The following is a 57,671-nucleotide window of genomic DNA, read 5'->3' on the forward strand; positions in this document are numbered from 1 at the left end:
TAGCGGACGTTGGTGGAGGCACCGCTGCCGAGGGGCAGGTCGAGGCCGAGTGTCATGTCGGTGTTGTCGCCGGTCATCGGCTCGGCGTCGACCATGGTGCCGCCGCCGGAGTTGTAGGTGAGGGTGGGCTGCGGGAGGGCGTCGACGGGGAGGGGTTCGTCGTTGAGGTTGGTCACCAGGACGGTGATGATGCTGCCGCCGGTGGTGCCGCTGCGGACACCCTGGTAGCGCATGTCGACGTTGAGGCCGGGGTCGGTGGTCTTGCCGCGGAGGGACTCCGCCTCGACGGGGTCGACCTGGGAGGCGGCGGCCACCGGTGTCTCGGAGGTGGTGACGTTGATGGACTCGTCGCCGCCATTGCCTCCGGCCTCTCCCGAGCAGGCGGTGAGGAGCGCAGAGCAAGCGAGCAGAGCGAGGGCGGGGCGGAGTCGTGACACGGTGCCTCCCTTTCAGTCCGGCCTAAGATGTTCGGGGTCATTCCCGCACCAGTGTATCCAGCGGTTCCCGCCGGGTAGTGTGCAACCCCGACCGTCGCCTCAAGTTTTGGAGTAGCAGAAGAAGTTGAACAGTCTCGCCCGTATCCTGCGCAGCGCCTCCGCGTTGTGGCCCTACTATCTCGGCGTGGTGCTGATCTCCACGGCGGCGGCGGCGCTGGCGCTGGTGTCACCCTTCATCCTCCGTGAGGCGACCGACACGATCGTGTCGGCGGTGCACGGGGACGTGGAGGTCGCCGATGTCACCACGACGTTGCTGTGGCTGGCGGTGGCGCTGCTGGTGGCGGATCTGACCAACACCGCGATGGGCAACATCGGTGGCTACATCGGTGACGTCATGGCCATGCGGATGCGGCAGATCCTGTCGACGCGCTACTACGCGAAGCTGCTGGCGCTGCCGCAGAGGTACTTCGACAATCAGGTGACGGGCACGGTCATCGCCCGTCTGGACCGTTCGATCACGTCGATCACGCAGTTCCTGCAGTCCTTCTCCAACAGTTTCTTCCCCATGCTCATCCAGGTGATCGCGGTGCTGGTCATCACGTCCTGGTACTACTGGCCGCTGACGCTCCTGCTGGCGCTGCTGTTCCCGGTGTACATGTGGCTGACCACGCTGACGTCGCGACGCTGGCAGAAGCTCGAGGGGAAGAAGAACGAGCAGATCGACCTGGCGAACGGTCGTTTCGCGGAGGTCATCGGCCAGGTGAAGGTGGTCAAGTCCTTCGTCTCGGAGGTGCGGGAGCTGGATGACTTCGGGCGTCGTTACGGGAGGACCGTCGACATCACGCGCCCGCAGTCGAGCTGGTGGCACATCATGGACACGGCCCGCGGCGCCGCGCTCAACCTCATCTTCTTCGGCATCTACCTGGTGCTGTTCTTCCGCACGCTGAACGGCCAGTTCTCCCTCGGTGACATGGTCATGCTCATCCAGCTGGTGAACATGGCGAAGCAGCCGGTGCACATGATGAGCTGGATCGTCGACGCCGCGCAGCGGGCCATCGCCGGTTCCCGCGACTACTTCAAGGTCATGGAGGAGGAGTTCGAGCCGACCGCCAACGCCGAGCTCATCGCCGCGACGGAGGCCACCGGCGTCCCCGTCCTCGATCTCACACCGGTGCAGCCGCTCACCCCGCAGGCCCCGGTCGTGCGTTTCGACGACGTCACCTTCGCCTACAACGAGGACGAGCCGGTGATCCGCAACGTCAGTTTCGAGGCCCGCGAGGGGGAGAAGATCGCCCTGGTCGGCGAGTCCGGCGGCGGCAAGTCCACGCTGGTCAACCTGCTGCTGGGCCTGTACCGCATCGGGGAGGGCACCCTCCAGGTCTGCGGCCGCGACGTCCGTGACCTGTCCGCGGCGGAGCTGCGCGCCAGTGTCGGCGTCGTGTTCCAGGAGGCGTCGCTGTTCTCCGGCACGATCCGCGAGAACATCGCCTACGGTCGCCCCGGCGCGACGGAGGATGAGATCGTCGAGGTCGCCCGCCGCGCCAACGCGCACGACTTCATCATGCGTTTCCCCGACGGCTACGACACCGTCATCGGCGAGCGTGGCCTGCGCCTGTCGGGTGGTCAGAAGCAGCGCGTCGCCGTCGCGCGCGCCATGCTCAAGGACGCCCCGATCCTGCTTCTCGACGAGGCGACCTCCGCCCTCGACACCAAGGCCGAACGCGCCGTCCAGGCCGGCCTGGACGAGCTGATGAAGGACCGCACCACGCTCATCATCGCGCACCGCCTGTCGACGATCGCGGGTGTGGACACCATCGTCACCCTCCGCGACGGCATGGTCGACGAAATAGGTTCACCGGACCAGCTCGCCGCCTCGGGTGGCATCTACGCCGAACTCCTGCAGCTCACGGCGTCCTCCTCGGCCGCTGACCGGGCCCGTCTGAAGAGGTACGGGCTCGTCGTCGACGGTCACGGCGACGAGGAGGACGAGGAAGAGGACTAGTCTGTCTGGCATGCAGTTCCCCACCCTCGACCAGCTCAAGGACCGTCGCACCCGCAAGTGGACGGTCTACGCCGACGACGTCCTGCCCCTGTGGATCGCGGAGAGTGACTTCTTCACCTGCCCGCCGGTGAAGCAGGCGATCGCGGACGCCATCGACCGGGAGTCCTTCGGGTACACCCCGGCGACCTCCGACCTGCCGCAGGCGGTCTCCGACTTCTACGCCGCACGTTACGGCTGGCGCCCGGACCCGGCGCTCATCGTCGCGGTCCCCGACGTCGTCCGTGGCCTGGCCCTCGCCATCGAGTACATGACGCGCCCGGACTCGGGTGTCATCGTGCCGGTGCCGGCGTACCCGCCGTTCCTGGAGCTGCCGGAGGCGACCCGCCGTCCGATGCACCAGATCGACGCCTACGGCGGGATCGACCTGGGGGACGTCGAGAAGCAGTTCGCGGCCGGCGCCGGCTCGATCCTCCTGTGCGCCCCGAACAACCCCCTGGGGTACACGTTCGACGCGGAGTTCCTGCGGGAGCTGTGCGACCTGGCGGACCGTTACGACGCCCGCGTGCTCGTCGACGAGATCCACGCCCCGCTGGTGTTCGACGGCACCCATGTGTGCGCCGCCGCCGTCAGCGAGACCGCCGCGCGGGTGTGCGTCACCGTCACGGCGACGTCGAAGGCGTGGAACATCGCGGGCCTCAAGTGCGCGCAGATGATCTTCTCCAACCCGGCGGACATGGACACGTGGCGGTCGATGACCGGCGTGGCCAAGGACGGCACCTCCACCCTGGGCATCTGGGCGGCGATCGCCTGCTACCGGGAGGGCGGCGACTGCCTCGACGAGCAGGTCGCGTACCTGCGGGAGAACCGCGACTGGCTGGCCGAGGAGCTGCCGCGCCGCGTGCCGGGGCTGCAGGTGATCAGCCCGGCGGCGACCTATCTCATGTGGATGGACTTCTCCGGCACCTCCATCGGGCACCTGGAGCGCCCGGCGGTGTGGCTGCGGGAGAACGCGAAGGTCGCCCTCAACGACGGCGTCGCCTTCGGCCCGGGAGGCAGCCACCACGCGCGGCTGAACTTCGCCACGTCCCGGGAGATCCTGGAGGAGGCCTGCGACCGGCTGGGGTCTGCATTCGCCCGGTGATTTCCCTACCCTGGATTTCATGACTGACGAGCGATACGACGACCCGTCCGCCACGACCGGCCCCCAGGGTCCCGGACTGTCCATGGGTCCGCTGGGGGTCGGCGCCGAACCGGAGAAGTCCCCGGTCCGCCCCCGTACCGACGCCGAGGGCTACCTGGTCGAACCGGAGTCCGAGCAGTTCGAGACCCCGACCCCGGCGCCCGGTGACGCCCCCTGGGAGCGCCCCGAGCCGGAGTGGTACAAGGAGGCCGTGTTCTACGAGGTCCTGGTGCGCGCCTTCTACGACCCGGAGGGCACCGGCTCCGGCAGCCTGCGGGGCCTGACGGAGAAACTCGACTACCTGCAGTGGCTGGGCGTCGACTGCCTGTGGCTGCCGCCCTTCTACGACTCCCCGCTGCGCGACGGCGGCTACGACATCCGCAACTTCCGTGAGGTGCTGCCGGAGTTCGGCACGGTCGACGACTTCGTCGAGCTCATGGATGAGGCCCACAAGCGCGGCATCCGCGTCATCACCGACCTGGTGATGAACCACACCTCCGACTCCCACGCCTGGTTCCAGGAGTCCCGCCGCGACCCGGAGGGCCCCTACGGTGACTTCTACGTGTGGAGCGACGACCCCTCCGAGTACTCGGAGGCGCGCATCATCTTCATCGACACCGAGGACTCCAACTGGACGTGGGACCCGGTGCGCAAGCAGTACTTCTGGCACCGTTTCTTCTCCCACCAGCCGGACCTCAACTACGACCACCCGCCGGTGCGTGCCGCGATGCTCGACGTCATGCGTTTCTGGCTGGACCTGGGTCTGGACGGTTTCCGCCTCGACGCGGTCCCCTACCTCTACGAGCGGGAGGGCACGAACTGCGAGAACCTGCCGGAGACCCACGAGTTCCTCAAGCAGGTCCGCGGCGTCATCGACGACGAGTACCCCGGCCGTGTCCTGCTGGCGGAGGCGAACCAGCTGCCCGACGACGTGGTCGCGTACTTCGGTGAGCCGGAACTCGGCGACGAGTGCCACATGGCCTTCCACTTCCCGGTCATGCCGCGCATCTTCATGGGCGTGCACAAGCAGTCGCGCACCCCGATCTCGGAGATCCTGGCGGACACCCCGCCGATCCCGGAGACCGCACAGTGGGGCATCTTCCTGCGCAACCACGACGAGCTGACCCTCGAGATGGTCACCGAGGAGGAGCGCGCCTACATGTACAAGCACTTCGCGCGTGAGCCGCGGATGCGCGCCAACGTGGGCATCCGCCGCCGCCTTGCCCCGCTGCTCGGCGGTGACCGCAACAAGCTGGAGCTGGTCCACGGTCTGCTGCTGTCGCTGCCGGGTTCGCCGGTGCTGTACTACGGCGACGAGATCGGCATGGGCGACAACATCTGGCTCTACGACCGCGACGGCGTGCGCACCCCGATGCAGTGGTCCAACGACCGGAACGGCGGTTTCTCGAAGGCGGAGCCCGAGCGGCTGTACCTGCCGGCGATCCAGAACGACCAGTACGGCTACCAGACGGTCAACGTCGAGAACTCCATGAAGCGCGACAACTCGCTGCTCCACTGGGTGCGCAGCCAGATCAAGGTGCGTCAGCAGTACAAGGCCTTCGGCCGGGGCAGCTACCGCGAGGTGCCCTCCGAGAACGAGGCGGTGCTCACCTTCCTGCGCGAGCACCGGGGGGAGACGATCCTGTGCGTCAACAACCTCTCGGACCGTCCGCAGGCGGTGTCGCTCGACCTGTCCGAGTTCTCCGGCGTCACGCCGCGTGAGCTCTCCGGCGGTGAGTCCTTCCCGCCGATCCGCCACTACCCGTGGGTGGTCACCCTCGCCCCCCACGCGTACTTCTGGTTCGACCTCTCCGGGGAGTGATCATGGATCTGGCACGCATGCTTCTCGACGCCCGCTTCTACGGCGCCAAGTCCGAGCCCGTCGAGGACGTCGAGATCGTCTCCGAGACCCCGGCCGGCGACGCCCGTCTGCTCATCCTCCGCGTCAACGGGAGGTACCTGTACCAGGTGCTTGTCGACGCCACCGGTCAGGACGTCCTCGCCACCTCCCCCGAGCTGTACCTGCGGGCGCACGACCTGCCGCAGGGTGCGGCCCGGGCGGTCGACGGTGAGCAGTCCAACACCTCGCTCATCGTCGACGGGCAGATGGTCAAGGTCTTCCGTCGGCTGGAGGCCGGGCTCAACCCGGACGTGGAGCTGCTCTCCCGCATCAGCGACTGCCCACACATCGCCCCGGTCCGCGGCTGGGTCACCGAGACCATCGACGGGGAGGAGCACACCCTGGCGATGGTGCAGGACTTCGTGCCCGACGCCGACGACGGCTGGCGCTACGCCCTCGGCTTCGCCACCCACGACGCCTCCTTCGGGGCAGAGGCCTCCCTGCTGGGCGAGGCGACCCGCGCCGTCCATGAGGCGTTGGCGGGGGCCTTCGAGGTGGGCGTCGAGAAGCCTGCGTTGACGCGTTCCCTCGAGGACCTCGTCGCCCGTGCCCCGGTGCTCCGGGAGTTCGCGGCGGCCGCGCGCGACGTCTACGACGCCCTCGACGAGGAGGTGCCGGTGCAGCGTGTGCACGGTGACCTGCACCTGGGGCAGGTCCTGCGCACCCCGGACACGTACGTGCTCATCGACTTCGAGGGCGAGCCCGCCCGCCCGCTCGCCGAGCGCCGCCGCCCTGACTCGCCGCTGCGTGACGTCGCGGGCATCCTGCGGTCGCTGGACTACGCCGCGCACGTCGCCGGGGCGTCCCCGGAGTGGGCGCAGGCCGCGGGGGACGCCTTCCTCGAGGGCTACGGGATCGGACGGTCCCCGCTGCTCGACGCCTACGTGCTGGACAAGGCCCTCTACGAGGTGGTCTACGAGTCGGACAACCGCCCGGACTGGGTGCACATCCCGCTGGCGGCGGTGAGGCGTATCCTCGGTGGGTGACCCGTCTCCGACCGGAAGGTGCCCCGTGCGTATCCCGCTCTCGCTGATCGATTTCTGCCACATCTACCCTGGTGAGACCGCCCGCCACTCCATGCGGCGTTCCGTGGACATGGCGCAGAGGGCGGAGCGGCTGGGGTTCCGGCGGATCTGGTACGCCGAGCACCACAACATGCCGTACATCGCGTCCTCGGCCCCGGCAGTGCTGATCGCCCACGTCGGCGCGCACACGGAGACGATCCGTCTCGGGGCCGGCGGCGTGATGCTGCCGAACCACTCCCCCTACGTCATCGCCGAGCAGTTCGGCACCCTCGCGGAGCTCTACCCCGACCGCATCGACCTGGGGCTCGGCCGCGCGCCGGGCACCGACATGAACACGCTCGGCCGGGCGCTGCGCCGCTCCCCCAACGCGGCGGACCACTTCCCGCAGGACGTCATGGAGCTGGAGGGCTATCTGGCCGGCCGTTCCCGGATCCCGGGGGTGGACGCCGTCCCGGGTGTCGGCACCAACGTGCCGCTGTACATCCTGGGGTCCTCCCTCTACGGCGCGACGCTGGCCGCGCAGCTCGGACTGCCCTACTCCTTCGCCTCCCACTTCGCGCCCACCCACCTGGAGCACGCGGTGTCGACGTACCGGGAGAACTTCCAGCCCTCGGAGAAGCTCTCCGAGCCCTACGTCATCGCGGCGGTCAACGTCGTCGCCTCCGACACCGAGGCCGACGCCGTCCGGCAGCTCGAGGGTGTGCGCCGCCAGCGGGTGAAGGCGATGGCCGGCCGGGGCCGTCACCTCAGCGAGGAGCAGCTCGACCAGATCATCGAGTCGCCGCAGGGGCGGCAGATCATCGACATGCTGCGCTACACCGCCGTCGGCACCGGCGAGCAGGTCCGTGACTACCTCGACGGTTTCACCCGCACCGCGCAGGCGGATGAGCTCATGATCTCCCTGCAGGGTCTCTCCGAGGCGGAGACGACCCGCGGCATGGAGATCCTCGCGGAGGCCTGGGAACTCTAGACCGTCCCCAGCTTGTCGACGCCCACGTCCCCCGCCCTCCCCCGCAGGAGGTCCACGAGCTCGTAGGGCAGGTAGTTCGCCCCCTCCGGGAAGGTCACCGTGTACGGGGCGACGGCACGGGAGGGCATGCGCTCCGGGACGTGGCCCGGCAGCAGCACCAGCCGGGGCACGCCGTGGCGGGTGTAGAGCTGCAGGTGGTCCAGCCGCTCGAGGGGGAAACGGACGCCGGTGGCGGGGAGGGTCACGTGGTCGTCGACGAGCAGGACGGGCCGGGACCGGCGCCGCAGCCGGATGACGAGCATGACCAGTGCCAGCAGGAGGCCGACCGCGGGGGCGGTGGCGGCGATGAGGTGCAGCTCCGGCCACGGCGAGGTGCGGGCGGAGTTGAGCAGCACCAGCAGGACGGGGACCAGCAGCACGACGAACGCCACGAAGACGCCGACGGCCCGGCTCGTGGCCAGGTGTCGGGGTGCGGACCGCAGCGTGATGATGTCCATGATGGCGGTGATGTTACCCAAGCAGCACGGTCACCACGACCAGTACCGGCAGGGACACGAGCGTGGACACCACGCCGGTGTCCCGGGCCAGTGCCTCGTTGGTGCGGAAGCGCAGCGCGTAGGTGAGCACGTTCTGCGCCGTGGGCAGCGCCCCGAGGACCACGAGCGCGAACAGCGCCGGCCCCGTGAGGCCGAAGACGTAGTGCGCGAGCAGCCCCGAGACCACCGGCTGGACCAGGTTCTTCAGCGCCACCGCGATGAGCACGTCCCCGTTGACGACCACCCGGCTGTCCACCAGGGACATGCCGAACACCATGAGCGCGACCGGCACCGAGGCCCCCGCGAGGAGGGCGACCGGCTCGCGCACGAGGTCCGGCACGGGGATGCGCAGGAAGCCGATGAGCAGTCCCACGACCGCGGCCAGCAGCATGGGATTCCGGAACGCGACCACCACGTTGCGCAGCAGCGTCGACTGCCGTGAGCGGTGGAGCATGTCGAGCGTGGTGAGCGTGAACGGCGCGTAGAACGCCACCTGGAAGAGGATGACGGGGATGACCACGGCGGCGTCGTCAAGTATGTAGACAGCCAGCGGGATGCCGAGGTTGCCGGCGTTCGCGTAGGAGGAGGCGAGCATGCCGATGAGGCTGTCGGGGGCGGAGCGGCCGCGCAGCCGGAACACCAGGAAACCCAGCGCCCCGGCGATAATTGCGGAACCGGCGATGACCAGGAAATTCGCCGAGAAGATGTCGCGGGGATCGGTCCGCAGGAGGATGTCGAAGAGCAGCGCCGGAGTGGCCACGAGGTAGACCAGGTTGGCCAGTCCCCGACGGGCCTCCGCCTGGGTACGGCCGAAGAGCCAGCCGACGGCGATGACCGCCACGACCACGCCGAACCCGGTGAGGACCTGTATCACGATTGGTCATCGTAATGCATCGGCCCCGTAGATTGATTTTCCGGGCCACTAGTCTAATGTTTCCCTATAACTTCATTGGTTGCCCCGGCAATCAAGCATTCTTCAGGAATACATCCCCACCCCGACCGCAAGGATCCTCCGAATGCCACCACAGCATTACCAGAAGATCGCCCAGCATCTGCGTGAGGCGATCAACAGCGGTCGCCTCAACACCGGCGACGAACTTCCCTCGGAGGCCGAACTCTGTGAACAGTTCGGCTCCTCCCGTGGTCCCGTCCGCCAGGCCATGATGCTGCTGCGCACTGAGGGCATGATCTCCACGGGACGTGGTCGGCGCTCCACCGTTCTCGCGCGTTCCGACAACAACGACTTCGACTCCACCATCTCCATCAGCGCCTGGCTGCGCTACTTCGGGTACACCCCCGGCCAGCGCACCCTGTTCCTGGCCCGCAAGCCCGCCGACGAGACGACCGCCGGCCACCTGCGCATCACCCCGGGCGACCACATCGTCACGCTGCGCCGTCTCCGCCTGGCCGACGACCGGCCCTTCGCCATCGAGCGCTCCTACTTCCCCGTGCCTGTCGGCCGCCACATCCTCGACGCGGACACGGACACGACGTCGATCATGGAGACCCTCGCCGCCAACGACATCGTCGTGGACAACCTGTCGCGCTGCCTCAACGCGGTGGTCGCCGACGAGGAGCAGGCGGAGCTCCTGGACGTCAGGCCGGGTGAGCCGCTGATGCGCATCCGCATGTCGGCGTCGGACCAGTACGGGCAGATCATCTTCTTCGCGGACAACCTCTTCCTCGCCGAGAACCTCACCATGAGCCTCAACACGGTCCGCGGCACCCCCTCCTCCGCGCGCCTCACGCCGCTCGACTGATTCGGCGGGACCGGCGGGTATCGTCGGAATCATGAACGCCAGCCGGTTGCTGACCGCCCTGGGTGCGGTCCTCCTCCTGACAGCCTGCTCCGCCGGATCCACGGCCACGCAGGTCGGTCGCGTCGCCGGGCAGGGGACCCTGGTGCTCGGCACGACGGGGGTGCCCGCCTCCCTCGACTTCACCACCACCGGTGGCGCCGCCATCCCGCAGGCGCTCATGTCCAACGTCTACGAGGGGCTCGTGCGTATCGACGCCGCCGGGGACGTCGTCCCCCACCTCGCCACGTCCTGGGACGTGACGGAGGAGGCCACCGTCTACACCTTCCACCTGCGGGAGGGCGTGACCTTCTCCGACGGCTCCCCCTTCAACGCCGAGTCCGCGAAGTTCTCCATCGAGTACGTCCGGGAGTCCTGGACGAACGGGCTCAAGGCGCAGATGGACGTGGTCTCCGGGGTGGAGGTCCTCGACGAGCACACCCTGCGGGTCACGCTGTCGCGCCCCTCCCACCACTGGTTGTGGTCGATGGGCACGCTGACCGGCGCGATGATGACTCCGACGGGCGTCGACCGCCTGGCGACCACCCCGGTCGGCACCGGCCCCTACCTGCTGGGGCGTTTCGCCGTGGGTGAGTCCATCTCCTTCACCCGCAACCCGGACTACTGGGGCGAGCCGGCGAAGGAGAACGCCGCGATCCGCTACTTCGCGGACGCCACCTCCGCGGTCAACGCCCTGCGTTCCGACGACATCGACCTGGTGTGGGCGATGCAGGCCCCCGAGCTGCTCGACACGCTGCCGGAGGAGTACAACGTCGAGGTCGGCACCACCAACGGTGAGGTGCTCATCTCGATGAACAACCGGCGGGCCCCCTTCGACGACCCGGACGTGCGCCGCGCGGTCCTCCACGCCGTCGACCGCGAGGCCGTGAATCAGGTCGTGTGGGAGGGGCTGGCCACCGACACGGGTGCCGCGCCCGTCCCGCCGACCGACCCGTGGTTCACCGGCGAGGACTTCGCCCCCTACGACCCCGACCGCGCCCGAGAGCTTCTCGACGGCCGCACCCCCGCCATCACCATCTCCCTGCCGTCGCTGCCCTACGCGCAGAACATCTCGGAGCTGCTCTACTCGCAGCTGCGGGACGTGGGTTTCGAGGTCACGCTGGAGACCGTCGAGTTCCCGGCGGTGTGGCTCGCGGAGGTGATGACGTCGAAGAACTACGACATGTCGATCATCGCCCACGTCGAGGCCCGGGACATTCCGGCGTTGTTCGGCAACCCGGACTACTACCTCGGCTACGACAACGAGTCGGTGCGTGCTGACCTGCTGGCCGCGGACACCGCCGTCACCGTCGAGGAGCAGGTGGACCACATGGAGGAGGCCGTCGCGACGATCATGTCGGACGCCGGGGCCCTCACCGTGTTCAACCTGCCCAACATCGTCGTCACCTCGCCCGGCGTCACCGGGGTCACTCCGACCGTGGTCACCGACGCCCTGGCCCTGGCCGGAATGGAGAAGCAGTGATAGCCCGCGTTCTGCTCAGATTCATCCTGTCCCTGCTGCTGGCGTCGGTGGTGATCTTCCTGCTGCTGCGTCTCATCCCCGGCGACCCGGCGCGCGTGGCCCTCGGGGTCACCGCCACCGACGAGGCCGTCGCGGCCCTGTCGCGGCAACTGGGCACCGACCGGCCGCTCCTCATCCAGTACGTCGACTGGGTCCGGGGGCTGATGACCGGCAACTTCGGCATCTCGCTGGCCTCGCGGCAGGACATCACCCCGCTCATCGTGGACCGCGCGCAGGTGTCCCTCATCCTCTGCGGGCTCGCCATGGCACTGTCCCTGGTGATCGCCCTGCCGCTGGGCATGTGGGCGGCGCGTCGCGACGACCGCGTCATCTCCGCCCTCGCCCAGGTCGGCATCGCGGTCCCGTCGTTCCTCACCGGTATCCTGCTGGTCACCGTCTTCGCGGTGCACCTGGGCTGGGTGCCGGCCAACGGCTGGATCCCGCCGGGCACCGACTTCCCGGGTTTCCTGCAGCGCATCATCCTGCCGGTCATCGCGCTGACGCTGGTGCAGGCGGCGATCCTCACCCGCTACGTGCGTTCCGCGGTGCTGGACGTGCTGGACCGGGAGTACATACGGACGGCGCGGAGCACGGGGGCGTCGGTAAGGGAGGCCCTGTGGAGACACGGTCTGCGCAACGCGTCCCTGCCGGTGCTCACGGTGGCGGGTCTGCAGCTGACGAGTCTCATCGTCGGGGCCGTGGTCATCGAGCGTGTGTTCCTCATCCCGGGGCTCGGGTCGATGCTGCTCGACTCCGTCGCGCGGCGTGACCTGACGGCGGTGCAGACGATCGTCATGCTGCTGGTCGTGTTCACGCTCACGGTCAACCTCGTCGTCGACGTCACCTACCGGCTCATCGACCCCCGCCTCAGGAGGAGCGCATGAACAGGCTGCCGCTGTCCGGCTGGATCGGGGCGTTCATCGTCGGCGTCACGGTCCTGCTCGCGTTGGTCTCCCTCGTGTGGACCCCCTACGATCCCGTCCACGCCGTCCCCGCCGACCGGCTCCTCGGTTCCTCGGCGGAGCATCTCATGGGCACGGACCGCTACGGCCGGGACGTGTTCTCCCGGATCATGGCGGGTGCGCAGATCACGCTCTTCGTGGGGCTCGTCGCGGTGGGCATCTCCGCGCTCCTCGGCGTGCCCCTCGGTATCCTCGCGGGCATGCGCCGCGGGTGGGCGGAGACGCTGATCATGCGCGGCATGGACCTCATGCTGGCGTTCCCGGCGCTGCTGCTCGCCATCGTCGCGGGGGCGGCGTTCGGTGCCTCGACGTTGACGGCCATGATCGCGATCGGCATCGCCGGCATCCCCGGCTTCGCGCGCGTGGCCCGGGCCGGCACCCTGCAGGTGATGACGCAGGACTACATCGCCTCCGCCCGTGTCTCGCGGGTGCCGGAGGTGATCATCGCGCAGCGGCACGTGCTGCCGAACATCGCGGGCGTCATCATCGTGCAGTCCTCGGTGGCCTTCGCCCTGGCGATCCTCGCGGAGGCGGCCCTGAGCTTCCTCGGCCTGGGCACCTCCCCGCCGGACCCGTCGTGGGGGCGCATGCTGCAGTCCGCGCAGGCCTCCCTCGGTTCCGCCCCGCAGCTGGCCCTGTGGCCGGGCCTGGCCATCGCGCTGACCGTCCTCGGCTTCAACCTGCTCGGCGACGGCCTGCGGGACGTCCTCGACCCCTCCCGGAGGCGACGATGACCATTCTCTCCGTGACCGGTCTCCGCGTCGGGGACGGGCTTCTCGACGACATCACCTTCACCGTCGGCCGCGGCGAACGCGTCGGCCTCATCGGCGAGTCCGGGTCCGGCAAGTCGCTCACCGCGCTGTCGATCATGGGTCTGCTGCCGCGGGGTCTGTCCGCCAGCGGGTCCGTCGTCCTCGACGGGCAGGAGCTCATCGGGCTGCCCGACCGCCGGATCCGGCCGCTGCGCGGCAGGGTGATGTCGATGGTGTTCCAGGAGCCGATGACGGCGCTGGACCCGCTGATGACCGTCGGAAAGCAGGTGCAGGAGGCGGCGCACCGCAGTGACGTCGCCGACCTCTTCGAACAGGTCGCACTCGACCCGGCGCGCATGAACGCCTACCCGCATGAGCTGTCCGGTGGGCAGCGGCAGCGTGTGCTCATCGCGATGGCGCTGGCACAGGAGCCGGACCTGCTCATCTGCGACGAGCCGACGACCGCCCTCGACGTCACCGTGCAGGACCAGATCCTCGACCTGCTCGACCGGCTCGTCGACGAGACGGGTGTGTCGCTGCTGTTCATCACGCACGACCTCGGCGTGATCAACCGGATGTGCCGCCGCGTGCTGGTGATGTCCGGGGGTTCGGTGGTGGAGGAGGGCACCACCGAGCAGGTGCTCCGCGCGCCGGAGCACCCGTACACGCAGCGTCTTATCGCCGCCTCCCTGCCGGGTGCGCCCGCCGAGGTCCGGGAGGTGGGGCCGCCGGTGCTCACCCTCTCCAACGTCACCCGCGAGTACGGCGCGACGAAGGCACTTGACGACGTCTCCCTCGTCGTCCACCGCGGTGAACGCCTCGGCATCGTCGGTGGTTCCGGTTCCGGCAAGACGACGCTGCTCCGCCAGCTCGCCGGCCTCGACTCCCCCACCAGCGGCACCGTGCGTGTCGACGCCGGCGTGCAGGTTGTCTTCCAGGATCCGCAGAGCTCCCTCAATCCCCGTCTCCGGGTCGGTCGTTCCGTGGCGGAGGGAGGTGGCGACCACGCCCGTGTGCTGGAGGTCCTCGCGGAGGTCGGCCTGCCGCCGGACGCCGCCGAGCGTTACCCGCACCAGTTCTCGGGTGGTCAGCGCCAGCGCATCTCCATTGCACGCGCCGTCGCCGGCCGGCCGGAGATCCTGCTCGCCGACGAACCCGTCTCCGCCCTCGACGTCTCCGTCCGGGCCCAGGTGCTCGAGCTCCTCGACAGGCTCGTGGACGAGTACGGCCTCACCCTCGTGTTCATCTCCCATGACCTGTCCGTGGTCCGGGAGGTGTGCTCGACCGTGGCTGTGATGTACCGGGGCAGGATCGTGGAGCACGGTCCCACCGAGGCGGTGTGGGCTGATCCGCAGGACGAGTACACCCGTTCCCTGCTGGCGGCGATACCCCGGATCTGAGTGACCCCTTGCGCGTGTCGCTCAGGTGCTCTATGGTGGAGATCGAACACAGGGGCGAAAGGGGGGTGGCGGTGAGTACCGGACTGATCGAGATGACCGAGGTCGAGGCAGGCCTGTACCTGCACTTCTCCCCGCCGGTCTACTACTCGGTGTCCAACCCGCACGATCCCGCGGCCGTCCGCGGCGCGCGGGCCCGCCGGGAGGACTTCCGGATGTGGCAGAACGAACTGCCTTCCGCCGACGCGGATCTCCGGCTCACCCTCGCCCGCCTGCGCAGGTCCACCGGGCACGGTGACGGCTACATCACCTCCGCGATCTTCGCCCACCAACGCCTGGAGGAGCTGCCGAGGCTCAAGCTCCTCCAGCGACGCCTCGTCCACCTCGACCTCCACCGGCTGAAGGCCATCGACGGCGTCCTGAACAAGATCGACGCCTCGGTCACCGCGCACATGGCCGTCATCGACGAGGAACTCACCGACTTCCTCACCCCCACCCGCGCCAACCAGAACCTGCCCACCCCCGGTGAGATCCGCAAGAAGCTCAACGCGATCATCCAGACCCTCGACACCTCGGTCTCCGAGAAGGACGATCCCCTGCCGGACCCGCGGGACCACTTCGAGGTCGGCTTCGAGGGCGACCGCGCCTACATCACCGTCGAGACCGATGCCGCCACCGGCCTCGAGATCGACATACGCGTGCGGAAGCACGCCGCCGCGAACAACATGAGCCTCGTCGACGCGTACAACGATCTCATGCGCGGTGAAGGCAACACCTCCGTGACCCTCAACATCTACCGCGCCCACGACGTCGAGGACGCCCCCGGCTGGATGTCCGACGTCGGCTACATCAACCCCACGTTCACCGATGAACTGGCCGCGAAGGCCACGCGGATCCGCGACATGGATGAACTCAAGGACAAGATGGTCAAGGGCTACGCCACCCCGGAGGACATCAAGGCGGTGATCATCGGCTTCGACGGGGGATGTTCGGAGGCCGACTGCTCCTGCCCGGGCCACCGCACCCAGATGGAGCACCGCGTCAACCATGCGGACGGCGGCCCCACGACCGCCGCGAACATGGCGGCCTTCTGCCCGACACACCACAACGTGAAGACCGACGGGCGCATGACCTACATCATCGACCCGCACACACGGGAGAAGTACCTCCTCTACGAGGACGGGACGTATGTGATCTCCGAACCGCGCGGCCCCCTGTCGCTCAAGGAACGTCGCTGGCTGCAGACCGTCGGGCAGAGGATGCACAACCGGAGGGAACGGGTCCGCAAGGAATCCCAGGACAGACGCAACCTGGAGAAACGGGCCGGGTTGTCCACTCCCCCTCCGACCGAGGACGACCCGCCTCCCTTCTAACCCAGTCGGACCCGCTCCAGGACCTCGTACCTGGGGCCACCCGAGCGACCCTGGCCGAGATGCGACTCCACGAGGGCCAGCTCATCGCACACGAAACGCGGACCGTCGTAGACCAGCAGGGCATGGACCAGATCCCCGACCAGCCAGCGTTCCTGCGTCCGGGCGATGGTCACGTGCGGTTTCTGCGGCGGCGGGGGTTCCTCCGGGTTGTAGACGGCGTCGGCCATCAGTGCCTTCAACCGGGCGGTGTCACCACCGACGCCGATCCACAGGGAGCGGTGACCGAAGGAGCCGGCACCGTGCAGGTGGAGGTCCAGGGGCCCGGAGGAGGCAGCGGCCTGCGCCAGGTGCTGCAGCAGGTCGGTGTGGTCGTTGGGCATGAGCCCGTAGAAGCTCAGCGTGATGTGCCAGTTGTCGGGGTCGGTCCACCGCAGGTCGCGGGGGTTGTTCTCCCGGATGGGGCGCAGGGCGTGCACGAGGTGTTCGCGTGCCTCCTCCGGGAGGAGCAGTGTCGAGAAGAGTCTTTTCATGGGGCTGTTCAGAGGGAGACGTCGAATCTCCCGTTGGTGTTGAAGTGGAGGTGGACGGTGTCACCCACTCCGACGCCGAGGTCGCGGAGGAAGCGGGCGATGGAGCCGAGTCGGATCTCGGCGTCGTCCATGACGAGCCCCTGGGGGCCGAGCCGGGACGAGAAGGAGCGGTGGCCGTGGCGGTACACCTGGACGAGGGAGCCGACGGCGAGGGGGACGGGGACGGGGGCGTCGGCAAGCAGTTCCTCGGTGACCTCCAGTGGCATCGACCAGGAGGTGAGCAGGGTGGGTTCGCGCTGCGGGAACCAGGTGCCGGGGCTGGGGACGGAGGCGAAGCGGACGTGGCCGTCGACGATCTGGAAGTCACCGGATCCGGCGACGGTGCGGACGGCGGCGCGGTCGAAGGGGGTGGACTCGAGAAGCTGCTGGAGGTCGGTGCGCCCTGCGGCGATCTCGGCGGCGAGCCATTCAGGGATGAGCATGTCGTCACACGCTACCGGCGTTCACGGCGAGGAGCTTGTCGACGAGCTCCTCCGCATCATTCGGGTGGTACTCGGCTGGGCGGTTGTGGTTCGGGCGGCAGTTGTCGACGGCGTCGCGCCAGCGCTGCGGGATCCCCGAGGCACCGTGGACGCCACCGAGGAAGGCACCGACGATGGCGCCATTGGTGTCGGTGTCGCCGCCGCGGCCGATGGTGCGGACCAGGGACTCCTCGAAACTGTCGCCCTGCGCCACCTCATGGACGGTGAGGGTGATCGCGTGCCGGACCCAGCCCTGCTGGCTGAACACGTCGCCGGGGGCGGGGTCGTAGAGCTCGGGGCGGTCGAAGACGGGCGCGGATCCGTCGTGGATGACCCGCGCCAGGGCGCCGACCCACAGGGCGTTGACGTCGAGGCAGTAGGAGTTGGGGTGGGTGAGGGCGGCGTCGGTACGCGCGAAGGCTGCGGCCTGCCGCGAGTCGGCGTGATAGGCGATGGCGACCGGGGATATGCGCATGAGCGCCCCGTTGGCCTCGGATGATTCGCTGAAGTGGCCACGCAGGGCGTTGCTGATGGTGGAACCACGGTCGAAGGGGTGGGAGTCGAGCCAGCGTCGGTAGGAGTCGAGGACGTCCGCGCGGTCGTACCCGTCGTTGCGGACCAGTGAGCGCGCCAACGCCAGGGCCATCTCGGAGTCGTCGGTCGGCTGGCCGGCGGCGATGTTGTGGGGACCACCGTCCGCGAGTTCACGGACCCCGTCGGGGTACCGCCGCGCGATCTGCGACGGCTCGAGGAACTCCACGAGCGCGCCGAGGCTGTCACCGATGAGCTGTCCGTACCAGGCGCCGAGGGCGCGATCACGAAGGGTCATGCAGGCCAGTCTACGTGTGATCCAGCACAGCCGAAATCAACCTGTGACCTGGACCACTTGACGGGGACGCCGCCATGAACCTAGGCTGACAGCAACGGACCATGCAAACGATTGCATCGAGCTTGAAAGGGTATTCACAGGAAAGGAGGGGCGATGGCACGCACCACTCTGCGGGATGTCGCGGCCGCCGCCGGAGTGTCGGTCTCCACCGCCTCCCGGGCCCTCGCGGGCAATCCGGCCATCTCCCCCGGCACCCGCGAGCGTGTCCGCGCCTGCGCCGAGCAACTCAACTACCGCCCCAACGCCCAGGCCCGGGCCCTACGCAGCTCCCGCACCAACATCATCGGACTCACCGTCCCCAGCCTGGTCAACCCCTTCTTCGCCGGGATGGCCCACGCCATCCAGCAGGAGGCCGACCGTCACGGACTGTCGACCATCATCTCCTCCACCTCCGAGGACCCGGCGCGCCTGTCCACCTCCCTCGAGGTCCTCACCTCCCAGCAGGTCGACGGCCTCATCGCCGTCCCCTACAACGGCACCGAGCAGGCGTTCACCCGGGTCCCGATGCCGACCGTGCTCGTCGACCGCGAGCTCCCCACCGCGGGGCTGCCGACCGTCGCTACCGACCCGGCACCGGGCATCACCGCCGCCGTGGACCACCTCCTCGACAACGGTCACCGCCGCATCGGCTACCTGTCCGGCCCCGTGACCACGTCCACGGGCGTGCGCCGACTCGCCGCCTTCGAGGAGGCGTGCGACAGCCGGGGCGTCCGGGAACGGTCCATCCACCACGGAGGGTTCGACCACTCCATCGGCTTCGCTGGCACCCTCGAGCTCCTCGACCGGGGTGTCGAGGCCATCATCGCCGGCGACACCATGATGTCCATCGGCGCGCTCGAGGCCTGCCACGCGCAGAGGATCGCCCTCGGCCGCGATCTGGCCCTCATCGGCTTCGACGACAACGCGACCATGCGTCTGCAGGCCGCCCCGGTCTCGGTCATCGACCAGGACGTCGCGGAGATGGGCAGACGCGCACTGCACCTGCTCCTCGACCTCATGTCAGGACACTCCCCACCAGAACCGATCACCATCCCCACCACACTCATCATCCGCCCATCCAGTGATTTCACCCGAAGGAGGTGACTCCGTGACTGACGCACTACTGACCCTGGAGAAGGTCTCCAAGTCCTTCGGCCCCGTCAACGTCATCGACAACGTCAGCATCTCGGTGTATCCGGGCAAGGTCACGGCCCTGCTCGGGGAGAACGGCGCCGGCAAGTCCACCCTGATCAAGATGATGTCGGGCGTCTACCAGCCCGACTCCGGCACGATCATCGTCGACGGCCAGCCGACCACCCTCCCCACCACGAAGGCAGCCGAGGCCCTCGGCATCGCCACCATCCACCAGGAGCTCAACCTGGTCCCCACCATGTCCGTCGCCGAGAACGTCATGCTCGGCCGCACGCCCGAGAGGTTCGGGCTGGTCAACTACCCGGAGCTGCGCCGCCGCGCGCAGGCCGCACTCGACATCATCGGCGTCAACGTCGACCTGGACACCCCGGTCGGCGAACTCGGCATCGCCCGGCAGCAGCTGGTGGAGATCGCCAAGGCGCTGTCCATGGACGCCCGCATCCTCATCCTCGACGAGCCCACCGCCGCCCTCACCGGCCACGAGATCGACCAGCTGTTCAGCGTGGTCGACGACCTCAAGGCCAAGGGCGTGGGCATGGTCTTCATCTCCCACCACCTCGACGAGATCGCCCGCATCGCGGACACCGTCTCGATCCTCCGCGACGGCGAGTTCGTCGCGGAGGTCCCCGCCGACACCCCCGAGGAGGAACTCGTCCGCCACATGGTCGGCCGTGACATCGACGACCAGTTCCCCCGCGTCGTCCCCGAGATCGGTGACGTGCTTCTCGACGTCGACTCGCTCACCGCCGCAGGCCGCTTCGAGGATGTCTCGTTCCAGGTCCGCGCCGGAGAGGTCGTCGGCGTCGCCGGACTCGTCGGCGCCGGCCGCACCGAGGTCGTCCGCGCCATCGCCGGCGCCGATCCGGTTGACTCCGGCACCGTCCGCATCGAGGGCCGGGACCTGCGTCAGCACGACATCGCGGAGGCCATCCGCCGCGGCGTCGGCCACGTCCCCGAGGACCGGAAGGCCCAGGGCCTCGTCCTCGGGGCCAGCGTCGAGGAGAATCTCGGCCTCGCCACCCTCCGCTCCACCTCACGGTTCGGCCTGGCCGACCGCGGTGGGCAGCGGCGCCGCGCCGGTGAGGTGGCCGAGAAGCTCCGCATCCGCATGGCCGGCCTCAACCAGGAGATCCGCAACCTCTCCGGCGGCAACCAGCAGAAGGCCGTCTTCGGCCGCTGGGTCCTCGCCGGCTCCCGCGTCCTGCTTCTCGACGAACCGACCCGCGGCGTCGACGTCGGCGCCAAGGTCGAGATCTACAACATCATCAACGAACTCACCGCCTCCGGCGGCGCAGTGCTCATGGTCTCGAGCGAACTTCCCGAGGTCCTGGGCATGTCCGACCGCGTCCTCGTCATGTCGGGTGGCCGCCTCGCCGGAGAGCTGCCCAACACCGCCACCCAGGATGAGGTGATGGCGCTGGCGGTCTCGCAGATCGACGACGCCCTCACCTCCGATGCACTCGACCAACTCGACCACACGAAGGAGACCCCATGACCACCGCCACCGCCCCCCGCATCTCCACGGGGCAGAAGGTGCTCAACTGGGTGATGAACAACGGTGCCCTGGTGGGTCTCGTCGCCCTGTGCATCGCGCTGTTCATCGCCACCCCGCACTTCCTCACCGTCAACAACTTCCTCAACATCGGCATCCAGGCCGCGACCGTGGCTATCCTCGCCTTCGGCATGACCTTCGTCATCGTCACCGCGGGCATCGACCTGTCGGTGGGTGCCGTCGCCGCCCTCGGCGCGATGGTGTCCGCCTGGTTCTGGGTCGAGGCCGGCCTCCCCGGCTGGCTCACCCTCCTCGCCGGTCTGCTCACCGGCCTGCTGGCCGGCGCCATCAGCGGCATCGCCACGGCCTACGGCAAGCTGCCCGCCTTCATCGCCACCCTCGCGATGATGTCGATCGCCCGTGGCGCGACCCTCGTCATCTCCCAGGGTTCGCCCATGTCCACCGCCCCGACCGTCAACTGGCTGGGCCGCACCGTGGCCGGCGTCCCGATCCCGATCGTCATGATGGTCATCGCCGGCTTCGTCTGCTGGTTCATCCTCTCCCGCACGGTCCTGGGCCGCTCGATGTACGCCATCGGCGGCAACGTCGAGGCCGCCCGCCTCTCGGGCCTGCCGGTGAAGAAGATCCTGGTCACCGTGTACGCCCTGTCCGGCCTGTTCGCCGGCCTGGCCGGTCTCGTGATGGCCGGACGCCTCTCCTCCGCGCAGCCCCAGGCCGGTGTCGGGTACGAGCTCGACGCCATCGCCGCCGTCGTCATCGGCGGTGCCTCCCTCGCCGGCGGCACCGGCAAGGCGACCGGCACCCTCATCGGCGCCATTCTCCTCGCCGTGATCCGCAACGGCCTCAACCTCCTCAACGTCTCCTCCTTCTGGCAGCAGATCGTCATCGGCCTCGTCATCGCACTCGCGGTCGGCTTCGACGTCCTGCGCAAGAAGACCACGACCTAGACCCACCCACCCAGGAAAGAAGAAGGAACATGTCCCTCACCCGTAAGTCCCTCGCCATCGTCGCCTCCGTCTCCCTCGCTCTGGGACTGGCGGCCTGCAACCGCGACTCCGCCGGCGACGGCTCCGTGACCCTCTCCCTGTCGACCCAGACCAACCCGTTCTTCGTCCAGCTCCGCGACGGCGCCCAGGCCAAGGCCGACGAGCTCGGCATCACCCTCAACATCCAGGACGCCTCCGACGACGCCTCCACCCAGATCAACCAGCTCAACAACGCGGCCAGCGCGGGGGCGCAGGTCGTCATCGTCAACCCGACGGACTCGGACGCCGTGGTCCCGGCCGTCGAGGCGCTCAACAACGCCGACATCCCGGTCATCGCCGTCGACCGTTCCTCCAACGGCGGCGAGGTCGCCTCGTTCATCGCCTCCGACAACGTCGCCGGCGGCAGGCAGGCCGCCGAGGCCCTCGCCGAGGCCATCGGCGAGGAGGGCGAGGTGATCGTCCTCCAGGGCATCGCCGGCTCCTCCGCCTCCCGTGACCGCGGCCGGGGCTTCACCGAGGGCATCTCGGCGTACCCGAACATCCGGGTCGTCGCCACACAGACCGCCGGCTTCGACCGCACCAAGGGTCTCGACGTCGCCAGCAACCTCCTCCAGGCGCACCCCAACGTCAAGGCCATCTTCGCCGAGAACGACGAGATGGCGCTCGGCGCCCTGGAGGCTCTCGGTGCCCGCGCCGGTGACGCCGTGAAGGTCGTGGGCTTCGACGGCACGGCGGACGGACTCGCCGCGGTCAAGGCGGGCCGCATGGTCGCCACCATCGCGCAGCAGCCGGATGAGCTCGGGGCCCAGGCCGTCGAGCAGGCGAAGAAGATCCTCGACGACCAGACGCCCGACAAGGAGGTTCCGGTCGAGGTGGTCACCGTCACGCGTGAGAACGTCGGTGACTTCGAGTGACCGCCCCTGACGTCGTCGTCGTCGTCGGCTCCGTCAACGCCGACCTGACCGTCCGTGTGGCCCGCCACCCGCAGCCCGGGGAGACCCTCCTCGGGTCCGGAAGCGCGGTGTCCGCCGGCGGCAAGGGTGCGAACCAGGCCGTCGCCGCCGCCCTGCAGGGCGCGTCGGTGGCCATGGTCGGGGCGGTCGGCGGGGACCCCTACGCGGCCCCGGCCACGGAGATCCTGCGCGGCTCCGGCGTGGACATGTCGGCGGTGGCCACCGTTGAGGGGCCGACGGGCCTGGCGGTCATCACCGTCGACGAGAAGGGCGAGAACACCATCGTCGTCGTCCCGGGCGCCAACGCGCACGTCGACGCCGACTTCGTGGAGGAACGCGCCGACCTCATCGCCGGTGCGGGGATCGTGCTCCTCCAGGGTGAGATCCCCGCCGACGGTTTCGCCGCGGCCGTCCGTCTGTCCACCGGCCGCGTCGTGGTCAACCTGGCGCCCGTCATCGAGGTCGATCCCGCCGCCCTCCTCCGTGCCGATCCACTCATGGCCAACGAGCACGAGGCCGGGCTCATCCTCGAGCAGCTCGGCGTCGGCATCACCTCCGACGTCCCGGAGGATCTCGCCCGCGCGCTTCTCGACGCCGGCTTCCCCTCCGTCGTCCTCACCCTCGGCGCCGCCGGCGCCATGGTGGCGACCGGCGACGGCCTCACCCCGGTCCCGACACCACGCGTCACCCCGGTGGACACCGTCGGCGCCGGCGACGCCTTCGCGGGTGCCCTGGTGGCGCGGCTCGTCGCGGGCGATGACCTCATCGCCGCGGCCGGGCACGCCGCCCGGGTGGGGGCCTTCGCGGTCACGGGCCACGGGGCGCAGACCTCGTACCCGGGCCCGGACGCCACCCTGCCGGAGGTGGACGATGCGTAGGTCAGGAATCCTCAACCCGCAGCTCGCCGCGCGGATCAACCGCCTGGGGCACACGGACACGTTCGTCGTCGCCGACTGCGGTCTACCCATCCCCGCGGGCATCCCCGTGGTCGACCTGTCCCTCGTCTTCGGTGTCCCCCGCTTCGCCGAGGTGCTGGATGCACTGCTGGACGAGGTCGTCATCGAGGGCGTCACCATCGCCGCGGAGACCCCCACCGAGGTACGTGACCTGCTTCCCGCGGTCCCCGTCACCGAGGTCAGCCACGAGGAACTCAAGGCGTTGCTCGCGGACGTCTCCTTCGTCGTCCGCACCGGGGAGACCACCCCCTACGCGAACGTCATCCTCCGCAGCGGGGTGCCGTTCTAGGAATCACCGGGAGGGGTGCAACACCATAACCAGCACGATGGCGTTGCACCCCTCTACCGATTCCTCGACACAAGTCACACTTTCCCCTATAGGGTGAGCTGCAACACAATTTCTCACTTAGGGAGTACGTATGACCTTGACAACTCAGGCCACTGAGTGGCTCACCCGATTCGAGGAAGCAACGGCTGGTCCCTCGGCCGAGGCACTGAGAGACCTCTTCGAGCCGGAGTCGTTCTGGCGAGATCTCACCTCCATCAGCTGGAACATCACTACAGCGGAAGGAATCAACGAGATTGTGGCCATGGTGGAAGCAACCCACCCCCGCAGTCAGCTACGCAACATTGAACTCAGTGATGAGCCGGCCGACGAAGGGGACGGTGTCACCCGTATTTCCTTCACCTTCGACTCACTCGACTTCCATTGCAAGGGCATTGTCCGGCTCCGAAATGGTCGCGCGTGGACTGTCCTCACCTCTGCGCAGGAGCTGATCTCCTACCCCGAGCCAAGAGGACGTAGGGTCAAGTCCGCGGGAGTGGTGTATCTGCCTTTCGATAAAACAAGCAGCATGACGGTGTCAGGGACCGGCACGAGCCCGATGGTGAGACTGGCTCATGCGACCTCCTGAGTGGCTTCGCCGGCATCGATGAGGTGGGCAGCCATCATCGCCTTCGTCTGCTCCAGGCTCGTCAGCGACATGTAGCGCTTCTGCTGGATCCAATCATCGTGCTGCTCCGCCAACACGGCACCCACGAGGCGGACCACGGCCTCGCGGTTGGGGAAGATCCCGACGACGTCGGTGCGCCGGCGGATCTCCCGGTTGAGCCTTTCGGTCGGGTTGTTCGACCACACCTTCGTCCACACCGCCTTCGGGGCGTGGGTGAAAGCCAGCAGCTCGTCGAGGGACTCCTCGAGGTAGTCCGCGACATGCGGGAACTTCTGCTCACAGAAGCCCACCACCTCCCGTGCCTGATCCCACACAGCCTGGGCATCGGGTTGCTGGAAGATCGTCTGAAACATCGCCGACAACGTCGGCCACTGCGTCTTGGGCACCAGCCCGGAGAGGTTGGGCCCGAACCCCGGAAAGTGGACACGGGGATTTCATCAAGATGCGATAGTCAGTGTAGCTAATCAGGCGGCTTCAAAGGCATTCGGCGAGCGGTAGCCGCACCATGAGTGCAAACGTTTCGTGTTGTACCGGGTGCACCACCGAAACACATCCCGGCGGCACACCAGCTGACTTGGAAAAACAGGCTCATCCTGAAGGACTTCCCGCTTCAGTGACGCGTTGAACGACTCCGCCAACGAGTTATCCGCACTCGTCCCGATCGCTCCCATCGACTGGGTGACGCCGAACTGCTCACACAACCTCCGGTACTGCTCAGAGGTATAAACACTGCCGTGATCCGAGTGGAAAATCGCCCCGTCAAGACTACCTCGGGCCCCGTGGGCCATCGTGAGGGCTTCTTCGACCAACTCGGTGCGCATGTGGTCGGCGATCGCGAAACCGGTCAACTGCCGCGAATAGCAATCAATAACGGTGGCCAGGTACATATTCGACCCGTCCGCGATCGGCAGGTACGTGATATCGCCGACGTAGACCGTGTTCGGCTTGGCTGCGGTGAACCGACGTTTCAACAGGTCCGGGAACTTCGGAACCCGTTTCGCAGACACGGTGGTCTTCACGCGGCGTTTTTTCGTGTAGCCGAACAGACCCATCTGCCGCATCAGCCGGGCCGTGCGCTTGTGATTGACCCGCTGCACAACAACGCCGCCGGCGGAGTTGCCGTCGCTGGAGTTGATAGTCGCAGTCACACGTTTCGCCCCGTAGCAGCCGTTCTCGGCGTTGAAGGTGGTCTTGATCTGCGCTCCCAGCACCGCGTCGGCGACGAGGCGTTGCTGGCGGGCAGGGGCAGCCGATTTCCAGGCGTAGTACGAGGACCGGTTGATCTTCAGAACCTCACATAACCGCTTGACCTCGTAGAAGTCTCGGTGGTCGTCAACAAATCGGAAGCGGTTCACCAATTCGTCTCTTCCGCGAAATATTTAGCCGCCTTGCGCAGGATCTCTCGTTCCTCCCGGAGCTTGGCGTTTTCGCGTTCCAACACGCGGATGCGCTCGGTATCGGAGAGTCCTTCAGCCGGGGTGCGTGCGCTGTTGGCCGCGGCGACGGGGCTGGCGACTTTCTCGCCGTTGGCGTTGGTTTTGGTGCCGGTGCCGAAGGAGTCGAGCCAGGTGCGCAGGGAGTTGCGGTTGACTCCGAGATCGGAGGCGATCGCGTTGATCGTTGCTCCGGGAGTCGACTCGTACAACGCCACTGCGTCACGCTTGAACTGCTCGGTGTAGGTCTTGCGTGGCATGGTGGAAAGGTACCTCACTTCCCCAGCGAAATGCTGGTTTCAGCGTGTCCACCATCAAGGGGTCAGGTCCGTTCTTAGCGAAGTGCGTGCGGCACCGCTGCCAGGAGGCGTTGGGCAGCACCTCGCCGATGGCGTGCTGGATCCCCAGGTGCGCGTCGCTGGTGACCAGGTACACCTGGTCCAGGCCCCGGGCCTTGAGATCGCGGAAGAAACCGGTCCAGGAGGCCACCGACTCCGAGGTGGCGACCTGCATACCGAGTAGTTCCCGATAGCCTTCGGCATTGACGCCGGTGGCCAGCAGGACGGAGGTCTTGACCACCCGCCCGCCTTCACGGACCTTCATGGTCAACGCGTCGCAGGAAACATACAGATACGGGCCAGAATCCAACGGGCGGGTCCGGAAATCCTCCACCATCTGATCAAGATCTTTGGCCATCTCTGAGACCTGTGATTTCGAGAGATTGTTGATCCCCAAGCTGGCGACCAGGTCGTTCATCCTGCGGGTCGACACGCCTTTGAGGTAGCAGGTGGCGATCACGGTGGTCAGGGCCCGTTCGGCCCGGGTGCGTCGTTCCAGCAGCCAGTCCGGGAAGAAGGAACCGGTGCGTAGTTTCGGCACGGCGACGTCGATGGTGCCGACTCTGGTGTCGAGGTCTCGGTGGCGGTAGCCGTTGCGGACGTTGGTGCGGGACTCGGATGTGGTGGCGTAATCGGCGCCGCAGATCTGGTCGGCCTGGGTGGACAGGATCTGGTTGATGAAATTCTGCAGCATCTGTCTCATCAGGTCCGGGGAGGCTTGAGACAGTAGGTCGTCGAGGTAGGTGGTCGGGTCGATATGATGGGGGCCAGCGGCCATCGTGGGTTGTCCCTTTCGAGGAGATGTAGGAGTTGATTCGAAAGGTACTGCGGTGGTCGCCCACATCTTCCATGGGGTCCTCACCGGCAGTTACAGATACACCACGCTAACGGACGTCACCACGTAGACACCGCTGACCTGCTCTTCGCATCGTGGCCTTACAGACTCCTACCCGATGTCCAGCGTCCAGTCTTCGACAAGATCCGGGAGGACGATCGCGAGTTCTACGACAGATTGGAGGAAGCCGGTTTCACGCTCGACTTCGGCGATGACAACTCCGGCCTCTTTCTCAAGTATCTGCGCCGCGGTTCTGGGTACTACATCGATGTCGGTGCCTCTGACCTCGTAGCAGAGGGGAAGATCCCGGTGCGTTCAGGAGTGAGCATCGACCATGTCACCGAAACGTCGGTGGTACTCACCGACGGCACAGAGCTTCCAGCCGACGTCATCGTCCTGGCCACCGGATATGGCTCCATGAACGGCTGGGCCGCCCAGCTCATCAGCCAGGATGTCGCCGACGAAGTGGGACGTTGCTGGGGCCTCGGTTCCGACACTACAAAGGACCCTGGTCCATGGGAGGGAGAACTGCGCAACATGTGGAAGCCGACCCAGGTTAAGGGACTGTGGTTCCACGGAGGAAACCTTCACCAGTCGCGACACTACTCCCGCTATTTGGCACTCCAGCTGAAGGCCCGCTATGAGGGAATGGACACACCCGTCTATAACCTCGCTCCGGTCCATCACACCAGCTAAGAAACGACACGAGACCGGGTGCACACCGCACCCGGTCTCTTCCCTGCGCCCTTACCCCCCGTACACCTGGGTGAGGATCCCGGGGTCGAGGACGCGCTCCTCGGAGACCTCGAAGACTCCGAGCTCGGTGGCCAGTCGATCGAATTCGGTGACCTCTGTCATGGACAGGGTCACATGCTCACGGTTGTCCTGCATGATTTCACCGCACCTTCTCGGTCGACGCGATACCAGTGGACTCACTGTAGCCCACCGGGGTGTCGTCTACGAGACGGACACCTTCTCTTCAACAACCCTGGTGCGATTCTGTTCCTCCGGGAGCGGGAAACGGCGGGCGGCCGCGGCGTAGACCGCGCCTGTGATGTTGTGGAGGACGGCGGCGACGGCACCCGGGAGGGCGGCCTCGGGGCTGAAGAACTTGGCGGACATACCGGAGGCGAGTCCGGCGGACTGGGTACCCACCTCAACCGCCATGGTGCGGTTGTTGGACTCCGGCAGGCGGAAGAGCTTGCCGGTGACATAGCCCAGCAGGTAGCCGAAGACATTGTGCAGGAGCACGGCGAAGAAGACGATCATGCCGACGGCGGCGAGGCGCTCGGTGTTGTTGGCCACGGTCGGGAAGACGACGCCGCCGATGCCGAGGATGGAGATCCACGGCAGAACAGGGGCGATGAGGCCGATCCACTTGTCCAGGAAGTAGCGCAGGACGAGGCCACCGATAACGGGGAGCAGCACGGTCTGGACCAGCGTCATCGCCATGCCCCAGCCGTCGACGTCGGTGCGCTGGTTCGCCAGGGCGAGCATGAGCATCGGGGTGACGATCGGCGACAGCAGGGTCGACACTGAGGTCATCGCCACGGACAGGGCGACGTCGCCCTTGGCCAGGAAGGTGATGACGTTGGATGAGGTACCGCCCGGCACGGAGCCGAGCATGAGCAGACCGACGGCCAGCGCCTCATTGAGGCCCAGCATGCGGGCCACAGTGACGGCGGCGACGGGCATGATGACGAACTGCGCCACCACGCCGAGGAGGATGGCCCACGGTCGGCGGGCGATCTCCCGGAAGTCCGGGATAGTCAGGGTCAGGCCCATGCCGAACATGATGATCATGAGGAAGTACGTGATGTACTGCGACCACGGCTGGAACGGCGCCGGGAAGAGGTAGGCGATGGCGGTGCCGACGAGGATGAACAGGGGGAAGGCCGTCACGGCGATGGCGGCGGAGCGGTCCTCGCGGGAGCGGAACACGGCAGACATGAATCCTCCAGTGGAGATGGTGAGGTCTCCCGTCATCGGCCGTCAGGGGTGGGCTGCCGGTGCCAGAAGAAATGTCGCGGCGGGTGTGCGCTGGTAACACCATAAAGCGCTTATGAACGCACCATTTTCATGAGGTGACGCAGGATGCGGGCACCGTCGGCCCGCAGCCCGTCATGCTGGTGATCGGCGGTCTCCCAGACGCGCAGGTCGCGGAAGTGGGCGGCGGTCTCCAGAGAGAGTTCGCGGGGGACGAAGATGTCGTCTCGGTAGACGGCGGCTGCGCACACGGCCGTCGCTTCCCCGAGTGCGGCCGCGTCGTACTGTGGCTCCCAGTCGCGTGCCGCCAGGTCCTCGGCTGCCCCGCGGAAGTCGCGGAGGGCAGGGTCCTCCTCGAAGAGCCAGGGGTAGATGTGTTCACCGGTGAGGTGGAAACGTTCGGCGCGGACGGGGTCGAGGTCCTCCCCGAAGCCCTCGACCTCCTCGCGGACGCGGTGCGCCGCCCACGCGGGCACGCCCGGGTAGATGGTCTCGTGGATGGCGGCGTAGAGTGGGGCCGACTCGAAGGACAGGCGCCCACTGAGGTCGGCCAGGGTGTCGCCACGGAGGCGCTTCTCGCCGCGGACGTGGTGGAAAGGGGCGTCGAGAAGCATCGCGAGGTTCTCGAATCCCGCCCCGCGCCCCAGCTCAATGCCGATGGTGCGGAAGCGGCGGGAGCTCAGTCGCTCACCGGTGGGCAGACGTTCGTCGGAGTTGTCGAGGTGGTGGCAGATCTCGCGGATTCGCGCCTCCGCCCAGGGCACCGACCTGTAGAACTGTTCGTGGCGGGCGGCGAGCTTGCTGTAGGTCGCGTGGTAGACCTCCTCGGCGGGACCGAAGCCGGGGAGTCCTCCGGTGAGGTAGGCGTAACGGATCGCGTCGGGGTGCTGCGAGAGGTAGGTGGTGGTGCAGAAACCGCCGAAGGACTGGCCGAGGACGTCCCAGCGCTCGATGCCCAGGTGCCCGCGGAAGGCCTCGGCGTCGGCGACGATGTCGCTGGCCCGGAGATGGGCGAGGTGGGTGGCGTCGAGAAGCGTGGGGTCGCCGTGGCGGTCGATGCGTGTGGAACGGCCGGTGCCGCGCTGATCGAGGAGGAAGACGCGGTGATCGGTGAGCGCCTCGGAAAGCCAGCCGTCGAACGAGGGGCGGGCGGGGTAGCCGGGGCCGCCCTGGAGGAAGAGCAACGGCGGCAGGGTGTCATCGCGGGAGATCTCGCGGCAGAACACCTCGATGGTCTCCCCCTCGTACCAGGGGACGGTGAGAGTGTGGTCGCGGACGGTGACGGCACTGTACATTGCGCCTACCTTAGAGGGTATGGACGACCTGTTGACCGTCGGCCGGATGCGCATCTGCCCCGCCGGCGCCCATGTGACCAGCACCGACACCGATCTCGGGGAGTTGTTCTACCTCTCCTCCACGAGTGGTTTCCCGATCCGCGGCGGCATTCCCGTCATCGCGCCGGCGTTCGCGGACCTGCTTCCCGACGCCCCGCGTCACGGCTGGGCCCGCACCTCCGACTGGCGGGTGACCACGGATTCGCGGAGTTTCACGGCGACGCTCTCCGAGGAGGGACTGGGGCTCACGCTCAGCGGCCATGAGCTGGCCGACGGCCTGCGCATCACCCTGACCATGAGCAACGACTCCGGGGAGGACCGAGTCGTGCAGATGGGCTTCCACCCCTATTTCCTGGTCGCCGACGTGCGCACGGTGCGCCTGCACGGCCTCGACGGCGTCACGGTCACCGACCGCCTCACCGGCGCGGAGTCCACCCAGGCCGGTGAGGTGCGTATCGACGCCCCCTTCGACCGCATCTTCCACGCCTCCCGGGAGGTGCGTATCGACGACGGCGAGCGCGTCATCACCGTGGCCTCCGAGGGCGCGGACTCGGTCGTGGTCTGGAATCCCGGAGAGGCCGACATGAAGGATGTCGGCCCCGGGGAGTGGAGTCGTTTCGTGTGCGTCGAGCCCGCGGTCCTCGGTGCGGACCTGCGGGGTGTGACACTGCCGGCAGGTGAGGATCTCACCCTGGCGATGACGGTGACCGTCAGCCCTTCCTGATGGTGATCTGCCAGGAGGCGTCGCCGGTGGCGTGGAAGTCGGTGACGTCGTGGCCGTTCTCGGCGGCCCACTGCGGGATGGTCTCGGTGCCCTGGGTGCAGTCGAAGTCGATGACCAGTTCCTCGCCGGTCTCCAGGGAGTTGAGCACGTCCCTGGTCTCGATGAGCGGGAAGGGGCACACGGCACCCATCTGGTCGAGGGCGTAACGGCCCTCGGCGATCGGCTGGGCCTTGGTCACGCGCGGGGCGGTCTTGAGGGCGACGGCGCCGGTGGCGACCTGGAAGGCCGGGGTCAGCGGGGTGGTGTCGAGGACGGCGTCCTCGGCGGAGGTGGGGGCCGGGGCCGGAGCAGCGGCCGGCTTGAGCCAGATCTTCGCGCCGGCGCCGACGCCGAGGGCGATGAACAGCAGGGCGACCCAGCCCTGGTAGCTGAAGAGGGCGGTCTGGACCATGCCGTTGCCGACGGTGCAGCCACCGGCCAGGGCGGCGCCGACACCCATCATGCTGCCGCCGATGACGGCGCGGGTGGCGGTGGTGGCGTCGGGGACGCGCAGGCGGAACTCGCCGGTGGCCTTGGCGGCGGCGAAGGCGCCGATGAACAGGCCGAGGACGAGCATGACCCCCCAGTCGACACGCTCGACGTCGCCGGTGACGATGAAGTTGGCGACGTTGCCGGTCGGACCGGTGATTCCCAGACCGGAGTTGCGGCCGGCGGCGGCGGACAGCGGCCAGGCGATGACGCCGATGAGTCCGACGAGGGCACCTGCGGTGTAGAGGTGCAGGGGGCGCTTCCACAGGGGGACGTCGAGACGCGCGGCCTTCTTCTCGGTGGCCAGGTAGTGGCGGGCGGCCAGGGCGGTGCCGACGGCCAGGGGGACGGCGAAGAACCAGGCGGAGACGCCGAAGGTGGCGGGCAGGGTGGTCAGGCCGGAGTCGACGGACTTCATGCCGACGTTGAGCCAGTTGAGCGCACCGGTCTGCATGGCGGAGGCGGACAGGGCGTAGAAGACGAGCGCGATCCAGGAGCCGATGAGTCCCTCCGCGGACCGGAACCACGTTCCGGATGCGCAGCCGCCGGCCAGGATGATGCCCAGGCCGAAGACGAAGCCGCCGACGGTGACGGCGAGCGGGGCGAAGGCGTTCTCCTTCGGGGCGATGACTCCGGCGCTGGTGAGCGCGGCGACGCCGAGTGCGTGCACGGAGATGACGATGAACAGCGCCACGATGGTGCGCCAGGACCTCTGCAGGAAGATGTCGCGGAGCATGCCCGTGACACAGAACCGTCCGCGTTGCATGACGACGCCGAGGACTGCGCCCACGGCCAGACCGGTGAGGATCATGGATCCGCCTTTCATGTGATTTTTACTTACTGGACCGAAAGGTACATCACCGCAAACCATTCTGTCTAGTTTTGCAGACCATTCTGTTCATTTCATTCACGGTCTATCCTGATTCACATGATCGAGACGCTCCCACCACGGCCCAGCCCCTGGCAGCTGTTCACGGCCTTCCACTCCCCCGGTCCCCGCTGGCCGGGTGCGCTGCGCGCCGGGCTGGCGATGGGACTGCCGGGCACCCTCGCGCTGCTCCTGGGGCTCGAGGCGGAGCTGCTGCTGATCGCCGCCGGCTCGTTCACCGTCATCCACGGCGAGGGGTACGCCTACCGCGCCCGGTGGAAGGTGCTGCTCACGGCGGGTGCCTTCTTCATCACGGGGGCGGTGGCCGGCGCCTTCGTGGGCACCGTGGTGTGGGGGCAGATCGAGGCCGGGGCGACGCGCTGGTGGCTGCTGCTCACCGTCATCTTCTCCACGACGATCGCGGGATTCGGCGTCTTCATCGCGAACGCGCTCCGACTGCCACCGCCCGGGCCGTGGTTCATCCTGCTCGTCGCGGGAGCCTCGACCATGACCTACCGCCTGGGGCTCAACCCGGTGGAGGTCGGCGCCTGGGCGGGCGTCGGCGTGCTCAGTTCCCTGCTCGTCGGCATGGCCCCGGCCCTGGTCAACCCGCACGGCCCGGAGCAGAAGGCCGTGCGGGTGCTGGAGGACACGGTGGCGGACATTGACGGCGACATGAGCGTCGCCAAGCTGCACCAGGCGCAGACGGCGCTGACCAACGCCTGGTTCATGCTCGCCGACGCGGGGGCCATCCACGCCGGACGCATCGTCGACTCCTCCGGTCTGGCGGAACGCACCCTCGCCGCGCAGCTCAAGCTCGCGGGCACCGACAGCCGCGCGGTCGACGAGATCTCCGACAACAAGAACCTCATCGACGTGGACCGGGCCCGGGTGCCGCACTTCCGGCCGTCGGTGAGCTACCGCCTGTACCGGTCGGTCCACCCCGACAGCCACGCCATGATGACCGCCTCGCGGGTCGTGCTCGCCTGCCTCGGCGCAGGCGTCACGAGCGTCAGCCTCGGTTTCGACCGTCCCGACTGGGCGATCGTCTCCGCGCTGCTCATCCTGCAGTGGGGGCCAGACCGCATCCCCGGCACGGTCCGCGGCGTGCACCGCTTCCTGGGGTCGGTGCTCGGCGTGGTGCTCTTCGGCGGGCTCCACCTGCTCGGCGTGCACGGCTGGTCGCTGATGCTCGCGCTGTCGGTGTGCCTGTTCTTCGCGGAGATCTTCGTCACCCGCAACTACGCGCTGACCGTCATCTTCACCACCCCGGTCGCGCTCATGCTCGGCGGCGCCCTCGACGTCGACCTCGACGTGACGATGACCGAGCGTGTCATCGAGATCGTGTTCTCCGTCGTCTTCGCCCTCGTCCTCCTGTGGCTCTACCGCCCGGACGCCGAGCCCGCCCACCATCTGCGCCTGCAGCGACGCTGCCGCCGCGCCATGAGCTCCCTGCTCGGGGCGCTGCTCACCGCCACCCCGGACCAGACGCTCGAGCTGCGCCGCGACCTGCAGTACGAGCTGCTCAGCGAACGTCGCGCCGCCCAGTCCCTGGCCCGCAACAACCCCGACATCGCCGAGGAACGCTGGAACGAGCACCTCGGGCTGCAGCGCGCGGGTTACGCCCTCCTCGACTACTGCGAGGCCCACGGCGACCTCCGCCTGCCCATCGGCGACATCCAGGCCGTCGCGGAGAGGATCGAGGCCCACCATGAATGAGCCCCTGCCCCCGCGGCTCGGCTTCTGGGACCTGTTCACGGCGGTGCACTCCCCCGGCACCCGCTGGCCCGGCGCGCTGCGGGCGGCCCTGGCGCTGGCGCTGCCCGGTTCGGTCGCGCTGCTGCTCGGTCACGACGCCGAGATGCTGCTCATCGCCGCGGGCGGATTCACCGTCATCTACGGCGAGGGACATCCGGTGCGCACCCGGTGGCGGGTCATGGTCGTCGCCGGGCTCCTGCTGGTGACGGGCACGGTGGCGGGCGCGTTCGTCGGTTCGGTGGTATGGGAGCAGGGCGGCCGCTGGTGGCTGCTGCTCGCCGCCCTGTTCACCGCGGGCGTCGCCGCCGTGGGCGCCTTCGTGCAGAACGCCCTGCGCCTGCCCCCGCCGGGTAGCTTCTTCATCGTCATGGTCACCGGCGGCGCGACGATGGTGGCCCGCCTCGGCCTCAACCCTCTGGAGGTCGGCGCGTGGGCCGGCGTCGGCGCCCTGAGCGGCCTCGTCCTCGGCATGACCTCCGGCCGGAAGGCGGAGCACCGGGCGGTGGACACCCTGGAGAAGGCGGTGGAGGACTTCGCGGCGGGCGAGGCCAGCGTCGCCAAGCTTCACCAGGCCCGCACCGCCTTGTCCCACGCCTGGAACATGCTCGCCGACGCCGGCGTGATCCGCGCCGGACGCATCATCGACGAGTCCCGCGGTGACCTGGTCCGCCGGACGCTCACCGCGCACCGGCGGCTCGCGGCCCTCAACACCCCGCCCGACGACCCCGAGGAGCTGACCGACACCCCGAACTTCATCGACCTGACGCGGACGGCGATCCCGCACACGCGGCCGTCGATAAGCTACCGCCTCTACGGCTCCCTCCACCGGCACAGCCACGCGACGACGACCGCGTGGAAGGTCTTCGCCGCGGCCCTGGCGGCCGCCGTCCTCGGCATCGCGCTCGGCTTCGACCGTCCGGACTGGGCGATCGTGTCGGCGCTGCTCATCCTGCAGTGGGGGCCGGAGAGCCTGCCGGGCACGATCCGTGGGCTCCACCGGCTGCTGGGGTCCGTGCTGGGCATCGGCCTGTTCACCGTCCTGCACCTGCTCGAGCTCAACCTGTGGGGGCTGCTGCTCGCGCTGGCGGTGTGCCAGTTCTTCGCCGAGATCTTCGTGGTGCGCAACTACGTCCTGTGCGTCATCTTCACCACTCCCCTGGCGCTGATGATGGGCAACGCGCTGGCGCTGCCGCTCGGCGAGACGGTCGTCTCCCGCACGACCGAGGTGCTGCTCTCGGTGGTCTTCGCGGTGGCCCTGCTGTGGGTCGGTCTGCGTGACCCCGAGAACCACGCCCGCCTGATGCAGCGCAGCCGCGAGGCGATGATGACGCTGCTCGGCGCGCTCCTGGCGGACACCCCGGACCGCGCCCTCGCGCAGCGCCGTGACCTGCAGTTCGAGCTGCTCGGTGAGCGACGGGCGGCGCAGTCCCTGGCCGCCAACCTCCCGGATGCGGCCGCCGCCCGCTGGAATGAGCACCTCGCACTGCAGAGCGCGGGCTACGCGCTGCTCGACCGGTGCAACGCCCAGCCCGGCACGCGGCTGCCCATCGGCGACATCCAGGCCGTCGCCGACCGGCTCAGCTGAACAGGATCCGCTGGACCGCGTCCTGACGCGCCGGCTTCATTCCCCAGGCGTCCTGGCCGACGTCGACCAGCCCCTCGCCCGTGTCCGGGTCGCGGGAGTGCAGGTGGCCGTGGACGATCCACTCGGCCTCCAGGCGCACCTCGTCGTGCCGCGAGGGCATGCCCGGGTGGTCCATGCCGGGACGCGGGAAGTGGTTGAGGTAGACGTTGCGCCCCTCCCACTTGAGTTTCTGGTACGCCTGCACCGAGTGGAACACCTCGAGGAACATCCGCTGCGTCTTGTGCGCCGACCGGTGGATCGGGTGGCACGAGTCGTGGTTGCCGGGGATGAGGTGCATCTCCAGGTGGGCACCGTGGATCTTCAGCAGCTGCAGCGCCCGGCGCTCATCCTCCGAGGAACCACGGGAGAGGTCCCCGAGGATCCAGAGGCGGTTGCCGACGGGCAGGTTGCGGATCCCCTCGAGCACCGCGTCATCGTGCTCCTCGACGGTGCTGAATCCCCGCAGCCGGGCGATGAACTGGTGCCCGAGGTGCAGGTCGGAGGTCAGCCACACGCTCATGGTCACTCACCCGCCGCGATCTGCTCCAGGGCCCGGGTGAACACCTCGACGGGCTGCGCCCCGGAGACCGCCAGGCGACCGTCGAACACGAAGAACGGCACGCCCTGCACACCGATGCGGCGCGCCTCGGCGATGTCGGCCATGACCTCCTGCGAGTAGGCGGACTCGTCGGCGAGCACCGACTCGACGTCCTGCGGGCGGAGGCCGACCTCCGCGGCCAGGGAGCGTAGCTCGTCATGGTCGGCGATGTTGCGGCCCTGCGTGAAGTAGGCGCGCTTGACCAGTTCGTCCCACTCGACCCCGCGGTCGTCCTCCCGTGCCAGGACGCCGAGGCGGTGGGCGGTCATGGTGTTGACCATGTGCGACTCCCGCCAGTTGAAGTCCAGGCCGACCTGCGCGGCGCGGGCGGCGAGGCCGTCGTTCATGGCGACGACCTGTTCCTCGCTCATGCCCTTGACGCGCGTGAGGTAGTCCAGTGCGTTGCCGGTGGACTCGTGGGGAGCCTCGGGGTCGAGCTGGAAGCTGCGCCACACGATCTCCACGTCATCGCGTCCGGCGAACTCCTCCAGGGCGAGGTTGAGGTGCCGCTCGCCGACGGTGCAGAAGGGGCAGATGTAGTCGGACCAGATGTCGATGCGCATGACCCCATTCTGCATGTCGCGGGCGGGGCATGCTTTTCCGTTGCAGGAGACACAAAGGGATAACGGCACCTTCGCAATCCTTTACACCTTCACCACAAGGGGATATCGTGTGATCTACGTAACATTTTCGGGGGTGACGGAAGGATGAAGTCATGGACCTCCAGCTACAGGCGAGGACACAGCAGTTCACCGCCGAACTCGTCCGCGCGATGCCCCAGCTGTCCGTCGCCCAGGCCGTCTCCGCGGCACTGCAGATGGCCGACGCCCTCGACCTGCACCGCTACGAGGACTTCGGCGCACTCGTCGGCCTGGTGAAGACGCTCCAGCTCCGCCCCGCCTTCGAGTGGGAGCTCTTCGGCTACGAACCGGTGGACGGGGCCGTCCCCGTCCGCCTCGAGGTGCCGCACGAACCGGGCCGGGACCACCGGATCCACTTCGAGGACCACTACCTGTCCTTCCACATGCGCCGCGTCCACCCGCCGGGCGTCCACCTCTTCGACTACCAGGACACCGTCGGCGGCTGGCGCAAACGCCTCGGCTACGTCACCCGGCCCTCCCTGGACTACGCCGAGTTCGCGGAGGCCGCCGCCAACCGCCGCCTCCCGCTGCGCCGGGTGGAGATGCTCGGCAACCTATGGAAGATCGGGGCCGTCGCCACGTGGGAGCGGGAACGGGAGGGCGAGACCTCCTGGTGCCACGTCCAGCGCCACCCGCTGCCGGGCGAGTCCCCGCACCCGCAGATGACGGAGCAGGACGCCTGGTACCGTCTGCGCATCCACCCCGAGGTCGGCCGGGACGTCATCGTCGAGATCGCGCGCTGCCTGGCGGAGATCCACCTGGGGTACGTCGAGAAGCTCTGGGAGGTGCCGGAGGACAGCCGCGCGCAACGCGGCCCGGAGTCGGAGGCCGCCGCCTACCTCGCGCTCGAAAGACTGTGGGTCCCCCAGCGCAGCCGCCGCACCGACTGGTACCGCCGCTACACCGCCGGCGAGCCGATGGCCGCGGACTTCCGCTGGGACGCCGTCTACGAGGCAGCCCAGCAGGTGGAGGACCTCCTGCGTGGCGACACCGCACCGGTCACCGCCTACACTGGAGGTCTGTAGGTCCAGACATAACCAACCAAAGGAGCGGTGTTGCAGCGTTACACCGCCGGTGAGAAGAATCTGGCGGTGAGCTTCGCGTTCATCGCCGGTTTCGTCGACTCCATCGGCTTCATATTCCTCGGTGGCGTGTTCCTGTCGTTCATGTCGGGTAACACCACCCGCATCGCCGCGGCCACGGTCGACGGCAAACCCGACCTGGCGTGGCTCGCGGGTTCCGCGGTGATCTTCTTCCTCCTCGGCGTCATGGAGGGCGCGCTCGTCCGGCGCCTGGCCAAACGCCGGGTGCGGCCGGACCAGGTCCGCGAGGTCGTCATGATCAACATGTGCGTCCTGTTCACGCTGTCCGCCCTGCTCGTCCTGCTCGGTGCACCGCGCGCCGCCATCATCGTCGCCTCCCTCGGCATCGGCTCGATGAACTCGATCTTCGAACGGGAGGGCGAGGTGTCCATCCCGCTGACCTACATGACGGGCACCCTGGTGAAGATGGGCCAGCGTTTCGTCGACGCCTTCTTCGGCGGCTCCCACCGGGAGTGGCTGGGGCACCTGAAGATGTGGGCGGGCCTGACCACGGGCGCCTTCACGGGTGCGCTGGTCTACCGCTACCTGGGCATCCAGTCGCTGTACGTGGTGGCCCTGCTCACGTGGGCGGTCACGGGCGTCGCCCTGGGCCTGCGCATGTGGGCGCGCCGCCACGCGATCGGCTCCGTGGTGAAGGTCAAGGTCGACCCCTACTAGGTTGCCAGACACCTGCCAAGGTGTTACCAGTGACGGGGACTAGCCTGGCGCCCCATGCGCCCGACGATCCCCACCCTGGCCGCCACGCTCCTGTTCCTCCTCCCGGCCCCCGCCGTCGCCGACAGCCCCCTCCGGGACTCGCTGGCGGACTCCAGCCGGGACGTCGACGCCACCGGCGCGCTCGTCGAGGGCACGGTCGACTCCCTCCACCGCATCGGCTCCTCCGAACTGCCGCTGCCCGCCGTCTCCCCCGACCCGCGCTTCCCCCTGCCGCTCTCCGACGCCATCGTCCGGCCCGGCGTGCTGCACCGTGAGGTCATCGACGCCGACGCCCGCCTCGAGCGCTGGAGCATCGCCTCGCCGGCCATGAAGCGCCCCGTCGACGTGCAGATCATCCGCGCCCCCGGCCCCGCGCCGCTCCTCCTGCTTCTCGACGGCATCGACTCCCCCTCCGACAGCGACTGGATCACCCGGGGCCGCGCGCCGGAGGTCTTCCGCGACGAGAACGTCACCGTCGTCATGCCCACCGACGCCACCGCCTCGCTGTACTCCGACTGGGTGTCCGACGACCCGGTCCTCGGCCGGCAGCAGTGGGAGACGTTCCTCACCGCGGAACTCCTCCCGCTTCTCGACGCCCACCCCGACCTCCACTCCACCGGCCGCCACGGCGTCGGCGGACTGTCCATGGGTGCCGCCGGGGCACTGCACCTGGCGGCCAACCACCCCGACCTCTTCGACGGGGTCTTCGGCATCTCCGGCTGCTACTCCCCTCTCAGCCCCATCGGCCGGCAGACCACCAACCTGATCGTCGCCTCCCGGGGCGGCACGTTGGACAACCTGTGGGGCGAGTTCGGCTCCCCGCAGTGGCAGCGCCACGACACCGCCGCCCACCCGGAGGGCCTGCGCGACATGGCCGTGTACCTGACCGCCGCCACGGGTGCCCTCGAGGGTGCGGAGCTGCAGGAGTTCCTGGAGTCCGAGGAGCTCACCTCCATGGGCACCATGCTCGAACGCGGGGCCCTGACCTGCACGAGGGACCTGGACCTCGCCATGCGTGCGCACGGCATGACCCACCAGCAGGTCGTGTACCGGGACACCGGCGCCCACAACTGGATCCACTTCCACAACGAACTCCGGCCCGCCTGGGAGGCCATCCGCGACGCTCTGCAGTAGGTCAGTACAATCCCGCGCATGAGAAGACTGACCGCCGCGCTTGTGGCCACCGCTCTTGTCTCCCTGCCCGCGACCGCCGCCGCGCAGAGCGCCGACGGACTGATCCTCGACTCCTCGGAGTCCTCCAGCCACCGCCCGCAGTCCTCCGGCTCCGCGCTGGGGATGGCCGTCAGCTCCCTGTCGCTGCTCGGCTCCTCGGACATCTCCCTGCCCGAGAGCATGCGCGACGTCGACCCGCGGTACCCGCTGCCGACGACCGGGGAGATCACGGAACCGGCGATCGTCGAGAAGCGGGTCGAGGACCCGGCCATCCGCCTGGAACGCTGGACCGTCGCCTCCCCGGCCATGAAGCGCAACGTCTCCGTGCAGATCATGCGGGCGGCCGACCCGCAGGTCCCGGCCCCGATGGTCTACCTCCTCGACGGCGTTGACGCCCCCTACCACGGCGGCTGGATCGGCCAGGGTGAGGCCCAGAAGGTGTTCCGCGACGAGAACGTCACCGTCGTCATGCCCACCGAGGCGATCGCCTCCATGTACTCCGACTGGGTGGCCTACGACCCGGCGCTGGGACTGCACATGTGGGAGACCTTCCTCACCGAGGAGCTCGCGCCGCTCCTCGAGGCCGAGCCGGAGCTCAACTTCAACGGCCGCCGCGGCATCGGCGGGCTGTCCATGGGCACGAACGCCGCCGTCCACCTCGCCGCCACGCACCCGGAGATGTTCCACGGCGTGTTCGGCATCTCCGGCTGCTACTCCCCGCTCAGCCCCATCGGCCGCCAGATGGCCGGCCTGGTGGTCACGTCCCGGGGCGGCACCCTGGAGAACATGTGGGGCGAGTTCGGTTCCGACGAGTGGATCTACCACGACACCGTCTCCGCCCCCGAGGGGCTGCGCCACCAGGCCGTCTACCTCTCCGCCGCGAACGGTGCCGTCTCCGCCGAGGAGGCCGCCGCCTACCGGACCCAGGACCCGACGAACATGGCCGTGGGCACCATGCTGGAGCTGGGCGTCCTCCGGTGCACGCAGGATCTCGACGCCGCGCTGCGCGCCCACGGCATGACCCACCAGGTCGTCGAGTACAAGGAGGAGGGCGCGCACAACTGGATCAACTTCAACCGGCAGCTGCAGCCTGCCTGGGACACGATCCGGCCTGCACTGATCTAGCTAGTCTGGGGGCATGCGCCGTCTGCTGCCCGCCCTCGCCCTGCCCCTGCTGCTGGTCGCCTGCGCGGACGCCGAGCACTGCGGCGTCGACACGGAGGCCGCGGCGATCCACGACAACATCCACCGCGTGCCGCCGCCGACCCTGGAGGGTGAGGGCTGGGAGTACTACGGGCACTCCGACTACGACCCGTGCGCGGACCTCAGCTATGCGGTGGTCTTCGTGACGGGCTCCACCCACGCCCAGAAGCAGAACCAGATCATGCTCTTCCACCGGGGCGAGTACCTCGGCGTCGGGCTGCTGGCCCCGCAGGTCTACCGCCACTGGGAGGGCGACGGGCAGGAGGTGCATGTCCGGCTCATCGATTACGAGGCCATGGAGGCGGACGGCGCCCCCAACGCCGCCGCCGCCAACTACGAGGTGGATCTGACCTTCCGGTGGAACGGGGAGCGTGTGGAGCCGGTCGGTCGCATCCCGAACCTGGGCCACGCCGAATGATAACGTGGCAGTTATGCCACGGTTTCCACTCGCCTTAACTGTCACCACAGCAGTCACACTGGGGGTGGCCTCCCCGGCCGCCGCCCAGTCCCTCACCGGCAGCGCCCTCGAGCAGGCCGTCATCAGCTCCAACAACGACCCCACCTCCTCCGGCCGGGCCATCGAGAGGACCCTCGACCTCCTCGCCGCCCTCGGCTCCTCCGACGTGCCGCTGAGCAGCGGCAGCAGCCTCGGCGGGAGCCGCCTCCCGCTGGATGAGTCGATCACGGAGGCGGCGGTCGTCGAGAAGCGTGTGGAGGGCGCACGCCTCGAACGGTGGATCGTGGCCTCCCCCGCCATGAAACGCAACGTCGAGGTGCAGATCTGGCGCGCCGCCGGCAGCGGCCCGGCCCCGATGCTCTACCTCCTCGACGGCGTCGGCGCCCCGCGCACCTCCTGGTGGCTCGACCCCGGCATCGCGCCGGAGGTCTTCGCCGACGAGAACGTCACCCTCGTCATGCCGACGCAGGCGCAGGCCTCCATGTACGCCGACTGGCTCCGCGACGACCCGACGCTGGGCCGCCACCAGTGGGAGACGTTCATCACCGCCGAACTGGCGCCGCTTCTCGACGCCGCCCCCGAACTCAACTTCAACGGTCGCCGCGGCATCGGCGGACTGTCCATGGGCGCGACGGGGGCGGTGCACATCGGCAACCGTCACCCCGGGCTCTTCGACGCCACCTTCGGGCTCTCCGGCTGCTACTCCCCGCTCGACCCCGTCGGCCGGCAGAACGCGCACATGACGGTGACCACGCGCGGCGGCGACGTGGCCAACCTCTACGGCCCGGAGGGCGGCGAACGGTGGCACTGGCACGACACGGTCGGCAACCCGGAGGGGCTGCGCAACCAGCGCGTGTACCTCGCCGCCGCCAACGGGGTGTTCGCCGCGGAGGACATCGCCAACTACGCCACCGGCAACTGGTTCGACATGTCCTCCGGCGCCGTCCTCGAGCGCGGCTCGCTGGAGTGCACGCGGCAGCTGGAGGCCGCGCTCGGCGACGCCCCGGGGCTGCGCGTCGACTACGCCGACACCGGCACCCACGACTGGCACACCTTCAACAGGCACCTGCGCCCCGCGTGGGAGCACATCAGGCCGGCGCTGCTCTGAGGGTCTCGCTGGGGGTCTGCCCGTAGCGGCGCCGGTAGGCGGTGGAGAACCGCCCCAGGTGGGCGATCCCCCAGGTCAGGGCGATGTCCGTGACCGTGGTGCCCGAGTCCGGGTCCGCGGCGGACAGCTCCTCGTGGATCACCGCGAGGCGCACGCCCCGCAGGTACTCCAGCGGCGACACCCCGTACTCCTCCCGGAAATCCCCCTGCAGCGTCCGCACCCCGCAGCCGGCCACCGCCGCGATCTCCGCGACGGTCCAGGCCCGGGCGGGATCCGCCTCGATGGCCTCGACGGCCCGCCGCAGCCGCGCCGGGGTGGTCCGGGACCCGTCCGGCCCCTGCTGCGCGAGCACGAGCGCCAGGCCGCTGGCCAGCGCGGCCGCCAGGTTGCGGCGGAAGACGGGGTGCCCCGCCAGCAGGCCGCCCGCGCTGCAGGTGACCACACTGCGGCAGATCTCCTGCCACTCCTGCCCGGGCCCGGTCGACAGATCGATGACGGTGGGGGCGGGCCGGGGTGCGACGCCCGCCATCTCCAGCTGGTTGCGCAGGTAGTCCGCGCCGAGGCGGACGCCGAGCATGCTCACCTCCGCGCCCCAGTTGGGGAAGCTGACCGGCGTGTCCGGCGGGCAGACCACCGCCTGGTTCGCCGCCGCCTGACCCCGGCCGTGACGGCTGTGCACGGTGAGACGCCCCCGCAACGGGATGTTGACGGCGAAGGCGTCCGGGTGCTCCGTCTCCACGCTCACCGCCGCTCCCCAGTTCAGCCTCACGAGTGAGACCTCCCCCAGCCCCCGGTAGGTCAGGCCGCTCCCACCGAGGAGCACCTGGGACTCCACCCGCACCGTGTGCGGGAAGTAGTGCCGCTCCGTGACCTGGGACAGTTCACGGAACGAGGTCGGGCTGGCGTCGCAGTCACTCACGCATCCTCACCTTCTCCTGGATTCTTTCGCAATGCGGACAACCGTGCGCAGAGTGGATTTCCCGCGTGACGGGAGCCTCCTACGCTGCAACATGTGATCCCGATCATAAACACACTCTCCGTTGAAAGGACACCCCCATGACGGATGGACGGAAACTCCGCAACGTCTTCGGGCAGTTCGCGAGTGGCGTCACCGTGGTCACCACCACCGCCGCCGACGGCACCCCGCACGGCGCGACGGTCACCGCGTTCACGTCGATCTCGCTGGAACCACGCCTCTGCCAGGTGACGCTCACCCGCACGTCGAAGGCCTGCGCCATCCTCGGCGACAACAACTTCGCCGTGAACATCCTCGCCTCCGACCAGGACGACGTCGCCCTCCACTTCGCCGGCCGCCCCCGGGAGGAACCCATCCGGTGGGGCGACCACGAGATCGCCCCCTCCCTCGACGGCAACCTCGCCACCCTGTGGTGCACGCCGTGGGCCCAGTACGACGGCGGCGACCACATCATCTTCATCGGTGAGATCGCCGACGCCGAGATCGCCGAGCACCGCAACCCCCTCCTCTTCTTCCGCTCCACCTTCCACGACATCGGACCCACCTCCCACGACGGACTGTGGACGCACAGCGGAGACGACCCCCTCACCGGCTGGTTCGGCGCCAACGCCGAACTCCGCCCCCTCATCTAGACCACCAGGAGAAAACCATGAGCATCTTCGACGGCACCGCCAACCCGGCCGCTGAGCACCCCGCCAACACCACCCGGAACTTCGCCTCCCGCCCCATGACCGGCGACGAGTACATCGAGTCCCTCCGGGACGGCCGCGAGGTGTGGCTCCACGGCGACCGCGTCAAGGACGTCACCACCCACCCCGCCTTCCGCAACTCCATCCGCATGGTCGCGCGTCTCTACGACGCGCTGCACGAGGGGCCGCACGTCGACAAGCTCACCGTCCCCACGGACACCGGCAACGGCGGTGTGACCATGCCCTTCTTCAAGGCGCCCACCAGCGCGGAGGACATGCTCAAGGAGCGTGACGCCATCGCCACCTGGGCGAAGCTCACCTACGGCTGGATGGGCCGCAGCCCCGACTACAAGGCGTCCTTCCTCGGTACCCTCCACGCCAACCGCGAACTCTACGAGCCCTTCGGCGACAACGCCGAGCGCTGGTACCGCGAGTCCCAGGAGAAGGTCCTCTACTGGAACCACGCCATCATCAACCCGCCCGTCGACCGCCAGCTGCCGCCCGACGAGGTCGGCGACGTGTACATGAAGGTGGAGAAGGAGACCGACGCCGGCCTCATCGTCTCCGGCGCGAAGGTCGTGGCCACCGGCTCCGCCATCACGAACTACAACTTCATCGCCCACTACGGGCTGCCCATCAAGAAGAAGCAGTTCGCCCTCATCTGCACCGTCCCCATGGACGCCCCCGGCATCAAGCTCATCTCCCGTGCCTCCTACGCGCAGAACGCCGCCGTCACCGGCACCCCCTTCGACTACCCGCTGTCGAGCCGCATGGACGAGAATGACGCCATCTTCATCTTCGACAAGGTCCTCGTCCCCTGGGAGAACGTCTTCATGTACGGCGACGTGGAGAAGATCAACGCCTTCTTCCCCCAGTCCGGCTTCCTCCCCCGCTTCACCTTCCAGGGCTGCACCCGCCTGGCGGTCAAGCTCGACTTCATCGCCGGCCTGCTCATGAAGGCCCTCGACGCCACCGGCTCCGGCGGCTTCCGCGGCGTCGAGACGCGCGTCGGTGAGGTCCTCGGCTGGCGCAACCTCTTCTGGTCACTCACCGAATCCATGGCCCGCGACCCCGAGGAGTGGAAGGACGGCACCCTCCTGCCCAAGCTCGAGTACGGCCTGACGTACCGCATGTTCATGATCCAGGGCTACCCCCGCATCAAGGAGATCATCGAGCAGGACGTCGCCTCCGGCCTCATCTACCTGCCGAGCTCCTCCGTCGACTTCCAGACCCCCGAGATCCGCCCCTACCTGGACAAGTACGTCCGCGGCTCCGACGGCATCACCGCCGTCGACCGCGTCAAGGTGATGAAGGCCCTGTGGGACTCCATCGGCTCCGAGTTCGGCGGACGCCACGAACTCTACGAGCGCAACTACTCCGGCAACCACGAGAACGTGAAGCGTGAGCTGCTGCTCGCCGCCAACAACCGGGGCTCCGCCGCCGAGATGCGCGGCTTCGCCGAGCAGTTCATGTCCGAGTACGACCTCGACGGCTGGACCGTCCCCGACCTCATCTCCGGGGACGACGTCTACGCCTACGGCAGGAAGTAGAAAGACGCTTGTCGACGCCCCGTAAACACCGCTAACGCATAGAGAACCCGTGGCACTCCTCCATCTGGAGGGCCACGGGTTCGTCACCTCCACTTAGCGTCCGGATTCCTTGAGGGTCCGAGACTGGCGAAGGAATAGCAGGGTGACCGTGATTGAGTAGATGAACAGAAAAAATATGACGGTGTACAGCAGAGTGTCGTTCATGTCTCCAGCCTATCCGCAGTTAGCCGTAGCACAACGCACACGGCACCTTCGACCTAGACCGCAGTACTAAAGTACTCAACAGACGCCTTCACCTTGACATTCGCAGGATAATCCTCCTCCATAACCACTGATACAATCTGCGGCATGACCGGACGAGCACCTCGCCAGACCATCTCCATCGCCGAGGCGTCGGTGGGTATTTTTGTTGTTTTGAACTCCATTTATTCCTTTCAGCATTCTGGCGGGAAACTACCTGCACTTCTTGCCATTTCGGCTGTGACAATGTGCTGTCTCGTTTCAGCGATGAGATCGAAAGTTGCGATTATAGGCCTCGCACCCGCCTCTGTTTTCGCAATCTTCTCGATCAGCAACCCTATACCCGTTATTATTGCTGTCGCCTCCATCGTGGCGCTGCTCATATCCCGCGATATGCTGCCCTCCACACTTCCCACCATCGTTAGCGTTCCGATGGCAATGATCCTAAAACACCCGGAACTCGACGCCACGTCATCCGAGTTTCTCATTCTTACTTCATTGACCCTCGGCGCAGCTATCGTCATGGGCGTCGTCATTCTGCGCGCAAACACTTTAAGGGCTCTTCACGATTTGGAATGCGTAGCTGACCACGGGGTGGGGTTCGGGGTGGCACAACATGTAGAGTTCCTGGCCGGTACAAGATGAGAGTTGCGAAGCTTCCATCTGACCGAACCAGGACCCTACTGTGCAGCCTAGTGGCAACCTCGTCGCCGACACCATCTGCCGCACGGCAGAAATCGGCCTGACCATCACCGGAGCCGCTGACGCCGGCAACATCACCATCATCGACGCCACCCCGGTGGCCGTGGCCACCACCTGTCCCGAGTGCGGACACCCCGGGACGAAACGTGATCACGTGGTCCGGACTCTGGTCGACCTGCCGGTGGTGGGGTTCCCCACCCGCCTGCATGTGCGCGTCCCCAGATTCCTGTGCACGATGGCGTCCTGTCCCCGCAAGATCTTCCAGGCTTCACTGGCCTGCGCGGATGACCGATCCAAGCTCACCCACCGCGTCACCCGCTGGGTCCTCCAGCGACTAGCGATTGACCGGATGAGCGTGGCTGCGACCGCCACAGCGCTGGGCGTCGGGTGGGAGCTGGTCAACCAGGTCGCACTGGATGCCTGCCGCCAGCTCGTCTACGACGATGGACCTGACCCCTTGATGGTGGACACGCTGAAACCAGCATTTCGCTGGGGAAGTGAGGTACCTTTCCACCATGCCACGCAAGACCTACACCGAGCAGTTCAAGCGTGACGCAGTGGTGTTGTACGAGTCGACTCCCGGAGCCACGGTCAACGCGATCGCCTCCGATCTCGGAGTCAACCGCAACTCCCTGCGCACTGAACCGTCACGGGTTTCTTGCCGCCTTCCAATGAGGAAGGATCACCAGCATGAAAAAGTCCTACGACCCCGAGTTCAAAGCCCGGGCCGTCCGGATGGTCCAGCAGCACCGCGAAGACTACCGGTCACTGACCGCCACCTGCACCGCCATCGGTAGCGAGCTCGGGGTATCCCGGGAAACCGGCTCTTCACGATTTAGAGTGCGTTGATCTTCCCCTGCAGCTGCCCGGAGTGGATCAGGCACCTCAATATGTAGTGGTTGAGATTCCTGAACCCCAGGGCAATTCCCCGCAGGTGCTCGAGCCTGCCGTTGATGGCCTCGACCGGCCCGTTGGACGCACCGATATCGAAATAGGCGAGCACATCCTCACGCCGGCGCCACAAGGTCCGTCCCAGTTGGGCGAGTTCCTCCAATCCGGCGGGCAGTCCCTTACGCAGGCTGTTGATCACCCTGCTCATCAGCTTTTTGCCTTCTGATTTCTGCGGATGCCCGTACGCCGCAATCATGTCCTGATAGAACAGCCACGTCACCTCGAGTGCCACGTAGTCATCATCAGTGGCCCACAACATGTCCAGACGCTGTTTCTGCCGCTGCGTCAGGTAGTTCGTCCTGGTCAACAGCGTTCGGCGGTACTTGTACAGCGGGTCATCTTTCCGTCCACGACGCCCGGTGGTCTCCCGTTGGAGTCGCTGCCGGCATCCGGTGAGCTTGTCAGCTGCCAGATGGACTACGTGAAAGGGATCCATGACCTTGGTCGCGTCCGGCAGGACCTGGTCCACAGCGCTGGCGTAACCGGTGAAACCATCCATCGTCACTACCTGCACCTGCTCCCGGAAACCGGGGTCGCGTTCCTGCAGCCACGTACGCAGCACTTCCGCGCTACGTCCGGGTCGCAGGTCCAGCAGGCGGGCCGGACCACGCCCATCGACCAGCGGGGTGAGATCCACGAGGATCGTCACCAGATTGGACGGCTGACCTGGCTTTCGGGTGTGCTTCCAGACGTGCTCATCGACCCCGAGGATCCGGACGCCGTCCAGGTAGTGCGGGTCGTCATAGACGAGCTGGCGGCAGGCATCCAGTGCGACCTGGTTGACCAGCGCCCAACCCACACCAAGTGCCTTGGCGGTGGCGGACACACTCATCCGGTCAATCGCCAGGCGCTGCAAGATCCAGCGGGTCACCCGGTGGGTGAGCTTGGCACCGTCATCAGCACAGCTGAGTGTGGCCTGGAAGATCTTCCTCGGGCAGGAGATAGCTGTGCACAGGAAGCGGGGGACGCGGACATGCAGACGGGTGGGGAACCCCACCACCGGCAGGTCGACGAGGGACCTGACCCCTTGATGGTGGACACGCTGAAACCAGCATTTCGCTGGGGAAGTGAGGTACCTTTCCACCATGCCACGCAAGACCTACACCGAGCAGTTCAAGCGTGACGCAGTGGCGTTGTACGAGTCGACTCCCGGAGCAACGATCAACGCGATCGCCTCCGATCTCGGAGTCAACCGCAACTCCCTGCGCACCTGGCTCGACTCCTTCGGCACCGGCACCAAAACCAACGCCAACGGCGAGAAAGTCGCCAGCCCCGTCGCCGCGGCCAACAGCGCACGCACCCCGGCTGAAGGACTCTCCGATACCGAGCGCATCCGCGTGTTGGAACGCGAAAACGCCAAGCTCCGGGAGGAACGAGAGATCCTGCGCAAGGCGGCTAAATATTTCGCGGAAGAGACGAATTGGTGAACCGCTTCCGATTTGTTGACGACCACCGAGACTTCTACGAGGTCAAGCGGTTATGTGAGGTTCTGAAGATCAACCGGTCCTCGTACTACGCCTGGAAATCGGCTGCCCCTGCCCGCCAGCAACGCCTCGTCGCCGACGCGGTGCTGGGAGCGCAGATCAAGACCACCTTCAACGCCGAGAACGGCTGCTACGGGGCGAAACGTGTGACTGCGACTATCAACTCCAGCGACGGCAACTCCGCCGGCGGCGTTGTTGTGCAGCGGGTCAATCACAAGCGCACGGCCCGGCTGATGCGGCAGATGGGTCTGTTCGGCTACACGAAAAAACGCCGCGTGAAGACCACCGTGTCTGCGAAACGGGTTCCGAAGTTCCCGGACCTGTTGAAACGTCGGTTCACCGCAGCCAAGCCGAACACGGTCTACGTCGGCGATATCACGTACCTGCCGATCGCGGACGGGTCGAATATGTACCTGGCCACCGTTATTGATTGCTATTCGCGGCAGTTGACCGGTTTCGCGATCGCCGACCACATGCGCACCGAACTGGTCGAAGAAGCCCTCACGATGGCCCACGGGGCCCGAGGTAGTCTTGACGGGGCGATTTTCCACTCGGATCACGGCAGTGTTTATACCTCTGAGCAGTACCGGAGGTTGTGTGAGCAGTTCGGCGTCACCCAGTCGATGGGAGCGATCGGGACGAGTGCGGATAACTCGTTGGCGGAGTCGTTCAACGCGTCACTGAAGCGGGAAGTCCTTCAGGATGAGCCTGTTTTTCCAAGTCAGCTGGTGTGCCGCCGGGATGTGTTTCGGTGGTGCACCCGGTACAACACGAAACGTTTGCACTCATGGTGCGGCTACCGCTCGCCGAACGCCTTCGAAGCCGCCTGATTAGCTACACTGACTATCGCATCTTGATGAAATCCCCGTGTCCACTTTCCGGGGTTCGGGCCCGAGGCGGCGGAGGATGTGATCCCGCAACTTCCCGGCATGCCCGCAGTCCGGGCAGAGGCCGGTGACGACCACCGGTGTGGCGTCGATGATGGTGATGGCACCGGCGTCAGCGGCACCGGTGATCGTCAAGCCGATCTCGGCGGTGCGGCAGATGGTGTCGGCGACGAGATTGCCAGTAGGCTGCACAGTAGGGTCCTGGTTCGGTTAGATGAAAGCGTCGTAACTCTCATCTTGTACCGGCCAGGGCCCCTATATGTTGTGCCACCCCGAGCCCCACCTCGTGGTCAGCTACGCACTCTGAATCGTGAAGAGCCGGGAAACCCTGCGCAACTGGGTCCGGCAGGCCGAGGTCGACGCTGGCACCGCCCCCGGTGTCACCACCGAGGAGTACGAGGAAATGGCACGCCTACGCAAGGAGAACAAACGTCTGCGGGAAGCCAACGAGATTTTGAAGAAGGCCACGGTTTTCTTCGCCGGGGAGCTCGACCCCCGAAACCACTGATCGCCGACTTCATCGACCAGATGAGAGACGAAGGCTTCGCCGTCGAGTCGATCTGCCGTGTCCTGCGTGAGCAGGGCGTGCAGGTCGCGGCAAGAACCTACCGCTATTGGAAGAAAGCGGCACCGGCCACACGGATCGTCAGCGACGCGCAGATCCTGAACGCGCTCCACGATCTGAAAGGCACACCGGAATCCTTGTACGGGCGGCGCAAGATGGTCGCGTACCTGCGCCGGCAAGGGCATGCGGTGGCGCACTGCACCGTCGACCGATTGATGCGCCTGGCCGGGGTCAACGGTATCTCCAGGCGTCGGATGAAACCGCGGACCACGGTTCCCGGCCCCGGGGACCGTGCCCCGGACCTGCTGAACCGGGACTTCACCGCTGAAGCGCCCAACCGGGTGTGGATCGCGGATTTCACCTATGTGCACACTGCGTCTGGCTGGGTATACATCGCTTTTATCGTCGACGTCTACTCGCAGCGCATCGTAGGCTGGCACGCCCAGACCTCCCGTGGAGTGGAATTGGTGCGTATCCCGTTGCGTCTGGCGCTGTGGGAGCGCGACCGCACCCAGCATCCGGTCGTGCCCGGGGAGCTGACCCATCATTCGGATGCGGGAAGCCAATACACGGCGGTGAAGTTCACCGAGAATCTGGCGCTGCAGGGCATCACTCCGTCAATCGGCAGTGTCGGCGACGCCTACGACAACGCCCTCATGGAGTCGATTAACGGGCTCTACAAGACTGAATGCATCGGCTCTCGGATCTTCACCCCACAGCGCTTGGAGTCGATCGTGGACGTGGAGCTGGCGACGATGTCGTGGGTGCAGTGGTACAACACCCGTCGACTGCACTCCACCCTCGGGATGGTCCCACCCGCGGAGTATGAGGAAGCCTACTGGGCCGGGCACGCTAGAATTACCGAGTCACCTGAGAGGGTGGCTCAGCCAATCTAACGGCGGCAACAAAGCCGTAGCGGTTCACACCTGGCTCGACTCCTTCGGCACCGGCACCAAAACCAATGCCAACGGCGAGAAAGTCGCCAGCCCCGTCGCCGCCGCCAACAGCGCACGCACCCCGGCTGAAGGACTCTCCGATACCGAGCGCATCCGCGTGTTGGAACGCGAAAACGCCAAGCTCCGGGAGGAACGAGAGATCCTGCGCAAGGCGGCTAAATATTTCGCGGAAGAGACGAATTGGTGAACCGCTTCCGATTTGTTGACGACCACCGAGACTTCTACGAGGTCAAGCGGTTATGTGAGGTTCTGAAGATCAACCGGTCCTCGTACTACGCCTGGAAATCGGCTGCCCCTGCCCGCCAGCAACGCCTCGTCGCCGACGCGGTGCTGGGAGCGCAGATCAAGACCACCTTCAACGCCGAGAACGGCTGCTACGGGGCGAAACGTGTGACTGCGACTATCAACTCCAGCGACGGCAACTCCGCCGGCGGCGTTGTTGTGCAGCGGGTCAATCACAAGCGCACGGCCCGGCTGATGCGGCAGATGGGTCTGTTCGGCTACACGAAAAAACGCCGCGTGAAGACCACCGTGTCTGCGAAACGGGTTCCGAAGTTCCCGGACCTGTTGAAACGTCGGTTCACCGCAGCCAAGCCGAACACGGTCTACGTCGGCGATATCACGTACCTGCCGATCGCGGACGGGTCGAATATGTACCTGGCCACCGTTATTGATTGCTATTCGCGGCAGTTGACCGGTTTCGCGATCGCCGACCACATGCGCACCGAACTGGTCGAAGAAGCCCTGACGATGGCCCGGAAGGTACGAGGAGACCTGAATGGGGCGATTTTCCACTCGGATCACGGCAGTGTTTATACCTCTGAGCAGTACCGGAGGTTGTGTGAGCAGTTCGGCGTCACCCAGTCGATGGGAGCGATCGGGACGAGTGCGGATAACTCGTTGGCGGAGTCGTTCAACGCGTCACTGAAGCGGGAAGTCCTTCAGGATGAGCCTGTTTTTCCAAGTCAGCTGGTGTGCCGCCGGGATGTGTTTCGGTGGTGCACCCGGTACAACACGAAACGTTTGCACTCATGGTGCGGCTACCGCTCGCCGAACGCCTTCGAAGCCGCCTGATTAGCTACACTGACTATCGCATCTTGATGAAATCCCCGTGTCCACTTTCCGGGGTTCGGGCCCGATGCTTCCCACCTCGATGGAGTCCGGATCCTCGGTGTGGACGAACATGTCTGGAAGCACACCCGAAAGCCAGGCCAGCCGTCCAACCTGGTGACGATCCTGGTCGACCTCACCCCGCTGGTCGACGGACGTGGGCCGGCCCGACTACTGGATATCCGCCCAGGCCGCAGCGCAGACGTGCTGCGCACGTGGCTGCAGGAACGCGACCCTGGCTTCCGGGAGCAGGTGCAGGTCGTGACCATGGACGGGTTCACCGGCTACGCCAGCGCTGTCGACCAGGTCCTCCCGGGCGCCACCAAGGTCATGGATCCCTTTCACGTGGTCCATCTGGCAGCTGACAAGCTCACCGGATGCCGGCAACGGCTCCAACGAGAGACCACCGGACGCCGGGGCCGCAAGGACGATCCGCTGTACAAGCACCGTCGCACGCTACTGACCAGGACGGACTACCTCACCGAGCGGCAGAAACAGCGACTGGACATGCTGTGGGCCACCGATGACGACTACGTGGCCCTGGAGGTGACGTGGATGTTCTATCAGGACGTGATCCAGGCGTACGGGCATCCGAAGAAGTCGGAGGGCAAGAAGTTGATGGACCGGATCATCAACACCCTGCGCAAAGGCTTGCCGAAAGGTCTGGAGGAGCTGGCTCAACTCGGGAGAACCCTGTGGCGTCGGCGGGAAGATGTCCTGGCGTACTTCGATATCGGGGCGTCCAACGGTCCGGTCGAGGCGATCAACGGACGGCTTGAGCATCTACGCGGGATTGCTCTGGGGTTCAGGAATCTCAACCACTACATCTTGCGGTCACTGATCCACTCCGGCCAGATACACAACCGGATCAACGCACTCTAAATCGTGAAGAGCCACTTTCCTCCGAACTCCACGACAATGTCACCAGCAAACTGTCTTCCGCTGTAATACTGCTAGAAAGCATGCAGTCATCCCTTCGACAACCGAGTGCGGAAACTTGCGCTCAACTCCCCCTTGCCAAGTCACTGATACGTTCTGCGGCAGAGGGGGCTCGGAATATCAATGTCGAGATAGCGAAGGATCCCTCCATGCTTCCGCCGAATGGGCCAGTGGATGTCCACACGCTCATCTGGGACCAGATTCGAACGCTGCGGACCATGGGAATCGAGGTAATTTTCTCGACCACAGGCCCTCGCACCGTGACCCCTCACTCCTTTAACGCAGCAATGCGAGAAGCTTTCGTAAACATCCACAAATATGCAGACCCTCAACAACCTGTTACGGTCAGCCTCGACACTTCCTGTGGTGTCCACCTCGAGGTCGAAAACTCGGAGCGTTCGATCTCACGTGATCGAGTCATATCCTCACAACTCGGAATCGCCCAACACGCCACCAAACTTCATCTGGAGGGCGGAAGAATGAAGGTCTATAATCACGGCAAAACCTGGAGAGTATCTCTCGAACATCCCCGATCAGAACGAACTGAGACCAAATGATACGGATGTTGATTGCGGATGACGACCCAATTGTGCGTCACGCACTACCAGCCTATTTCGAGAGCATAAGCGATATTTCCGTAGCAGACACAGCCCCCGACGGCCATTTGGCTTTGGAGTCCCTTAAGAACAACGACATAAATCTAATTCTGAGTGATCTAAGAATGCCGAGCATGGACGGGTTGACTCTCCTGAAACGGGTTCGAGAGTTATCAGAGAACATTTGCTTTGTTGCGATGACGTCGTACGACTCCGACACCGCAATGATTGAGGTTTTGAGAGCGGGCGCTTCGGGCTATATCCTCAAAGACGCGTCCCCTGAAAAAATGGTTACCGCAGTACGAGACGCCTATTCAGGCGGAACAGCTCTTTCGCCTTCCTGCGTGAGTCGGCTCGTACAACTCTCCATGGCCGGACGTAAGCAAGTTTCGATGGAGTCTTTGTCGCCTACGGATTACTCCATTCTTTCCCTGCTCTCATCGGGAATGTCAAATCGACAGATAGCCTCGGAACTTCATTACGCTGAGTCAACAATCAAGAATCGAGTTAGCCATCTAATAAAGAAGTTTCAGGTGGATTCTCGCATCAAGTTAGCGCTGTTGTTCCACGGACACGTGTAGAAGCCCAACCTGCCTATACGGCAGATCCGTGTCTCGAAGCCTGGGTATTACTTCCTCATTTCGCGTGCTCGGTCTCATCACCGCATATCGGGTTTGATCTCAGTCGCCGTCGGTCGACAGCGCCGCGACGAAGGCCTCCTGCGGCACGGAGACGGAACCGATGTTCTTCATGCGCTTCTTACCGGCCTTCTGCTTCTCCAGGAGCTTGCGCTTACGGGAGATGTCACCGCCGTAGCACTTGGCCAGGACGTCCTTGCGCAGGGCACGGATGTTCTCACGCGCGATGACGCGGGAACCGATCGCCGCCTGGACCGGCACCTCGAACTGCTGGCGGGGGATGAGCTCCTTGAGCTTCACGGTCATCTTGTTGCCGTACCACTGGGCGTTGTCCTTGTGGACGATCGCCGAGAACGCGTCCACCGGCTCACCCTGCAGCAGGATATCCACCTTGACCAGGTCGGCGGTCTGCTCGCCGGCCTCCTCGTAGTTGAGGGAGGCGTAACCCTTGGTGCGGGACTTGAGCATGTCGAAGAAGTCGAAGATGATCTCGCCCAGCGGCATGAGGTAACGCAGCTCGACGCGGTCCTCGGACAGGTAGTCCATGTTCTTCATCTCGCCACGCTTGGCCTGGCACAGCTCCATGGTGGAGCCGACGAACTCGGAGGGCACGATGATGGTGACGTTGACCATCGGCTCGTAGATCTCCTGCAGCTTGCCGCCCGGCCAGTCGGAGGGGTTGTGCACATGGTGCTCGGTGCCGTCCTCCGCGATGACGCGGTAGTCCACCGACGGGGAGGTGGAGATGAGGTCGAGGTCGAACTCGCGCTCCAGGCGGTCACGGGTGATCTCCATGTGGAGCAGGCCGAGGAAGCCGCAGCGGAAACCGAAGCCCAGGGCCACGGAGGTCTCCGGCTCCCAGGTGAGGGAGGCGTCGTTGAGCTGCAGCTTCTCCAGGGCCTCACGCAGGGCCGGGAAATCGGCCTGGGAGATCGGGAACAGGCCCGAGTAGACCATCGGCTTCGGCTCGGCGTAGCCCTGCAGCGGCTCGGTGGCGCCCTTCTCCGCCCAGGTGACGGTGTCACCGACCTTCGACTGACGCACGTCCTTCACGCCGGTGATGAGGTAGCCGACCTCGCCCGGGCCGAGGCCCGCGCACTTCTTCGGCGTCGGGGAGACGATGCCGATCTCGAGGAGCTCGTGGTTCGCACCCGTGGACATCATGGTCAGACGCTGACGCGGGGTCAGCTTGCCGTCCATCATGCGGATGTAGGTGACCACGCCGCGGTAGGTGTCGTAGACGGAGTCGAAGATCATGGCACGCGCCGGGGCGTCGGGGCCGTTCTCCGAGGTCGGGGCCGGGATGAGCTCCGCGACCTTGTCCAGCAGCTCCGGCACGCCCTGGCCGGTCTTGCCGGACACGCGCAGCACGTCCTCCGGCTCGCAGCCGATGATGTTGGCGACCTCGAGGGCGTACTTCTCCGGGTCCGCCGCCGGCAGGTCGATCTTGTTGAGGACCGGGATGATCTCCAGGTCCTTGTCCATCGCCATGTAGAGGTTCGCGAGGGTCTGCGCCTCGATGCCCTGGGCGGCGTCGACAAGCAGGATCGCACCCTCACACGCCTCGAGGGCGCGGGAGACCTCGTACGTGAAGTCGACGTGACCCGGGGTGTCGATCATCTGCATGACGATCTCCTGGCCCGCGAACTCACCCGACTGCGGGATCCACGGCAGACGCACGTTCTGCGCCTTGATGGTGATGCCGCGCTCCCGCTCGATGTCCATGTTGTCGAGGTACTGGTCACGCATGTCGCGTGCCTCGACGACGTTGGACAGCTGCAGGATTCGGTCGGCGAGCGTGGACTTGCCGTGGTCGATGTGCGCGATGATGCAGAAATTACGGATCCGGGAGGGATCGGTGAACGTCTGCTCCGCAAAGTTCTTCGCCATGTGTGGTGGAGGTTCCCTTCTGGTATGACTCCCCCACTCTACCGAAGTCGCGCCCATTACTTAAGTGGCCTAGAGGGTGTTACGAAAGTCGTTTCAGCCAGTAGCGGATATTCGCCAACTGCACCGTGGCCTCGAAATGCACCGCTAACTTGTCGAAACGCGTGGCACACCCACGATGCTGCTTGATCCGGTTGATACCCCGCTCCACGGCATTACGCCGCTGGTAAGCCACGGCATCGAAGGCAGGGGGTCGGCCACCGGCCGACCCCCTGCGCCGACGGTTGGCGACCTGGTCCTTCGGCTGGGAGATCGTCGCCTTGATCCCCCGCGCCCGCAACCACGCCCGGTTCGCCCGTGAGGAATACGCCTTGTCCGCCAACACCCGCTCGGGTCGTTTCCGCGGCCGACCACGCGTGGCGGACGGCACCCGGATTTTCTCCAGTACCCGCACCATCTGTGGACCATCACCGGCTTGACCTGGGGTGATCGCAAAGGACAGCACCCCGCAGTCAGCGTCAATGGCCACATGGATCTTGGTCGACCACCCGCCCCGCGAGCGGCCGAACCCATGATGATCCGGCTCCCCCGGGTGGCGGAGGGGGCTGTCTTTCCGTGCACCCGCGGCGTGGATATGTCCACGGGTGGTTGTGGAATCCACGCTGACCTCCCAGGAGAGTTTTCCTTTCTCCTGGGCGTGGGTGAGCAGCCGGGTGTGCACGTTCTCCCATACTCCGTTGGCCCGCAGCCGGGCGAACAGATCGTGGACCCGCCACCAGGGGCCGTAGCGCTCATGGACATCGCGCCACG

General features: G+C 66.9%; 48 protein-coding genes and 10 pseudogenes (2 of these 58 running past the window's edge). 38 read left to right on the forward strand and 20 right to left on the reverse strand.

The features are described from left to right. Positions 1-437, reverse strand: partial view of a hypothetical protein gene (locus B842_RS09750; protein ID WP_052437874.1) — the 5' portion only. 85 nt of this gene lie to the left of the window's left edge; only the first 437 of its 522 coding nucleotides appear in the window; it begins with the start codon at positions 435-437; the stop codon falls past the left edge of the window. Between the two features lie 124 nt (positions 438-561). Between B842_RS09750 and B842_RS09755 the strand changes: the two genes are divergently transcribed. The 5 genes from B842_RS09755 to B842_RS09775 all read left to right on the forward strand — a co-directional run bounded on the left by B842_RS09755 (position 562) and on the right by B842_RS09775 (position 7,514). Then, positions 562-2,439 (forward strand): ABC transporter ATP-binding protein, encoded by a 1,878-nt coding sequence (locus B842_RS09755; protein WP_040086402.1) that lies wholly within the window; start codon positions 562-564, stop codon positions 2,437-2,439. Between the two features lie 10 nt (positions 2,440-2,449). Further along, positions 2,450-3,580 carry a MalY/PatB family protein gene (locus tag B842_RS09760; RefSeq protein ID WP_040086403.1) on the forward strand — a complete coding sequence of 377 codons (1,131 nt, stop codon included), beginning with the start codon at positions 2,450-2,452 and terminating at the stop codon, positions 3,578-3,580. Between the two features lie 82 nt (positions 3,581-3,662). Further along, on the forward strand, positions 3,663-5,441 hold the full coding sequence (gene treS, locus B842_RS09765; RefSeq protein WP_040087568.1) for a maltose alpha-D-glucosyltransferase: 1,779 nt from the start codon (positions 3,663-3,665) through the stop codon (positions 5,439-5,441). 2 nt (positions 5,442-5,443) lie between these two features. Then, positions 5,444-6,505, forward strand: a complete 1,062-nt coding sequence (locus B842_RS09770; protein WP_040086404.1) for a phosphotransferase — start codon at positions 5,444-5,446, stop codon at positions 6,503-6,505. A 25-nt stretch (positions 6,506-6,530) separates the two neighbouring features. Beyond that, the gene (locus B842_RS09775) at positions 6,531-7,514 is read left to right on the forward strand and encodes an LLM class flavin-dependent oxidoreductase (RefSeq protein WP_040086405.1); all 984 of its coding nucleotides are present in this window, start codon (positions 6,531-6,533) and stop codon (positions 7,512-7,514) included. Here B842_RS09775 and B842_RS09780 read toward each other — a convergent pair. Then, positions 7,511-8,032: a hypothetical protein gene (locus B842_RS09780; protein ID WP_052437875.1), complete on the reverse strand. Its 522-nt coding sequence runs from the start codon at positions 8,030-8,032 to the stop codon at positions 7,511-7,513. The genes B842_RS09775 and B842_RS09780 overlap by 4 nt on opposite strands. Further along, complete coding sequence (locus tag B842_RS09785; RefSeq protein WP_040086407.1) at positions 8,025-8,924, reverse strand: AEC family transporter; 900 nt, start codon at positions 8,922-8,924, stop codon at positions 8,025-8,027. Before B842_RS09785 ends, B842_RS09780 begins: the two co-directional genes overlap by 8 nt. Positions 8,925-9,066: 142 nt before the next feature. On the opposite strand from B842_RS09785, the gene B842_RS09790 reads away from it, so the two are divergent. The 6 genes from B842_RS09790 to B842_RS09815 all read left to right on the forward strand — a co-directional run bounded on the left by B842_RS09790 (position 9,067) and on the right by B842_RS09815 (position 15,852). Then, positions 9,067-9,810: a GntR family transcriptional regulator gene (locus B842_RS09790; protein ID WP_040086409.1), complete on the forward strand. Its 744-nt coding sequence runs from the start codon at positions 9,067-9,069 to the stop codon at positions 9,808-9,810. Between the two features lie 31 nt (positions 9,811-9,841). After that, positions 9,842-11,329, forward strand: a complete 1,488-nt coding sequence (locus B842_RS09795) for an ABC transporter substrate-binding protein (protein WP_040086410.1) — start codon at positions 9,842-9,844, stop codon at positions 11,327-11,329. Further along, entirely contained in the window at positions 11,326-12,252 is a 927-nt protein-coding gene (locus B842_RS09800; protein ID WP_040086412.1) for an ABC transporter permease, read from the forward strand. The genes B842_RS09795 and B842_RS09800 overlap by 4 nt, the downstream gene beginning before the upstream one ends. Then, positions 12,249-13,064, forward strand: coding sequence for an ABC transporter permease (locus B842_RS09805; protein WP_040086414.1), 816 nt, complete (start codon positions 12,249-12,251; stop codon positions 13,062-13,064). Before B842_RS09800 ends, B842_RS09805 begins: the two co-directional genes overlap by 4 nt. Next, entirely contained in the window at positions 13,061-14,482 is a 1,422-nt protein-coding gene (locus B842_RS09810) for an ATP-binding cassette domain-containing protein (RefSeq protein WP_040086416.1), read from the forward strand. Before B842_RS09805 ends, B842_RS09810 begins: the two co-directional genes overlap by 4 nt. Before the next feature lie 71 nt (positions 14,483-14,553). Continuing rightward, entirely contained in the window at positions 14,554-15,852 is a 1,299-nt protein-coding gene (locus B842_RS09815) for an HNH endonuclease signature motif containing protein (RefSeq protein WP_156119497.1), read from the forward strand. On the opposite strand, the gene thpR is transcribed toward B842_RS09815, so the two are convergent. The 3 genes from thpR to B842_RS09830 are packed head-to-tail and all read right to left on the reverse strand — an operon-like array spanning position 15,849 to position 17,732. Beyond that, positions 15,849-16,382, reverse strand: coding sequence for an RNA 2',3'-cyclic phosphodiesterase (thpR, locus tag B842_RS09820; RefSeq protein ID WP_040086417.1), 534 nt, complete (start codon positions 16,380-16,382; stop codon positions 15,849-15,851). The genes B842_RS09815 and thpR overlap by 4 nt on opposite strands. An 8-nt stretch (positions 16,383-16,390) precedes the next feature. Then, a complete protein-coding gene (locus B842_RS13255; RefSeq protein WP_052437877.1) occupies positions 16,391-16,864 on the reverse strand; it encodes a hypothetical protein in 474 nt (157 codons plus the stop codon). A gap of 4 nt (positions 16,865-16,868) precedes the next feature. Further along, a complete protein-coding gene (locus B842_RS09830) occupies positions 16,869-17,732 on the reverse strand; it encodes an ADP-ribosylglycohydrolase family protein (RefSeq protein WP_040086419.1) in 864 nt (287 codons plus the stop codon). Positions 17,733-17,885: 153 nt separating this feature from the next. On the opposite strand from B842_RS09830, the gene B842_RS09835 reads away from it, so the two are divergent. The 7 genes from B842_RS09835 (at position 17,886) to B842_RS09865 (ending at position 24,245) form a co-directional block, all read left to right on the forward strand. After that, on the forward strand, positions 17,886-18,875 hold the full coding sequence (locus tag B842_RS09835; RefSeq protein ID WP_040086421.1) for a LacI family DNA-binding transcriptional regulator: 990 nt from the start codon (positions 17,886-17,888) through the stop codon (positions 18,873-18,875). Between the two features lie 4 nt (positions 18,876-18,879). Continuing rightward, on the forward strand, positions 18,880-20,418 hold the full coding sequence (locus B842_RS09840) for a sugar ABC transporter ATP-binding protein (RefSeq protein WP_040086423.1): 1,539 nt from the start codon (positions 18,880-18,882) through the stop codon (positions 20,416-20,418). Then, the gene (locus B842_RS09845; protein ID WP_040086425.1) at positions 20,415-21,383 is read left to right on the forward strand and encodes an ABC transporter permease; all 969 of its coding nucleotides are present in this window, start codon (positions 20,415-20,417) and stop codon (positions 21,381-21,383) included. The genes B842_RS09840 and B842_RS09845 overlap by 4 nt, the downstream gene beginning before the upstream one ends. A 29-nt stretch (positions 21,384-21,412) precedes the next feature. After that, a complete protein-coding gene (locus B842_RS09850) occupies positions 21,413-22,336 on the forward strand; it encodes a D-ribose ABC transporter substrate-binding protein (protein ID WP_040086427.1) in 924 nt (307 codons plus the stop codon). After that, complete coding sequence (locus tag B842_RS09855) at positions 22,333-23,253, forward strand: ribokinase (protein WP_040086429.1); 921 nt, start codon at positions 22,333-22,335, stop codon at positions 23,251-23,253. Before B842_RS09850 ends, B842_RS09855 begins: the two co-directional genes overlap by 4 nt. Continuing rightward, complete coding sequence (gene rbsD / locus B842_RS09860; RefSeq protein ID WP_040086431.1) at positions 23,246-23,620, forward strand: D-ribose pyranase; 375 nt, start codon at positions 23,246-23,248, stop codon at positions 23,618-23,620. Before B842_RS09855 ends, rbsD begins: the two co-directional genes overlap by 8 nt. Before the next feature lie 130 nt (positions 23,621-23,750). Beyond that, positions 23,751-24,245: a hypothetical protein gene (locus B842_RS09865; RefSeq protein WP_040086433.1), complete on the forward strand. Its 495-nt coding sequence runs from the start codon at positions 23,751-23,753 to the stop codon at positions 24,243-24,245. On the opposite strand, the pseudogene B842_RS09870 reads toward B842_RS09865, so the two are convergent. From B842_RS09870 to B842_RS09885, 3 genes and pseudogenes are all read right to left on the reverse strand, one after another. Beyond that, positions 24,230-24,694, reverse strand: a pseudogene (locus B842_RS09870) (transposase); the annotation flags it as partial. The gene B842_RS09865 and the pseudogene B842_RS09870 sit on opposite strands and share 16 nt — an antisense overlap. A 54-nt stretch (positions 24,695-24,748) precedes the next feature. Further along, positions 24,749-25,977, reverse strand: a protein-coding gene (locus tag B842_RS09875) for an IS3 family transposase (protein WP_156119467.1) whose coding sequence is annotated in 2 segments (ribosomal slippage) — positions 24,749-25,650 and positions 25,650-25,977 — 1,230 coding nt in all. Because the reading frame shifts where the segments join, the coding sequence is not laid out codon by codon here. A gap of 70 nt (positions 25,978-26,047) precedes the next feature. Beyond that, positions 26,048-26,833: pseudogene (locus B842_RS09885) on the reverse strand (IS256 family transposase); the annotation flags it as partial. Positions 26,834-26,959: 126 nt separating this feature from the next. On the opposite strand from B842_RS09885, the pseudogene B842_RS09890 reads away from it, so the two are divergent. Then, positions 26,960-27,586: pseudogene (locus tag B842_RS09890) on the forward strand (NAD(P)/FAD-dependent oxidoreductase); the annotation flags it as partial. A 51-nt stretch (positions 27,587-27,637) separates the two neighbouring features. On the opposite strand, the gene B842_RS13715 reads toward B842_RS09890, so the two are convergent. The 3 genes from B842_RS13715 to B842_RS09900 all read right to left on the reverse strand — a co-directional run bounded on the left by B842_RS13715 (position 27,638) and on the right by B842_RS09900 (position 30,171). Next, positions 27,638-27,781, reverse strand: a complete 144-nt coding sequence (locus B842_RS13715; protein WP_156119499.1) for a hypothetical protein — start codon at positions 27,779-27,781, stop codon at positions 27,638-27,640. A 66-nt stretch (positions 27,782-27,847) separates the two neighbouring features. Beyond that, positions 27,848-28,840: a bile acid:sodium symporter family protein gene (locus B842_RS09895; protein WP_052437878.1), complete on the reverse strand. Its 993-nt coding sequence runs from the start codon at positions 28,838-28,840 to the stop codon at positions 27,848-27,850. Positions 28,841-28,950: 110 nt separating this feature from the next. After that, complete coding sequence (locus B842_RS09900) at positions 28,951-30,171, reverse strand: alpha/beta fold hydrolase (protein ID WP_040086434.1); 1,221 nt, start codon at positions 30,169-30,171, stop codon at positions 28,951-28,953. Positions 30,172-30,190: 19 nt separating this feature from the next. On the opposite strand from B842_RS09900, the gene B842_RS09905 reads away from it, so the two are divergent. Then, entirely contained in the window at positions 30,191-30,934 is a 744-nt protein-coding gene (locus tag B842_RS09905; protein WP_040086436.1) for an aldose epimerase family protein, read from the forward strand. Here B842_RS09905 and B842_RS09910 read toward each other — a convergent pair. Next, positions 30,921-32,273, reverse strand: coding sequence for a YeeE/YedE thiosulfate transporter family protein (locus tag B842_RS09910; RefSeq protein WP_040086439.1), 1,353 nt, complete (start codon positions 32,271-32,273; stop codon positions 30,921-30,923). The two genes, B842_RS09905 and B842_RS09910, sit on opposite strands and share 14 nt — an antisense overlap. Before the next feature lie 117 nt (positions 32,274-32,390). Between B842_RS09910 and B842_RS09915 the strand changes: the two genes are divergently transcribed. Together B842_RS09915 and B842_RS09920 are read left to right on the forward strand one after the other, a co-directional pair. Next, positions 32,391-34,049: an FUSC family protein gene (locus B842_RS09915; RefSeq protein ID WP_040086440.1), complete on the forward strand. Its 1,659-nt coding sequence runs from the start codon at positions 32,391-32,393 to the stop codon at positions 34,047-34,049. Beyond that, on the forward strand, positions 34,042-35,673 hold the full coding sequence (locus B842_RS09920; RefSeq protein WP_040086442.1) for an FUSC family protein: 1,632 nt from the start codon (positions 34,042-34,044) through the stop codon (positions 35,671-35,673). Before B842_RS09915 ends, B842_RS09920 begins: the two co-directional genes overlap by 8 nt. On the opposite strand, the gene B842_RS09925 is transcribed toward B842_RS09920, so the two are convergent. Further along, the gene (locus B842_RS09925; RefSeq protein WP_040086444.1) at positions 35,666-36,232 is read right to left on the reverse strand and encodes a metallophosphoesterase; all 567 of its coding nucleotides are present in this window, start codon (positions 36,230-36,232) and stop codon (positions 35,666-35,668) included. The two genes, B842_RS09920 and B842_RS09925, sit on opposite strands and share 8 nt — an antisense overlap. A gap of 2 nt (positions 36,233-36,234) precedes the next feature. Then, positions 36,235-36,873 carry a DsbA family oxidoreductase gene (locus B842_RS09930; RefSeq protein ID WP_040087580.1) on the reverse strand — a complete coding sequence of 213 codons (639 nt, stop codon included), beginning with the start codon at positions 36,871-36,873 and terminating at the stop codon, positions 36,235-36,237. 152 nt (positions 36,874-37,025) lie between these two features. Here B842_RS09930 and B842_RS09935 point away from each other — a divergent pair, with 152 nt between their 5' ends. The 6 genes from B842_RS09935 (at position 37,026) to B842_RS09960 (ending at position 42,691) form a co-directional block, all read left to right on the forward strand. Next, a complete protein-coding gene (locus B842_RS09935; RefSeq protein WP_040086446.1) occupies positions 37,026-37,976 on the forward strand; it encodes a hypothetical protein in 951 nt (316 codons plus the stop codon). Positions 37,977-38,003: 27 nt separating this feature from the next. Next, a complete protein-coding gene (locus B842_RS09940) occupies positions 38,004-38,711 on the forward strand; it encodes a YoaK family protein (protein ID WP_245631403.1) in 708 nt (235 codons plus the stop codon). Positions 38,712-38,765: 54 nt separating this feature from the next. Continuing rightward, the gene (locus B842_RS09945; protein ID WP_040086449.1) at positions 38,766-39,884 is read left to right on the forward strand and encodes an alpha/beta hydrolase; all 1,119 of its coding nucleotides are present in this window, start codon (positions 38,766-38,768) and stop codon (positions 39,882-39,884) included. 18 nt (positions 39,885-39,902) lie between these two features. Then, entirely contained in the window at positions 39,903-41,048 is a 1,146-nt protein-coding gene (locus B842_RS09950; RefSeq protein WP_040086451.1) for an alpha/beta hydrolase, read from the forward strand. Positions 41,049-41,061: 13 nt separating this feature from the next. After that, the gene (locus B842_RS09955) at positions 41,062-41,544 is read left to right on the forward strand and encodes an LppP/LprE family lipoprotein (protein WP_052437879.1); all 483 of its coding nucleotides are present in this window, start codon (positions 41,062-41,064) and stop codon (positions 41,542-41,544) included. A gap of 64 nt (positions 41,545-41,608) precedes the next feature. After that, the gene (locus tag B842_RS09960) at positions 41,609-42,691 is read left to right on the forward strand and encodes an alpha/beta hydrolase (RefSeq protein WP_245631404.1); all 1,083 of its coding nucleotides are present in this window, start codon (positions 41,609-41,611) and stop codon (positions 42,689-42,691) included. Here the strand turns inward: B842_RS09960 and B842_RS09965 are convergent. Next, positions 42,672-43,610, reverse strand: coding sequence for an AraC family transcriptional regulator (locus B842_RS09965; protein WP_052437880.1), 939 nt, complete (start codon positions 43,608-43,610; stop codon positions 42,672-42,674). The genes B842_RS09960 and B842_RS09965 overlap by 20 nt on opposite strands. Before the next feature lie 137 nt (positions 43,611-43,747). On the opposite strand from B842_RS09965, the gene B842_RS09970 reads away from it, so the two are divergent. The 5 genes and pseudogenes from B842_RS09970 to B842_RS13725 form a co-directional block, all read left to right on the forward strand. After that, the gene (locus B842_RS09970) at positions 43,748-44,299 is read left to right on the forward strand and encodes a flavin reductase family protein (RefSeq protein ID WP_040086454.1); all 552 of its coding nucleotides are present in this window, start codon (positions 43,748-43,750) and stop codon (positions 44,297-44,299) included. 17 nt (positions 44,300-44,316) lie between these two features. Continuing rightward, positions 44,317-45,906: a 4-hydroxyphenylacetate 3-hydroxylase family protein gene (locus tag B842_RS09975; RefSeq protein ID WP_040086456.1), complete on the forward strand. Its 1,590-nt coding sequence runs from the start codon at positions 44,317-44,319 to the stop codon at positions 45,904-45,906. A gap of 348 nt (positions 45,907-46,254) precedes the next feature. Beyond that, entirely contained in the window at positions 46,255-46,791 is a 537-nt protein-coding gene (locus B842_RS13720; RefSeq protein WP_156119500.1) for a hypothetical protein, read from the forward strand. 40 nt (positions 46,792-46,831) lie between these two features. Continuing rightward, positions 46,832-47,293 (forward strand): annotated as a pseudogene (locus B842_RS09980) (transposase family protein); the annotation flags it as partial. Positions 47,294-47,363: 70 nt separating this feature from the next. Next, positions 47,364-47,486: pseudogene (locus tag B842_RS13725) on the forward strand (transposase); the annotation flags it as partial. A gap of 197 nt (positions 47,487-47,683) precedes the next feature. Here B842_RS13725 and B842_RS09985 read toward each other — a convergent pair. Beyond that, a pseudogene (locus B842_RS09985) lies at positions 47,684-48,820 on the reverse strand (ISL3 family transposase); the annotation flags it as partial. Between the two features lie 64 nt (positions 48,821-48,884). On the opposite strand from B842_RS09985, the gene B842_RS09995 reads away from it, so the two are divergent. Next, positions 48,885-50,113, forward strand: a protein-coding gene (locus B842_RS09995) for an IS3 family transposase (protein ID WP_156119467.1) whose coding sequence is annotated in 2 segments (ribosomal slippage) — positions 48,885-49,212 and positions 49,212-50,113 — 1,230 coding nt in all. Because the reading frame shifts where the segments join, the coding sequence is not laid out codon by codon here. Between the two features lie 63 nt (positions 50,114-50,176). Here the strand turns inward: B842_RS09995 and B842_RS13990 are convergent. Continuing rightward, positions 50,177-50,362, reverse strand: a pseudogene (locus B842_RS13990) (ISL3 family transposase); the annotation flags it as partial. Between the two features lie 130 nt (positions 50,363-50,492). Between B842_RS13990 and B842_RS10010 the strand changes: the two are divergent. The 4 genes and pseudogenes from B842_RS10010 to B842_RS14145 all read left to right on the forward strand — a co-directional run. After that, positions 50,493-51,631: pseudogene (locus B842_RS10010) on the forward strand (IS3 family transposase); the annotation flags it as partial. A gap of 31 nt (positions 51,632-51,662) precedes the next feature. Further along, a pseudogene (locus B842_RS10015) lies at positions 51,663-52,765 on the forward strand (IS3 family transposase); the annotation flags it as partial. A gap of 63 nt (positions 52,766-52,828) precedes the next feature. After that, positions 52,829-53,683 (forward strand): annotated as a pseudogene (locus tag B842_RS10020) (ISL3 family transposase); the annotation flags it as partial. 619 nt (positions 53,684-54,302) lie between these two features. Further along, positions 54,303-54,917, forward strand: coding sequence for a response regulator (locus B842_RS14145; RefSeq protein WP_169744861.1), 615 nt, complete (start codon positions 54,303-54,305; stop codon positions 54,915-54,917). A 99-nt stretch (positions 54,918-55,016) separates the two neighbouring features. Here B842_RS14145 and lepA read toward each other — a convergent pair whose 3' ends face one another. Together lepA and B842_RS10030 are read right to left on the reverse strand one after the other, a co-directional pair. Beyond that, on the reverse strand, positions 55,017-56,864 hold the full coding sequence (lepA, locus tag B842_RS10025; RefSeq protein ID WP_040086461.1) for a translation elongation factor 4: 1,848 nt from the start codon (positions 56,862-56,864) through the stop codon (positions 55,017-55,019). A 79-nt stretch (positions 56,865-56,943) separates the two neighbouring features. Further along, positions 56,944-57,671 carry the 3' portion of an IS5 family transposase gene (locus B842_RS10030; protein ID WP_040084736.1) on the reverse strand. It continues 160 nt past the right edge of the window, so only the last 728 of its 888 coding nucleotides appear in the window; the start codon falls outside the window, past its right edge; its stop codon occupies positions 56,944-56,946.

The sequence above is a fragment of the Corynebacterium humireducens NBRC 106098 = DSM 45392 genome, assembly GCF_000819445.1.
Taxonomy (GTDB): domain Bacteria; phylum Actinomycetota; class Actinomycetes; order Mycobacteriales; family Mycobacteriaceae; genus Corynebacterium; species Corynebacterium humireducens.

Coding starts and splice junctions, on each gene's coding strand:
- B842_RS09760 (WP_040086403.1), top strand. CDS start 2,450: ATGCAGTTCCCCACCCTCGACCAGCTCAAGGACCGTCGCACCCGCAAG.
- B842_RS09850 (WP_040086427.1), top strand. CDS start 21,413: ATGTCCCTCACCCGTAAGTCCCTCGCCATCGTCGCCTCCGTCTCCCTC.
- B842_RS09915 (WP_040086440.1), top strand. CDS start 32,391: ATGATCGAGACGCTCCCACCACGGCCCAGCCCCTGGCAGCTGTTCACG.
- B842_RS09865 (WP_040086433.1), top strand. CDS start 23,751: ATGACCTTGACAACTCAGGCCACTGAGTGGCTCACCCGATTCGAGGAA.
- B842_RS09935 (WP_040086446.1), top strand. CDS start 37,026: ATGGACCTCCAGCTACAGGCGAGGACACAGCAGTTCACCGCCGAACTC.
- B842_RS09925 (WP_040086444.1), bottom strand. CDS start 36,232: ATGAGCGTGTGGCTGACCTCCGACCTGCACCTCGGGCACCAGTTCATC.
- B842_RS09910 (WP_040086439.1), bottom strand. CDS start 32,273: ATGATCCTCACCGGTCTGGCCGTGGGCGCAGTCCTCGGCGTCGTCATG.
- B842_RS09920 (WP_040086442.1), top strand. CDS start 34,042: ATGAATGAGCCCCTGCCCCCGCGGCTCGGCTTCTGGGACCTGTTCACG.
- B842_RS09905 (WP_040086436.1), top strand. CDS start 30,191: ATGGACGACCTGTTGACCGTCGGCCGGATGCGCATCTGCCCCGCCGGC.
- B842_RS09835 (WP_040086421.1), top strand. CDS start 17,886: ATGGCACGCACCACTCTGCGGGATGTCGCGGCCGCCGCCGGAGTGTCG.
- B842_RS09900 (WP_040086434.1), bottom strand. CDS start 30,171: ATGTACAGTGCCGTCACCGTCCGCGACCACACTCTCACCGTCCCCTGG.
- B842_RS09895 (WP_052437878.1), bottom strand. CDS start 28,840: ATGTCTGCCGTGTTCCGCTCCCGCGAGGACCGCTCCGCCGCCATCGCC.
- B842_RS13255 (WP_052437877.1), bottom strand. CDS start 16,864: ATGCTCATCCCTGAATGGCTCGCCGCCGAGATCGCCGCAGGGCGCACC.
- B842_RS13720 (WP_156119500.1), top strand. CDS start 46,255: ATGACCGGACGAGCACCTCGCCAGACCATCTCCATCGCCGAGGCGTCG.
- B842_RS14145 (WP_169744861.1), top strand. CDS start 54,303: ATGTTGATTGCGGATGACGACCCAATTGTGCGTCACGCACTACCAGCC.
- B842_RS09945 (WP_040086449.1), top strand. CDS start 38,766: ATGCGCCCGACGATCCCCACCCTGGCCGCCACGCTCCTGTTCCTCCTC.
- B842_RS09845 (WP_040086425.1), top strand. CDS start 20,415: ATGACCACCGCCACCGCCCCCCGCATCTCCACGGGGCAGAAGGTGCTC.
- B842_RS09970 (WP_040086454.1), top strand. CDS start 43,748: ATGACGGATGGACGGAAACTCCGCAACGTCTTCGGGCAGTTCGCGAGT.
- B842_RS09955 (WP_052437879.1), top strand. CDS start 41,062: ATGCGCCGTCTGCTGCCCGCCCTCGCCCTGCCCCTGCTGCTGGTCGCC.
- B842_RS09790 (WP_040086409.1), top strand. CDS start 9,067: ATGCCACCACAGCATTACCAGAAGATCGCCCAGCATCTGCGTGAGGCG.
- B842_RS09795 (WP_040086410.1), top strand. CDS start 9,842: ATGAACGCCAGCCGGTTGCTGACCGCCCTGGGTGCGGTCCTCCTCCTG.
- B842_RS09810 (WP_040086416.1), top strand. CDS start 13,061: ATGACCATTCTCTCCGTGACCGGTCTCCGCGTCGGGGACGGGCTTCTC.
- B842_RS09950 (WP_040086451.1), top strand. CDS start 39,903: ATGAGAAGACTGACCGCCGCGCTTGTGGCCACCGCTCTTGTCTCCCTG.
- B842_RS09805 (WP_040086414.1), top strand. CDS start 12,249: ATGAACAGGCTGCCGCTGTCCGGCTGGATCGGGGCGTTCATCGTCGGC.
- treS (WP_040087568.1), top strand. CDS start 3,663: ATGGGTCCGCTGGGGGTCGGCGCCGAACCGGAGAAGTCCCCGGTCCGC.
- B842_RS09830 (WP_040086419.1), bottom strand. CDS start 17,732: ATGACCCTTCGTGATCGCGCCCTCGGCGCCTGGTACGGACAGCTCATC.
- B842_RS09770 (WP_040086404.1), top strand. CDS start 5,444: ATGGATCTGGCACGCATGCTTCTCGACGCCCGCTTCTACGGCGCCAAG.
- B842_RS09930 (WP_040087580.1), bottom strand. CDS start 36,873: ATGCGCATCGACATCTGGTCCGACTACATCTGCCCCTTCTGCACCGTC.
- lepA (WP_040086461.1), bottom strand. CDS start 56,864: ATGGCGAAGAACTTTGCGGAGCAGACGTTCACCGATCCCTCCCGGATC.
- B842_RS09975 (WP_040086456.1), top strand. CDS start 44,317: ATGAGCATCTTCGACGGCACCGCCAACCCGGCCGCTGAGCACCCCGCC.
- thpR (WP_040086417.1), bottom strand. CDS start 16,382: ATGAAAAGACTCTTCTCGACACTGCTCCTCCCGGAGGAGGCACGCGAA.
- B842_RS13715 (WP_156119499.1), bottom strand. CDS start 27,781: ATGCAGGACAACCGTGAGCATGTGACCCTGTCCATGACAGAGGTCACC.
- rbsD (WP_040086431.1), top strand. CDS start 23,246: ATGCGTAGGTCAGGAATCCTCAACCCGCAGCTCGCCGCGCGGATCAAC.